The sequence below is a fragment of the Mesorhizobium sp. M0894 genome (assembly GCF_040319725.1).
Taxonomy (GTDB): domain Bacteria; phylum Pseudomonadota; class Alphaproteobacteria; order Rhizobiales; family Rhizobiaceae; genus Mesorhizobium.
On the sequence record NZ_JAMYOG010000001.1, the window covers coordinates 332006 to 389055 of the forward strand.

The following is a 57050-nucleotide window of genomic DNA, read 5'->3' on the forward strand; positions in this document are numbered from 1 at the left end:
ATGAGCGATCATCGCGCTGAACTGCCAATCGGGCGGGATGATTCGCAGCGAACAAAGGCCCATGCTCGAGACTTCACTCTACAGCCCGGTCAAGACCTTCCTCGAAGGCCTGGGATTCATGGTCAAGGGCGAGATCGGCGGCTGCGATCTGCTGGCGCTGAGTGCCGACTCTCCACCGATCGTCGTCATCTGCGAGCTAAAGCTGAAGTTCAATCTCGAGCTGGTCCTTCAGGGCGTCGACCGTATGGCGGTGAGCGACGAGGTCTGGCTCGCAGCATGCATGTCGGGCCGTGGCAAAGGCCGTGAGAGCGATGTGAGGTATCGCAATCTCTGCCGTCGCCTCGGCTTTGGCCTGCTTGGCGTGCGGACGAACGGCGAGGTTCAGGTGCTGCTCAGCCCGACGGCATTGGCTCCGCGTAGGGATTCCCGGCGCCGCTCGAAACTAATCGACGAACATCGGCGTCGGCAGGGCGATCCTGTCGCCGGCGGCGGCTCGCGTGCGCCGATCATGACCGCCTATCGCCAGCAGGCCCTGGCATGCGCCGCAGCACTCGCGGACGGCCCAAAGCGGCCGCGTGACTTGAAGCCCAACCTGCCGAACGCGCCCAAAATCCTGCTGCACAACGTGTATCGCTGGTTCGCGCGCACCGATCGCGGGATCTACGAACTGACCACTCAGGGCCGTGAAGCATTGCAGCGCTGGCCGCAGCCCCATCGCAGCCACACCGCTGCCTGAGACAGGCAACGCCGGATTTCGCGCTCGCTTCCGCGACAATCACGGCTTCGGCAAGACAGCAAACCTCCGTGACGGAACCATATTTCGACACGATGGTTGTGTCGTCACCGAATTGATCGTCCCTGAGCAAAACGGAAGGAAAGGCCATGCGGCTATCGACGACAATTGCCACACTCTCGGCACTGGCTCTCGCCTCGCCGGTCTATGCGCAATCCGTGGGACCAGAGCTTGCCCCTGTCCCGCCGACGGCCCCGCAAACCCTGCCAGAGCAAGCCACGCCCGAAGAGGCCACTCCCGACCAGGCTACACCTGACCAAGCCTTCTCCGCGCAGAATTTCACCGCAGTGACAATCGTGGCGATGGAGGATCTGCCTCCTGACATCAAGGCACAGGCGGAGGCCGTCGTCACCCAGACCAGCGCCGAGGATTTGCGTATCCTGCAAAGTTCGATCGACGCATCGCCGCAGGCGGCATCGGCACTGGCGGCGAACGGGCTTAATTCCACGCAGGTCGTGGCCGCCAATATCGACGGCGACGGCACGCTGACGCTGATCATCCAGACGACGACGTGAGCGGCTGAAAGCGGACAAGCCGGTTCCGGCATGGAACCGAAGCCCGCCTGGATCGCGGAGGACTGTCATGGCCGAGGCTGCAGTTCGCAACTTCACCATCAATTTCGGGCCACAACATCCCTCCGCTCACGGCGTCCTGCGGCTGGTGCTCGAACTCGACGGCGAGATCGTGGAACGCGCCGATCCCCACATCGGCCTGCTGCATCGCGGCACCGAAAAGCTCATCGAGTACAAGAACTACCTGCAGGCCCTGCCCTATTTCGACCGGCTCGACTACGTCGCGCCGATGAACCAGGAGCACGCATTCTGTCTCGCCGCCGAGAAGCTCCTTGAAATATCGGTTCCGAAGCGTGGGCAACTCATTCGCGTGCTTTTCTGCGAAATAGGCCGGCTCCTGTCGCACCTCCTCAACGTCACCACGCAAGCCATGGACATCGGCGCGCTGACGCCGCCGCTCTGGGGTTTCGCCGAACGCGAGAAGCTGATGGTCTTTTACGAGCGCGCGTCCGGCGCCCGCATGCACGCAAATTATTTCAGGGTCGGCGGCGTGCATCAGGATCTGCCGCCGGAGCTCCTCGACGACATCTGGAATTTCTGCGATCCGTTCCTCAAGGTCTGCGACAATCTCGAAGGGCTGTTGACTGAGAACCGCATTTTCAAGCAGCGCAATGTCGATGTCGGCGTGATCGGCCTTGACGATGCCTGGGCCTGGGCCTTCTCCGGCGTGATGGTGCGCGGATCGGGCGCCTCCTGGGATCTGCGCAAGGCGCAGCCATACGAATGCTATCCGGAGATGGATTTCGATATCCCGGTCGGCAAGCATGGCGACTGCTACGACCGCTATCTCGTACGCATGGAGGAAATGCGCCAGTCGGTCCGGATCATGCGGCAATGTCTGGAAAAGTTGCGCTCACCCGAAGGCCAGGGGCCGGTCGCGATCCCGAACCGCAAGATCACGCCGCCGCCGCGTGCCACGATGAAGCGCTCGATGGAAGCGACGATCCACCACTTCAAACTTTATACAGAAGGCATTCGCGTGCCGCGCGGTGAAGTCTATGCCGCCGTCGAGGCGCCGAAGGGCGAGTTCGGCGTCTACCTCGTATCGGACGGAGGCAACATTCCCTACCGATGCAAGATCCGCGCACCTTCCTTCGCCCACCTGCAGGCGATGGATTTCCTGTCCCGAGGCCATATGATCGCCGATGTTGCCGCGATCATCGGCTCGCTCGACATCGTATTTGGAGAGATCGACCGCTAAAGTGGGTCGAAGGGTATTTGGAGAGATCGACCGCTAGAGCGGATCGAAGGGTGTTTGGAGAGATCGGCCGCTCACCAGGTCGAAGGATCTTCCACGATCGCGGGATTGTTGTCCCTAGCCAGATCGCACATGCCTGGACGGCGCTCGAACGCCCGTCGGACGAAGGCTCTCAATTGCGGCGGGCCAACTCAAATTCTCGCATCAAAGACGGACGCATGGCCGCGACAAGGCGCAGCCAAGCGTCAAGGAGTTTCACAATCTGCGCGGCCTGACGGGGCACGAGTCCTTCCAAGTTCGGAAGCGCTCCCCGCAGCGCGGAAAGAACGCGTGTTCCGCCGTTCCTCGTATCGCGTCAATGCACGATCAAGCCCTTCATCCAGGCAACAAATCTGTTGCCGCGAACTATCCCGCGCACCCTGGCAGCGGCCCATCGCGCTTGCATCGTGGCGCCAACGTGGCAATGGCAAACGATTTGGTGCAACTGCCGGTCGCTCAGTTCGAAGAAGCGCTTTGCCTCACCATAGGTATCGTCGTTCAAGCCCATGGCACGCAGAACCGGATCCTCGAAAGCGACAGTGAGCGGCGTCCCAGCGCCACGCGATCTGTCGCGCGCTTCCCTGTTCATATATTCGGTGCCTGGAAGCGCCCCAAGGCATCGCGTCGGGTTTTGCTCGAGAAGTTCTGCCCAACGTTCAATCCGCTGGTTTCGGCTCATCGCCGGATACGCCGCGAAGGACTCAACTTCCGCGACGGCATGCAGTTGGTCGAGTGTTTGATGTTTCATGGTCGGCTCCTGTCGACAGGTGAATTCGCCCACGCCTACATGAGCAATTATCGCGCCGTGGAGCGCTGACAAGGCCGGATCACCGCAACATGAGGCGTACGGATCACCTGCCCGGTGAAGCGGCGCTCGGTTCCAACGCGCCGGCGCCGCTCAGTGGGTTCGACGTCGCCCCGGTAACCGAACCCATTCCGGGCAGGAACTTTTGCGGAAGCTCGCGGTTTGGCTTTGCGTCCGCCCCGGCGGCTGCAATATCAGTCTTGAAAGCCATTCCGTTGGACACGAAGCCTCAAAGCGTCGAACAAGACGTCGAGCCTGTAAATGAAACTCGGGAGCAACCGGCCCGGGTTCGAGAATCTCGTGAGCGATCGGCAGAGCCGCGGCAGGAAAAGCCCGACGGGGATGCCTCGCAACGAAAGGCCGGTCTGCTCGGCTTTCCCAGGCGCCATCCCTATGCGACGGCGGCGGTTGCGCTTGCGCTGTTGCTCGTCGCGGCAGGCGTCGTGATCTGGTGGCTGAACGCTCGCCAGTACGAATCGACCGACGACGCCTTCATCGACGCCCGCACGGTGACGATCGGCGCCCAAATCGCCGGCCGCATTACCGAGCTGGCGGTTAGCGACAATCAGCACGTGCAGGCAGGTGATGTCCTCCTGCGCATCGACGACAGCGACTATCAGGCACATCTGAAGCAGGCCGATGCCGGCGTCGCCGCGGCCGAAGCCGAAATCGTCAATGTCAACGCTCAGATCGAGGCTCAAAACGCAAAGGTGAACGCTGCCCAGAGGCAGGTTGCACAGGCCAAGGCAGCGCTGGATTTCGCCAAGGCTGAGGATCAACGCAATCGCGAACTCCTGGCCAGGGGCACGGCAACGCAGCAGCAGGCGCAGCAAGCGGCATCGACGCTGCGTCAGGATCAGGCCGCGCTGGACAGCGCCGAGGCCAATGTCGCCTCGGCAAAAAGCCAGGTTTCGGTCTTGCAGGCACAGGCCAGGAGCGCCGAGGCGCAGCTCGAACAGGCCAAGGCCAGCCAGGAGCAAGCCCGCACGACGCTGTCGCGCACGACCATCACAGCACCCGCAGCCGGGCGGGCAACGAGCATTTCGGCCGCTGACGGAACCTACGCCCAACCCGGCCAGGTATTGATGATGTTCGTTCCCGACGAGGTCTGGGTGAAGGCCAATTTCAAGGAGACGCAGCTCGACCTGATGCGGCAGGGACAACCGGTCGACATCGATATCGACGCGTACCCGGACAAGTCCTTCCATGGCCGCGTCGACAGCATCCAGGCCGGCAGCGGCACCGCCTTCAGCCTCCTGCCGGCTGAAAATGCCACCGGCAACTACGTCAAGGTGGTGCAGCGCGTGCCGGTCAAGATCGTCTTCGACAAGCCGCCGGATGTGCTTCTCGGCCCAGGGCTGTCGGTGGTGCCGACGGTCAAGGTGCGATGAACGGCGAAGCAGCCAGAAATCAGGGCGAAAGCCGATCCGCCGCCGGGACGCACAATCCCTGGCTCATCGCCATTGTCGTTTCCATCGCCACGTTCATGCTGGTGCTGGACACCTCGATCGCCAATGTCGCCCTGCGCAACATCGCCGGCAGCCTGGCGGCCGGAATGGACGAAAGCACCTGGGTCATTACCACCTATCTTGTGGCCAACTCGGTGATCATCCCGGTCAGCGGCTGGCTGGCAAGCGTCATCGGCCGCAAGCGCTACTACATGCTCTGCGTGGCGACCTTCACCGTCGCGTCGCTGCTGTGCGGACTGGCGCCCAACCTGGAACTGCTCATCCTGTTCAGGATCCTTCAGGGCCTCGGCGGCGGCGGCATGGCGCCAAGCGAGCAATCGATCCTTGCCGATACCTTTCCGCCGGAAAAGCGCTCGCAAGCCTTCGCGCTTTACGGCATTGCCGTCATCGTCGCACCAACGGTCGGGCCGACGATCGGCGGCTGGCTGACGGACCATTTCTCCTGGCACTGGATCTTCTTCATCAACGTGCCGTTCGGCATCCTGTCGCTGGCACTGGTGCAATGGCTGTTGGTCGAACCGGACGTACTCGAACGCGAACGCAAGGAACGGCTGAAAGGCGGCCTGAAGATCGACGGGGTCGGATTCATCCTGGTGGCTACCGCACTGGGGTGCCTCGAGATCTTCCTCGACCGAGGCCAGCGCTACGATTGGTTCGCCTCGAATTTCATTACGACTTTCGCAGTGATTTCCGCGATCGCGTTCCTGCTGCTTATCCCATGGGAAATCAGTCGCAGCGATCCGGTCGTCGACATGCGCCTATTGTTCACGCGCCAGTTCGGCACGGCCTTCCTGGTTATGATGGCGGTCGGTGCTATCCTGTTCAGCACCACCCAGATCGTGCCGCAGCTGCAGCAGACGACATTTGCCTACACCGCGACGCTGTCGGGCCTTTCGATGATGCCGGGCGGCATCGCCATGCTGATCTTGATGCCGGTGTCCGGATTTGTAGGCAGCATCGTGCAGCCCAAATACCTGATCATGGTGGGCATGTCGGTGGTCGCAGTCGCGCTTTGGCACATGACCTCGCTTACCCCGGACGCCAGCTTCCGCTTCTTTGCCTTTGCCCGTGTCTTCCTGATGGTCGGGCTGCCGTTCCTGTTCATTCCCATCTCGACCGCGGCCTATGTCGGCCTGCCCCCGCAACAGACCAACCAGGCATCGGCGCTGATCAACGTTGCACGCAATATCGGCGGCAGCATCGGCGTCTCGCTGTCCAACACCGTCATTGCGCAAAGCTCCCAGATCCATCAATCGAATCTGGTTGGCCACACCGTGCAATCGTCGCCCGCCTATCAGCAGGTGCTTCGGCAGGCGACCGAGCATTTCGTCGCCCAGGGTTCGCCGCTGGTCCAGGCGAAGCAGCAGGCGATCGGCTGGCTCGGCCAGTTGATCGCCCGCCAGGCCACGCTGCTCGCCTACGTCGATGTCTTCCGCTATTGCGCGGTGGCAACCGCCCTGCTCGTTCCGCTTGCCCTGCTGCTGCGGTCAGGCAAGTCGGGCAGCAGACACGAGAATCCGGAGATGGGCTGACCCGCAGGCGCGACGGTGTGGTTCCAAAAACGAGGAAGCCGGGAACCAGCTGACCCATTGCGTTGTTCTGCGCCAAGAGGAGATGATCACGATGGCCACTATTCCCACACCCGAGCCAACACCGACCCCGGTACCACCGCCTCCCATCCCCGATCCCAAGCCCGTGCGTGAGCCGGACCCCGACAGGCTCCCCGACGAGGACCCCATTCCCAATCCGGATGAAAACGATATTCCGCCGAAGCGGATGTCTTTCAGCCGGCAGTTGCCGTGATCGTTCTGCAGCCTGTCTGGCGATTGCTTGCGCCAGCGGCGCCGCCTGTCAGATTTCGAGCATGGCGTAGGGGCGGCCGGTCGGCTTGGCGACATGCATGGCAACGTTATAGACCGACGCTCCGCCCGGCGTACGGCCCTCATAGACGCCACGATGCGCATGGCCATGCACCACTGCGCTGACCTGGAACCGGTCTATTGTCTCGGCCAGGCGTGACGAACCGAGAAACGGGAAAATCTCCAGCGGCTCGCCTTCGACCGTCTCGACGACAGGCGCGTAGTGCAGAACGACAAGCGTGCGTTTGGCGCGGACCTGCCGCATCGCGTTTTCAAGCCGCATCGCTTCGTTCACGCTTTCCGCCACCATCGACTTGATCGCCGGTTCGCCAAAGGAGCCGAGCATGCGCGATCCAAAACCGCCAACGAAACCCTTGACCCCAACGAACCCGACCTCGTGAATCTCCGTCGCCTCGCCGTCGAGGAGATGAACGCCCGCCTGACGCAAAATGTCGGTGACCTGCTCGACGGCGCCTGACTCATAGTCGTGGTTGCCAAGTACGGCGACGACCGGGATCGTGCAGGCACGCAGTTCCTCGGCAAGGATTTCGGCCTCCCGAGGCTTGCCGAGATTGGTAAGGTCGCCGGTCAGCACGAGAACCTGGGCTTCGCGCGACATCTCGCCGAAAAGATCGCGGTACGACGCCTGGTCCTCCTTGCCGACATGCAGATCGCCGATGGCGGCGACCTTGAGTGTGCCGCCGTTTTCGGCCTTTGCCGAAGCAGATTCGAGCTCGTCAGCCATCGCTATATTCTCCTTCACCGCCGACGTCGGCAAAGCCCCATTGCTTGACGTCGATCTCATAGTCGGTTCGTGAAAGCATGCGCCCGCGGCAGATCCGCATCCGGGAAGGCGGCAATTCGCGCTGCTTGGCCAGCCGGTCGAGCAACTCGTCGAGCAGCCACGCGGGCACACGGTCTCGCTCCGTCGGATAGATCCATCTGAAGTTCAAGAGATGCATCAGCAAGACTTCCCAATGAACTTCCATGTAGGAAAGCAGCCTTTGCCAGTCGATCTGGTCGTGCGCCTTGAGGATGGTGTGCGCGACGTCGGCGCCATCATGCCGGCCGCGGTCCTGGATGAAGCATTTGGACCAGATAAGCTCGGTTGGGCCGATGATCCGCACGTGGCTGCCCAGCAATTCGGCCTGGCGAGCATGCTCCAGCCACTGGTCGTCGACAGGCATTGTGCCGTTCATCGAGGTGAAGATGACGTCGAAAAAATGCGTGCCCCTGAACACCTTGCCGAGCCACCGGTCGTCCTCGACCACGACCGCATAGCCGATCTGCTTGAAATGGGCGAGGATGCGCGGGCAGTCGCCGGCCTTGCAGAAAATGTCGAGATCCTTGGTCGGGCGGATGATCCCGGTATAGGCGCTTACGGCATAGGTGCCGGCGACGAGAAAGGGGATGCCCGTCGCGACAAGCTCGCGGATCGCTTCGATATAAAAGACCTCCGCTTCGGCATTGCGAGGCGTCGGGGCGGCTTTTGGATCGACCGACGGAACGGATGCCGGGATGGCGCTTTCCGGTGGGGGATTGATGATCATAGCAAATGGCTCCTGGCCCGGCAGACCAGCAGCCGCCTGTATCTAATAGCCAAGCATGCCCGATGGTTCCCGCCGCTGCGTGCCACCGCCGCTCTCGCCTGCTGCATCAGGCGAACACGCCGCGGTGGCGGGCCTTCAAAGCGGTCATGGCTCTCGGCCGCGGCGGCAGCCATAAAGAGACATGTGAGCGGTTATTTTTGGCGTCAAGATCGCAGCGCGCTTCGGCCTCAAGCGCGTCGAGGCGTAGTGGGCCCGCTATCATTCTCGGGTCCGGAAAGGATTGGTTTCAACATGGTTCCCGAGCTGTCGGAGGCGCTGCGCACCCGGCGTAACAGCCACTTGAGCGCCCGTAGCCAAACCGACTCTGTTTTCCGGAACGCTGCAGGCGGCGTGGCGAAAAGGCCATTCTCCATTTTGTAGTTCCTCACTGTCTCAGTCCAATCAGCGTTCTTCAACGAGCAAAACTTGTGTTGGTTCCGTGTCGCCATCGGCGGGAGCACGTGCTGGACAGGCGAAGCCATCATTGGTGGGTTCAAGCAGGCTAGCCTTCTGCCGCGAGATCAGGGGCCTCGGCGATCAAGTCGCGGAATTCAGCCACTAGCCGGCAGGATTCAGCTCTTATCCTGATCCGCCGGCGCTGGACACGACCCGCGAAGGCTGAAATTGTGATCGGTATTTCCAGTTGCAAACTTGGTTGGGCTCGGCGGGGATGGCGCTGGTTTCTGAAGACATTGCCCGCCATCCGGCACTGCGTCGCCACGTCCAGGCTCAGTCGCGGACGCTTCTCCAAACCTATGAAGCGAACCCGCGGCTGGCCTCCGTATTCGCCGCGCAACAGCGTTGGCTGATGGCCCATATCGGCCTTGGCTTGTATTTCAATCGAGAGCCGGACGATCATCGCAAGGGACTTACGTCTGCACGGTTCATGGACGACATCTGCCGGCATTCGGTGGCCAGCCGCAACACCGCCGACGCCTTCCTGAAGGAGATGCTGCATTACGGTTTCATTCGGCATCTGCCGATCAAATACGGGCGCATCCGCCCCTTTGAGCCGACCGCGGGCACTCTGGAGACGGTTGCCGGCTGGGTCATGGCGCATCTGAAAACGCTGGACAGCCTGGACAATGGATTTCGACTGGCTGCATTCGTCGCACAACCGGACCTGCTCGCCAAACTGCAGCCGCTGGTGGCCGACGGCCTGCTTTCGTCGCATGCCGTGCGGGAGCCGAGACAGACCTTTTCCTTGTTCACCTGGCTCGACAATGGCGGCATCGTCATGGATTGGCTGATGTCTGGCGTCGATCCCGATCATGCCGACCTGGACCGAATTCCGACCGGTGTCGTCTCAATCGGAGATTTCGCGAACTGGCTCAAGCTTTCCCGGACCCACCTGTCACGCAAATTGCGCGATGCCGAGGAACTCGGCAGCATTGGCTGGTTGGGCCAGCGGGGTCACTCGGTCATGTGGGTTTCGAGCGAGTTCTATCAGGAATACATGACTGCCCAGGCGGTCAAGCTCGCCATCATCGATGCAGCCTTCGACAATTGTGTTGTAACTTCCGAAGCCAGCTGAACGGCGAGCCAAACGCCGTCGTGGCGGCTTTGGCGCCGCCACCACGACGGTCTGGCATTTCAATCGATGTCGAACGACACGCCCTGCGCAAGCGGCAGCGCCTTGGAGTAGTTCACCGTATTGGTAGCGCGGCGCATATAGGCCTTCCAGGCATCCGAGCCCGACTCGCGGCCGCCGCCGGTTTCCTTCTCGCCACCGAAGGCGCCGCCGATCTCGGCCCCCGAAGTGCCGATATTGACGTTGGCAATGCCGCAGTCCGAACCGTCGACGCCGAGGAAACGCTCGGATTCCTGCAGGTCGCGGGTGAAGATGGACGAGGAAAGCCCCGCGCCGACCGCATTGTGCTCATAGAGCACGGCGTCGAAATCCGAATATTTCATCACATAGAGGATCGGCGCGAAGGTCTCCTCCGTCACCGGCGAAACTTGGCGCGGCATTTCGACCAGCGCCGGACGCACATAGTAGGCCTCCGCATGGCCGTTCTCGACCCGCATTCCGCCGGTTATCTTACCGCCATGCGAAGCCGCGTCCTCCAACGCCTTCTGCATGTTCTCGTAGGCAGCCTTGTCGATCAGCGGGCCGACGAGAGCGCTTGTCTCCAGCGGATTGCCGACCGAGACGCTTTCATAGGCCTTCTTCAGGCGCGGAACGAGGTGATCATAGACGCTTTCATGCACGAACAGGCGCCTGAGCGTCGTGCAGCGCTGGCCGGCCGTGCCCATGGCGCCGAAGGCGATGGCGCGCAGCGCCATGTCGAGATCGGCCGTCGGGCAGACGATGCCGGCGTTGTTGCCGCCGAGCTCAAGCACGGCACGGGCAAAGCGCTTGGCCAGCCGTGGGCCGACATCCCTGCCCATGCGCGTCGAACCGGTGGCGGAGACCAACGGCACCTTCGGATGGTCGACCAGGATCTCGCCGACGGCGCGATCGCCGATCAGCACGGGCGCCAGCCCTTCCGGCGCATCGCCGAAACGATTTGCCGCGCGCTTGAAGATCGCTTCGCAGGCGAGCGCCGTCAGCGGTGTCTTCTCGGACGGCTTCCACACCACCGCGTCGCCGCAGACCAGCGCCAGCGCTGCATTCCACGACCAGACCGCCACCGGGAAATTGAAGGCCGAAATGACGCCGACGACGCCGAGCGGATGCCAGGTCTCCATCATGCGGTGGCCGGGGCGCTCGGTGGCGATGGTCAGGCCGTACAATTGCCGGGAGAGACCGACGGCGAAATCGCAGATGTCGATCATCTCCTGCACTTCGCCAAGACCCTCGGATGGAATCTTGCCGACTTCGATCGAGACCAACCGGCCAAGCTCGGCCTTGTGTGTGCGCAATTCCTCGCCGAGCAGCCGCACCAGTTCGCCGCGCTTGGGAGCTGGTACCTGCCGCCACGCCAGGAAAGCTTTATGGGCATTGTCGATGGTCGTTGCCGCGTCGGCCGGCGAGATGGTTTTCAGCGCGGCGATCTGCTCGCCGGTCACCGGGCTACGCACGATGAGATCGCCGCCTGTAAGCGCGCCCTCGGCAACACCCAGTTTCGCCAGAAGCCCGGCCGTTTCCTTCGCAATCGTCATTTTCATCCCTTTCAGATCCCGCCGCTCATATGGCGTCGGTCAAAGCCTTGTGCCACGCCGTCTCTGTGCTGGTCGGCACATCAGGCACTGTCATGGCGTGGCATTACTCGTTTCAGGGAAAAATCGCCACCCCGGCATGGTCTAAGCAAAGGTCAGACCGTTGAACCAGGCGGAGGCGTCGGATCAATGCGCCCTTTGCTTGGCGCCTTCTTTCATCAGCCGGTCGATATGCATGCGGATATGCGCCGCCTCGGCTGCCGTGTTGGCAAGCGCGATGGCGCGGTCGAAAGCGACACGCGCCTCGTCGCCGCGGCCAAGCTGCATCAGCAGGCCGCCCTTGAGGCCGAAGAAGTGGAAATAACCGGAAAGCCTTTGCTCCAGCGGCTCGATCATGGCGAGTGCGGCTTCCGGTCCACGCACCTTGGAGACGGCGACGGCGCGGTTGAGCGTCACCACCGGCGACGGCTGCATCTGCTCGAGCAGCCCGTAGAGCAGGTCGATCTCGTTCCAGTCCGTATCCTCGGGCTTTTCCGCCCGTGCATGCAGCGCGGCGATCGCCGCTTGCACCTGGTAGGGACCGGGCTTGCGATGGCGCAACGCCTTATCGACCAGCGCCAGGCCTTCATCGATCATTTTGCGGCTCCACAGGCTGCGGTCCTGGTCTTCGAGCAGCACGATCTCGCCGTTCTCGTCGAAGCGGGCCGGCGCGCGTGCATGCTGCAGCAGCAACAGCGCCGTCAGCCCCATGATCTCCGGCTCGGTCTGGAATAGTCTGAGCAGCAGCCGGGCCAGCCGGATCGCCTCTTCGCAAAGCGGCGCACGCGCCGACGCCTCGCCGCTGTTGCTGGAATAGCCTTCGTTGAAGATCAGGTAGACCATGGCGGCGACGGCGGCGAGCCGTTCGGAGCGCTCGACCGCTCCCGGCGTCTCGAACGGCACCCCGGCATCGGCGATACGCGCCTTGGCGCGCGTGATACGCTGCTCCATGGCGCTTTCCCCGACGAGGAAGGCGCGGGCGATCTGCTTGACCGTCAGGCCGGAGACGATGCGCAACGCCACCGCGATCTGCTGGGTGGCCGGCAGGTCGGGATGGCAGCAGATGAACAGCAGCCGCAAAATATCGTCGCGGTAATGCGCACCGTCCAGCCGCTCGGCGATGTCGCTCTCGGCATCGTCGAGATCGGAGATCTGGTCCTCCTCCGGCAGCGGCGCCTGCTTGGCGCGCTTGCGCACCGCATCGATGCCGCTGTTGCGGCCGACGAAGATCAGCCAGGCTGCCGGATCGCGCGGCGGGCCATTTTTCGGCCAGTTGTTCAGGGCCCTCAGGCAGGCGTCCTGGAATGCTTCCTCCGCCGCGTCGAGGTCGCGGAAGTAGCGCAGCAATGCTCCCATCGCCTGCGGGCGAGCGGTGCTGATTGCCGTGCTGATCCAGGCAAGTTCGGTCATGCGGAAACCTTGGCGGGATTGAAGAGCGAGACCGGCCGGATCTCGTAGGAGCCGCCGCTCGGGTTGACCTCGGAAAGCTCGCGCGCGAAGTCGACGGCCTCGTCGAGGTCGGCGCATTCGAGCGTGTAGAAGCCGAGGAACTGTTCCTTGGTTTCGGCAAACGGGCCGTCGATGACGATCGATTCGCCCTTGACCTTTCGCAGCGTTGTCGCCGCCGTCGTCGGCAAAAGCCGCGCCACGGGGCCAAGCCGCCCGGCGTTGGCATATTTCTCTTGTACGCCGATAAGTTTTTCCATGACGGCATCGTCCTGCTCCTTGCTCCAGGAGCAGACGACGTCTTCAGAGGCATAGCAGAGGATCGCGTAGAGCATGGGTCGTCCTTTTCTCTGTCAAAGGACGAAACACTAGGACCGATCCCGACATGGCGTCGACAAAAAAATACGCCCCCGGTCCTGCGTCATTCCCTCGCCTTCAGCCATCTCAAGACCAGGGCCTCCTCGTCGTCGAGCCCGGCGATCGAGCGCTTGCCTCTGTTGGCGTCCGCCATTTCGCCAAGCAGCCCTCCTTCGGACCAGGCGCGGAAGACTTCCGGATGGATGTAGCAGCGGCGGCAGACGGCGCGCGTATTACCGAGCCGCTCGGCAACCTTGTCGATGACGCCGTTCATCGCCCGCTTTTGTTGTGCCTGGCCTTCCGGGCGTTCGGTTTGCGCAAACAGCGACGCCGCGTGGATGGTTCCGCCCCACGTTCTGAAATGCTTGGAGCTGAACTCGACGCCGGCATTCTCCCTGATATAGCGGTTGACGTCGTCGGAGCGCACCGGATGCCTGTTTCCTTCCTCGTCGAGATACTGGAACAGTTTCTGGCCCGGCAGGTCCTGCGCTCCACGCACGATCTTGGCGATCCGGCGATCGACAAGCTTCAATCTCCATTCCTTGCCGGATTTGCCGATGAAGGCAAAACGCAGGCTCGAGCCCTTGATGTCGACATGGCGGTCGCGCAGCGTGGTCAGCCCAAAACTCTTGTTATCGCGGGCGTAGGCGGCGTTGCCGACGCGGATCATCGTGTTGTCGAGCAGCCAGACGATGGCCGCAACGACGCGTTCCAGCGGCAGGCCGTGACGGCGCAGATCGGCATCGATCTGCCGTCGCAATTCGGGCAGGCTTTCGGCGAAGGCGATGAGGCTCGAGTATTTGACCCCGTCACGCTCCTCCGCCCAGTGCTGATGATAGCGGTATTGCTTGCGCCCGCGCTGGTCCCGACCGGTTGCCTGAATGTGACCGTCGGCATCCGCCGAGATCCACACATCCGTCCAGGCCGGTGGAATGGCGAGCGCCTTGATGCGTGCCAGCGCGTCCTGGTCGACGGCACGTCCGTCGGGCCCTTTGTACGAGAACCCGTTGCCTGAACGCAGCCGGCGAATACCGGGTTCGGTGTCGGCGACATAGTTGAGCGAGGCCCGAACGGCCGAGGCGTGCGCGCCGTTCTCCAGCGCTCCGTTCCGCGGCACCCCGTTCTTTGGTGCAGCTTTCCTAACAGCCGATCGGCCAGACGACGACCCGGATTTGTCCAGCATGTCCTCTCCACGGAATTTCCGTAGATAAGCCGCCTGCTGGCTGCGGGTTCCACCGCCTTTTGATTGCCAGGACAGATTAACGACGACGCCGTGCAACGAGGAGGTGCCGTCACGCCTTTTCGAGCACGACCGGTATGACGTCGACTGCCTGCTCGCCAACCTGCCCGCCCGTGGTTTTCAGCACGCCGACGATCGGCGCCACATCGGAGTAGTCGCGGCCATAGCCGACCGTGATATGATCGTTGCTTGCCCGCATGCCGTTGGTCGGATCGAATTCCTGCCAGCCGGCATCGCGCCCGCACCACACCTTGACCCAGGCATGCATGGCGTCGGCGCCTTCGAGCCGCGGCTTCCCACGCGGCGGGATGGTGCGTAGGAATCCGCTGACATAGCCTGCAGGAATGCCGAGGCCACGCAGGCCGGCGATCATGATATGGGAAAAATCCTGGCAGACGCCGCGCTTCAGGCCGAAGGCGTCGCTGGCCCGCGTCTGCACCGTGGTCGCCTCGCCGTCATAGGTGAAATCGCGGTGAATGCGGTTGCACAGAGCCATGGCCGTGCCGACCGTCGAACTGCTGGCACTGCCTTTCGCATAGGCAGTGATTGCCGGGTCGATGCCGGCATGATCGCTGGCGGCCAGAAAGTGATGCGGCGAAGCCGGCGCCAGCGAGTGCACCGCGCCGAGTTCTTCCCTCAGCCGGCGTAGGTCGGGCGATACGTCGAGCCCGGGCTCCGGCCGCGACACTGAAACACGCGCGCTCATCCTGATGTCGAGCGCATCATGTGCGTCACGAAAGGCGATCGAGGTGACACTGTTGCCGAAAAAGTCGGAAAAGTCGGAGCGTTCGCTGGGCGCCGGCACAAAAGACAGTGAAGCGGCGATGACGCGCTGTACGCCAGGGATGGTCGGCGGCAGCACACGCACCTGATGGCGGCCGCCGCCGGCCGCCGCATCATAGTCGTAACGCAGGTGAAGCCTGATGTCGTAGAGCATGCCGTCTCTATCCGAAATAGGCTTTGGAGAGGCTGTTGTAGAGGCCGCCGATTTCATTGGCGAGATCGCTGAGGGCCTTGGCCGTCATGTCCGAGGGCTCCCTGATGGCGATCGACGTGTTGAGCTGCAGGATTTCCTTGGCCGCCGGCGACATATGGCCTTCACCGCCGACAGAGGGCAGCAGCGCGATTTCGGCCTTCAGCCGTTCGAGCTGGAACAGGATTGAGCGCGGGTTGAGCGGATCGAGCGCCAGAAGGTCGACCACGGTACGCCGTCCCGCCTGCACCGGATATTGCCGGCGGTGGGTCATGACGCTGTCGCCGATCTCCAGCATCATGTCGAGCGCGCCTTCCGGCGCCTCGGCCCTGGTCAGTCGGGCGAGCGTGCGGGCGATCTGGATGCCGCGTTCGAGCCTGCGGCCGATTTCCAGGAAACGCCAGCCGGCAAAGCGGTACATGTTCTCGTGCAGCAGGCCGGAAAACCCGGCCAGCTTGCGCAGGATGACCGTCATTGCCCTTGTCGCGTCGTCGCCCGGCGCCACTGTCACGGCAAATTGATGGATCGTCTTCGACAGGTCCTTCAATGCCAGCCAGCCATCGGGCGAGAAGCGGTCGCGGATCTGCCCGGCGCTGTACACGGCGCTGTCCAGCGTGCCGATGAGCCCCAACGGGATTGCCGTCTCGACGTCGATACCGAACGGCGCGAGATAGTCCCTGATGTCGGCGAGCAGCGGCATCTCGGGATCGGATGTCTCGGCCAGCCGCACGTGGTAGGCGCGCAGGATGCGCACCGTGTCTTCCGATCGCTCGATATAGCGGCCGAGCCATGTCAGGTTTTCCGCCGCGCGGCTGGGCAGGCTGCCCGGCAAGGTTCGGGTGAAGCTGTCATGCTCCTGCGGCAGCAGCGTCTCACGCTCCACCGGCCTGTCGCTGACCACCCAAACATCCGCCGCCTGGCCGCCGCGCTGCATGGCGATGGCCGTCGGGTCGAGCGAGAAGCCGACACGGGCAAAACCGCCCGGCATCACGGTCCAGCCTTCCGGCGTCCGCGCCAGATAGACGCGCAGGCTTGCCGGCCGCGGCTCCAGCCAGCCGCTGACATAGACAGGAGTGGTCGACAGCGTCACCGCTTCCTGGCCGACAAAGTCGCCGCCGTCTTGTTCGATCCGGGCGACGAGCTCGGCCCGTTCCTCGGTCGACAGCGCTGACCCGAGCTTGGTCGAGCCGTCGTCCTCGAAGGCAAGCCGCGTCGACAGTGCCGGGCCGATCACCATGCTATCGATATTGGCGAGCACATGTTCGCGCTCCGTATCCTGCCCGCACCACCATGTCGCGACGGTCGGCAGCAGCAGTTCCTCATTGCGCAGGGCGCGCGAAATCTTCGGCAGGAAGGCGAGCAGAGCGCGCGTCTCCATCAGGCCGGAACCCAGTGCATTGACGGCCGAAACCGCCCCTTGCCGGACCGCTTCGACCAGCCCCGGCGTGCCGATCTGCGAGTCCGACCGCAACTCGAGCGGATCGGCAAAGGCAGCGTCGAGCCGTCGCCACAAGACGCTGACCGGCATCAGCCCCGAAACTGTGCGCACCATCAGCCTGCCGCCGGAGACAGTCAGGTCCTCGCCCTCGAGCAGCATGATGCCGAGATAGCGGGCGATATAGGCATGTTCATAATAGGTCTCGTTCAGCGGTCCCGGCGTCAGGATGGCGACACGGCCGCCGGCTTGCTTGGCCATGCCGATCAGCGCATCGCGAAAACGGCGGAAGAAACCGGCCAAGCGGTGCACATGCATCTCGCCGTAAATGTCGGACAGTGCCCTTGTGGTGGCGACGCGGTTTTCCAGCGCAAAGCCGGCGCCCGATGGCGCCTGGGTGCGGTCGCCAAGCACCCACCAGCGGCCGTCCGGGCCACGACCGAGCTCGAAGGCGCAGAAATGCAGGAAATGGCCGCTGGCAGGCCTGGTGCCGACGACCGGCCGCAAATATTCCGAGCTGGCCGCGATCAATCCAGCCGGCAGAATGCCTTTCTCGACCAGCCGGTTCGGCCCGTAAATGTCGGCGATGGTCTCCTCGAACAGATCGGCGCGCTGGACCAGGCCGGCGCTGATGTCAGCCCATTCCTCCTCCTCGATCAGCAGCGGCACATGCGCCAGCGGCCATTCCCGCTCATTGGCGCCGGCCTTGTCGTAGACGCGGTAGTAGACGCCGGCATCGCGCAGGTACTGGTCGGCGCGGGCAAAACGCTGGGCAAGCTTTTCCGGCCCCAGGTCCTCCAGTGCCTCGATGAAGTGCCGCCAGGCCGGCCGCGGATTGCCCGACGCATCGACCATCTCGTCGACGACGCCGTCGATCGGTTGATAGTGCTCCAGCAGACTGTGGGTCTGCGGCTTGCTGCGCAGCTTTTTGTGATTCCCCTTCGCCATGGCTGATCAGAGTCTTTGCGGCCGCCGAAGGTCAAGGGTCATCGGGAAATCTTCAGAGACTTCTTCGTTGCGCAGCACATAGCCGGACGGAGTATGGCCACGCGGCTCGAAGCGGGCGAGCCGCCGCGCCTCCGCTTCATTGCCGTTGACCGGGAACGTGTCGTAGCTGCGCCCGCCGGGATGTGCCACATGGTAGACGCAACCGCCAACCGCGCGGCCCGACCAGCGGTCATAGATATCGAAGACCAGCGGCGTGTTGACCGGCAGCGCCGGATGCAGGCCCGACGCCGGCTGCCAGGCCTTGAAGCGAACGCCGGCCACCGCGATCTCGCGGTTGTCGGTCACCTTCATCGGCACCCGGCGGCCGTTGCAGACGACGGCGTGACGTTCCGGGTTGAGCCCCTCGGTCTTCACCTGCAGCCGTTCGACGGAGGAATCGACAAAGCGCACCGTGCCGCCGATCGCGCCTTGCTCGCCCATCACATGCCAAGGCTCCAGTGCTTGCCTGAGCTCCAGCTTGATGCCGGCATGCTGGACCTCGCCGCAGAACGGAAAGCGGAATTCGAGCTGGGCGTCGAACCATTCCGGACGGAACGCAAAGCCGTTCAGCTTGAGGTCGTCCAGCACATCGAGAAAATCCGCCCAGACATAATGCGGCAGCATGAAACGGTCGTGCAGCGAGGTGCCCCAGCGTACGAAGCGGCCGTCGAGCGGGTTCTTCCAGGCCCGGGCGATGATGGCGCGCACCAGCAATTGCTGCGCCAGGCTCATGCGCGCGTTGGGCGGCATCTCGAAGCCGCGGAATTCGACCAGCCCCAGCCGGCCGGTCGGCCCGTCCGGCGAAAACAGCTTGTCGATACAGATTTCGGAGCGATGCGTATTGCCCGTCACGTCGGTCAGGAGGTTGCGGAACAGCCGGTCGACCAGCCACGGCAGGGGTGCCGCGCCCTTGTCCGGATGCGGCACCTGCGCCATCGCGATCTCGAGTTCGTAGAGCGAATCGTGTCGTGCCTCGTCGAAGCGCGGCGCCTGGCTGGTCGGGCCGATGAACAGGCCGGAGAACAGATAGGATAGCGACGGATGCCGCTGCCATTGCAGCACCAGGCTCTTCAACAGGTCGGGGCGGCGCAGGAACGGACTGTCATTGGGCGTGGCACCGCCGACGACGACGTGGTTGCCGCCGCCGGTGCCGGTGTGACGGCCGTCGATCATGAACTTGTCGGCGCCAAGCCGCGTCTGCCGCGCCTCTTCGTAGATCGCCGTGGTCGTCGCCACGCAATCCTGCCAATTCGCGGCGGGGTGGATATTGACCTCGATGACGCCGGGATCGGGTGCGACACGGATGACATTGAGGCGCGGATCGTGCGGCGGGCCGTAGCCCTCGATATGCACCGGCAGGCCGATAGCCCTTGCCGCGTTCTCCGCCGCCGCGACCAGTTCGAGATAATCCTCCAGCGCCTCGACCGGCGGCATGAACACACAAAGCCGTCCGTCGCGCGGCTCGACCGAAAGCGCTGTGCGCACGGCGCCGCCGATCTCGGTAATCTCCTGTTCGACGCGGTCTTGCTGGCCGGTAACGGCCGTGAAGGAGACCGCCTGCTGGCGTCGCGCCATTTCGTCGGCGCCTTCCAGTTCGGCCGGAGCGGGCGAAGAAGCAGCACCGGGCAAGATCGCCTCACGCGCCGGCAATGGTCCGCGCGGCAGCGATGGATCGACCGGTACGATATAGGGGAACTGCGCCGGCGGCACATAAGGCAGCGTGCCGAGCGGCAGGCGGTAGCCGACCGGCGAATCGCCGGGCACCAGGAACAGCCTGCCGCGCCGCGTCTTCCACTTCTCCGAGCGCCAGCGCGGTCCGGAAGCCTGGCTGTTCCAGCGCTGGACGGGCAGCACGTAGCCCGACGGCTTGGTCAGCCCGCGTTCGAACACCCGCGCCATGCGGCTGCGCTCCTCCGGGTCCTCCAGCTTCGAATTGGAGGGATCGACATTGTCCGGCAGCTTGCCTTCCTTGAGCAGCCATTCGGCCGGATCCTCATAGGCTTCGCTGACCATCGTCTTGTCGATGCCGAGTTCGTCGGCAATCGCGGTCAGCAGGCTCTCGGCCTGCTTCGGTCCGACATCCGCCTCGCTCTTTTCATGTGCGATCAGTGACGGATCGCTCCACACCGGCTCGCCGTCGGTGCGCCAGTAAAGCGAGAACGTCCAGCGCGGCAGGCTTTCGCCGGGGTACCATTTGCCCTGTCCGTAATGCAGGAAGCCGCCCGGCGCGAAGCGTTCGCGCAGCCGGCGGATCAGCGCATCGGCCTTTTCGCGTTTTGTTGGCCCGACGGCGGCGGTGTTCCACTCGGCCGCCTCGAAATCGTCGATTGAGACGAAGGTCGGCTCGCCGCCCATGGTCAGCCGCACGTCGCCGGCCTGGAGTGCTGCATCGACCTCGACGCCCAGCGCGTCGAGCGCCTGCCAGCTCTCGTCGGAGAACGGCTTGGTGATGCGCGGATGTTCGGCGATGCGGTCGACCCGCATGTCGAAGCCGAATTCGACATTGGCGAAGCTCGCCATGCCGGAGATCGGCGCGGCATTGCGGAAATGCGGCGTTGCCGCGAGCGGCACATGGCTTTCGCCGGTAAGCAGGCCGGAGGTCGGGTCGAAGCCGATCCAGCCGGCGCCCGGCAGATACACCTCGCACCAGGCATGGAGGTCAGTGAAATCGGTCGCCGTACCGGGCGGTCCGTCGAGCGCGACGAGGTCGGGTTTGAGCTGGATCAGATAGCCGGAGACGAAACGCGCGGCGATGCCGAGGTTCCTCAGTATCTGCACCAGGAGCCAGCTCGAATCGCGGCAGGATCCCTTGCCGGCGGCCAGCGTTTCCTCGGGCGAGAAGACGCCGGTTTCCATGCGCACGATATAGGCGATCTCGCGCTGCAGCCGCGCATTGAGGTCGACGACAAAATTGACGGTATTGGTCGCACTGCGGTCGATGGTTTTGAGGAACGCCTGCAACAGTGGCCCTGCCGGTTCCGGCGTCCGGTAGATGGTCAGATCGTCCCTGATCTCTTCCGGGTATTCGAACGGAAACGTCTCGGCCGACGGTTCGACGAAGAAATCGAACGGATTGTAGACCGTCATGTCGGCAACGAGATCGACCTCGATCTTCAATTCCGTTACCGGCTCGGGGAAGACGAAGCGGGCAAGGAAATTGCCGTAGGGGTCCTGCTGCAGATTGACGAAGTGGTTTGCCGGCCCGACCTTCAGCGAATGGCTGAGCACTTTGGTGCGGGAATGCGGCGCAGGCTGCAACCTTATGACTTGCGGGCCCAATACGACCGGCCGGTCGTATTTGTAGTGGGTCAGGTGATAGACGGCTGCCAGAATTGCCATGGTGCCCCTGAAGTCGGCGTTTCAAAAGGAGTTCGCTGAACCCTGACACGAATGCTGACCATTCTCCAAGCAGAGATGTTGCGCTGCACCTAAATTAAGCAGCCTTCACAGCCTCACAAACGGAGCGCCGACCCTGGGATTCCGCAGCGTGGCCGCAGACGTTGCAACGCTGCAGAGCCGAAGGCCGGTGGATCAGCACCGGGCACTGTCCCGCCGATATCGATGATCGGCAACCCGCGCGATGCGTGGTCCAAAAGAGCTGAAAAGAAAACCCGCCTCGGTGGGCGGGTCGCCGGTGCCAATTAGCACCATAGCCAAATTAGTAGCATAGCTGCCGGCACAAAGCAAGAACAAAATGTGGTACCGTCGGCGAAAATTGCCGATCTGCCGCTTTGCGAGGGAAGATGCCAAGCAGTGGCGTCCTGGAAGCGGAGGACATCTGCCAATGCTAAAAGAACGCCTGCAATCCGGTCTGCGCCCGTCCGAGGATCAGCGCATGCACGTCATGGGTGCCCTCATAGGTGTTGACGGTTTCCAGGTTCTGGGCGTGGCGCATGACGTGGTATCCGATCTGGATGCCGTTGCCGCCATGCATGTCGCGGGCCTGGCGGGCGATGTCGAGCGCCTTGCCGCAATTGTTGCGCTTGACGAGCGAGATCATCTCCGGCGCCATCTTGCCTTCATCCATCAGCCGCCCGACGCGCAGGCTGCCCTGCAGGCCGAGCGCGATCTCGGTCTGCATGTCGGCGAGCTTCTTCTGGAAAAGCTGCGTGCCGGCCAGCGGCTTGCCGAACTGCTTGCGGTCGAGGCCATACTGGCGGGCGCGGTGCCAGCAATCCTCCGCCGCGCCCATGGCGCCCCAGGAGATGCCGTAGCGCGCGCGGTTGAGGCAGCCGAACGGCCCCTTCAAGCCCGAGACATTGGGCAGCAGCGCGTCCTCGCCGACTTCGACGCCTTCCATCACCACTTCGCCGGTGATCGACGCTCGCAGCGACAGCTTGCCGCCGATCTTCGGCGCCGACAGCCCGTTCATGCCCTTTTCCAGGACAAAGCCGCGAATCTCGTTGTCATGCGCGGCCGATTTTGCCCAGACGACGAACACGTCGGCGATCGGCGCGTTGGAAATCCACATTTTCGAGCCGGAGATCCTGTAGCCGCTCGCAGTCTTTTCGGCCCGCGTCTTCATGCCGCCCGGGTCGGAACCGGCATCAGGTTCGGTCAGGCCGAAACAGCCGATCCATTCGCCCGACGCCAGCTTCGGCAGGTATTTCTTGCGCTGCTCTTCCGAGCCATAGGCGTGGATCGGATACATCACCAGCGACGACTGCACGCTCATCATCGAGCGATAGCCGGAATCGACGCGCTCGACCTCGCGCGCCACCAGCCCGTAGGTGACGTAATTGGCGCCGAGCCCGCCATATTCCTCGGGAATGGTGATGCCGAGCAGACCGGCCTCGCCCATTTCGCGAAAGATGCCGGCGTCGGTCTTCTCCTCGAGATAGGCTTCCTCGATCTTCGGAGCGAGCTTGTCGGCGGCAAACGCCGCGGCGCCTTCGCGCACCATGCGCTCGTCCTCCGAAAGCTGGTCCTCGATCAGGAAAGGATCATCCCAGACGAATGCGTTCTTATCGGCGGCCATGGCTCTCGGTCTCCCAAACTTATGCATGTCGCCCAAAGCTTGCCCGCGGGCCTGACCCGAGGGTGTTGAGCAGCTTGGGGATAACGACATGCATCAAACAGAAATCTTGAAACGCGCGGCTTATCGGCTCCCGTCCTGAAAAAATCAAACGAAATAGCTTCGCCGACCCATGAGCATTGGTGATGGATCATCAATGTCGAGCGCCGCCGTATGACCTGCCACAGCCCGGCTCGCGAAATTACTTCCGCTTCAACGCATCGGCCAAAGCGGCGCCGAACGCGCCCTGCTGCGCCGGCCGCTCCGGCTGGCGTTGGGGCGTGGGCGCGCGCGGCACCGGCCTGTTGCCATTGTCGCGCGGCTTCGGTGCGCCACCGTCGCCGTCCTTGCGCATCGACAGGCCGATGCGCTTGCGCTTGATATCGACGTCGACGACACGCACCTTGACCACGTCGCCGGCCTTGACCACCTCGTGCGCGTCCTTGATGAAACGGTCGGCCAGTTGCGAGACGTGCACCAATCCGTCCTGGTGCACGCCGATATCGACAAAGGCGCCGAAGGCCGCGACATTGGTGACGGTGCCTTCAAGCTGCATGCCGGGCTTCAGATCCTTGATGTCGTCGATGCCGTCGGCAAAGGTCGCGGTCTTGAAGCCGGGGCGCGGATCGCGGCCGGGCTTTTCCAGCTCCGACAGGATGTCGCGCACCGTCGGCAGGCCGAAGCGTTCATCGACGAAGACGCGCGGATCGAGCGCCTTGAGTGCGGCGCTGTCGCCCATCAGCGAGCGAACGTCGCGCCCGCAGGCCGCAACGATCTTCTTGGCCACGCCATAGGCTTCCGGATGCACCGCCGAGGCATCGAGCGGTTCGGTGCCGTTCGCAATGCGCAGGAAGCCGGCGCATTGCTCGAACGCGCGGGGTCCAAGGCGGGACACCTTCAACAGTTCGCGGCGGCTGGCGAACGGGCCGGTCGCATCGCGATGCGCAACGATCGCTTCGGCCAGCGATGCGCCGAGACCCGAAACCCGCGCCAGAAGCGGCGCCGACGCCGTGTTGAGATCGACACCGACGGCATTGACCGCATCCTCGACCACCGCCTCAAGCGAGCGGCCGAGGCGGTACTGGTCGACATCGTGCTGGTACTGGCCGACGCCTATCGACTTCGGCTCGATCTTGACCAGTTCGGCGAGCGGATCCTGCAGGCGCCGCGCGATCGACACCGCCCCGCGCAGCGACACGTCGAGGCCGGGAAATTCCGCCGCCGCCGTTGCCGACGCCGAATAGACCGAGGCGCCGGCCTCGCTGACGATCACCTTGAGCGGCTTCGGCCCGGACCCGGCCGGCATATCAGCCAGCATGTCGGCCACCAGCCTTTCGGTCTCGCGGCTGCCAGTGCCGTTGCCGATCGAAATCAGCTCGACCTTGTGCAGCCGGATGAGCTTCGCCAGTTCGGCCTGCGTGCCGCGGACATCGTTCTTCGGCGGGAACGGATAGACCGTCGTCGTCGCCAGAACCTTGCCGGTGCCGTCCACCACCGCCACTTTGACCCCGGTGCGGATGCCCGGATCGAGGCCCATCGTCGGCCGTGAGCCGGCGGGCGCGGCAAGCAGCAAATCCTTGAGATTGCGGGCGAAGACATGGATTGCTTCCTCCTCGGCCCGCTCGCGCAAGTCCCGCATCAGATCGAGCGTCAGGTGCAGCGACAGCTTTATGCGCCAGGTCCAGCCGGCGACCTCCATCAGCCAGCGGTCGCCTGGCAACTGGCGGCCGATGGCGTAGGCGTCGGCGATCATCCGCTCGACCGGTTTCACCGGTGACACATCGTCGGCATCGACCTCGATGTCGAGCGACAGCACCTCCTCGTTGCGGCCGCGCAGCATGGCCAGCGCGCGATGGCTCGGCACGTTGGCCCAGCGCTCGACATGGTCGAAATAGTCGGAGAATTTCGCGCCGGCCTCCTGCTTGCCGTCGACGACGCGCGAGCGCAGGAAGGCGCGTTCCTTCATATAGGTCCGCAACTTGCCGACCAGTTCGGCATTCTCGGCGAACTGTTCGGACAGGATATCGCGCGCTCCCTCGAGCGCCGCCTTGGTATCGACGACGTCTTCGCTGATATAGGCCAGCGCCAGCTCGGCCGGTACGGCCGTACGGTTGGCGAGAATAGCTTCCGCCAGCGGGCCCAGCCCACGCTCGCGTGCGATCTCGGCCTTGGTCCGGCGCTTCGGCTTGTAAGGCAGGTAGATGTCTTCGAGCTCGGCCTTTGTGACGGCCGCAGCGATCTTTGCCTCAAGCTCTTCCGTTAGCTTGCCCTGCTCGCGGATCGAAGCAACGATGGTGTCGCGGCGCGCGTCGAGCTCGCGCAGATAGGCGAGCCGCTCGGCGAGGTCGCGCAACTGCGTGTCGTCGAGGCCGCCGGTGACCTCCTTGCGGTAGCGGGCAACGAACGGCACGGTCGCACCGTCGTCGAGCAAGCCGATCGCCGCCGCGGCCTGTTCGGGCCGGGCGCCGATCTCGGCGGCTATGATGGTTGCGATGCGCTTGATGTCGGATGCCATGTCGATCCTGCTGTTTGTCGAAAAGAGACGCGACCATAGGCGCAGAGCACCGATGCGCCAACCGCGCCATTTTCAACCCGGCGAGAGGTCCACAGGAAAGGTCGGGCTGTCTGGATCGGATCAGACCATCCGGCTCAGCGCCTCGAGGAAAGAAATCATATCCAAATCGAGCGGATCGTCGACCGGTACCGGCTGCGACGACATCTTTGCGATTACCATTTCGGCCTTCGGATTGACGTAAAGCCACTGGCCGTGGATGCCGATGCCGCAGAAGGCGCCGCTTGCCGCGCCCGTCTGGTACCATTTGTTGCGATAGCGGCCACGCGGAAACAGGAACGCCATCGTGCCGCGTTGCCAAGCCTCGGCGTCACCGCCAGTTTCGGTCGTGTCGCGCACCCAGCTCTCCGGCACGATACGGCAGCCATTGGCCATGCCGCCTTGCCGCATCATCTCGCCGACCCGGGCGAGGTCGCGCGGCGTCACCGAAATGCCGCCGGCCGCACGCGCCGTGCCTTCCATGTCCACGGTTACCGAAGCTTCGCTGACAGCGCCGAGCGGCTCCCATAATTTCTCGCGCATCAGATCGGCGAAGCGCCGGCCCGACGCACGTTCGAGCAGGATGCCGAGCAGGTCGGAATTGGGCGAACGGTAGCGGAACGTCCGGCCATGCGGCTCGGCCAGGCCCTGCAGCGTCATGAGGAAAGTGGCCAGGCTCTCGGTGCCCCCGCCTGGATTCCACAGCATGGCGCGGCGATAGCGGGCGAAGGCGCTTTCCGGATCGAGATAGGCCTCTTCGAAGTCGAGGCTGACACCCATGTCGAGCACGTGCCGCACACTCGCATCGCCATAGGCCGAGCCGGCAGCTTCGGGCAGATAGCGGCTTACCGGAGCCTGCGGATCGAAAATCCCCTCGCCTGCCAATATCCCGGCAACAATCGCGGTCAGCGACTTGCTGATCGAAAAGACGATGTGGCGCGCCCCGAACTCCATATGCGGTGCGAACCAGTCGCCGACGAATTTGCCGCCTTTCATGATCGTCAGCGCGTCGGTATCGGAGCGCTTGAGAAAAGCTGCGACAGTCTCCGCGCCGCCTGCAAGAGCGACCTTTTCACCAAGTAGCTCGCCGAAATCCTGCGCCGGCGCCTCGCTGCTGCCCGGCTTTGCCGCCACGGCAGCGCTCGGCACCAGCTCGCCGGCATTCTGGAACGACCACCGGCTGAACGGGCTTTCCCGCCAATTGCCGAGCAGCACCTGGTTTCGGGCAAAGCCATATCTGGTTTCGAACGCGGTCTTGCCGGCCATTGGCGCTTCCTTCGGTCTTTGGGTTCTGGGCGAGCGCCGCGGCGATGGCGTGTACGGCCGATCGCCGGAAAAACCCGGCGGCAATGCCGCCGGGTGGGCCGGGTTACTTCTGTAATTCGGTCCAGATTTTGCTGTAGATGTCCTGCACCTCCGGGGAACACAGTCTCTGCAGCTCGCCACGCGCTTTGACGGCTTCCGGGATAATGACCTCCGGCGCGTCCTTCATGTCGGCCGGCATGTACTTGTCCGAACCGGCAATGCCGTTGGCATAGCGGTGGAAAGCCGACAGGCCGGCGGCGTTCTCCGGATCCATGATGAAGTTCTGGAACAGCTTGGCGTTCTCGATGTTCTTGGCATCCTTCAGGACCATGACATTGTCGCTCCAGAGACCAAAACCTTCCTTGGGATAGAAATAGTGGATCTTGGGGTTCGCCAGCCGCTGGCGCAGAGCCGAGCCGTTCCAGTCGCTTGTCGCCTTGAAATCGCCTGCGCCCATCTTCTCGATTGTGTTGTATTCCATAGCAATCCAGTTCGGCTTGGCCGCGACAAGCGTGTCACGCACCTTCTTCAGCGTTTCCTTGTCGCTGGCGCATTGCGCGCCGCCGACATATTTGGTCGCCGCGAACATGACATCGTTCATTTCCGGCACGACGTTGACCTTGCCCTTCAGTTCGTCGGGCGTGTTGAAGATGATGCCCCAACTGTTCGACGGCCCGCTGTAGACATCGGTGTTCACCACGATGCCTACGGTGCCCCAGGCCCACGGCACGGAATATTTGCGGCCGGGATCGAAATCGGGATTGGCCCATTCCGGCGCCACATTCTTGAAATTCTCCATCTTGCCCGGATCGGTTTCCTGGACGAGGCCTTCCTTGATCCAGATCGGCACGAAGGTTTGTGAGGGTACCGCGATGTCGAAGCCGGTGCCGCCCTGGCGAACCTTGGCCAGTGCCGTGTCGTTGGAATCGTAGTCGGTGATGGTCACCTTGACGTTGTATTTTTGCTCGAACTTCTTGATCACGTCGGGGCTGGTGTAGTTGCCCCAATTGTAGATGTTCAATTCGCCGTCGGCGCGAGCCAGGCTCGTCGAGGCGAGCAATGCCAACCCGATGGCGGTCGCTGTTGTCTTCCAGTTCATGTTCTAACTCCCATTTTCATGCTCAGTCCCGTTTCCTGCTGATGAAGAAAAACAACGTCACGATGGCGACCGACAAGAGCAGAAACACGGTCGAAATCGCGTTGATTTCAGGCGTTATGCCTCGGCGTATCTGGCCGAGCATGTAGGTTGGCAACGTGTCCTGGCCGCCGGATTTCACGAACTCGGTGATGACGACATCGTCGAGCGAGATGACGAAGGCCAGCATCAGTCCGGCCAGAATGCCGGGCCACAGCAGCGGCAACGTGATGCGACGGAACGTCCGCCACGGCGTCGCATAGAGATCGGCGGCAGCGCGCTCCAGCGTCAGGTCCATGTTCTCCAGCCGTGCCCGGATCGGCAGATAGGCAAAGGGAATGCAAAAGGCCGTATGCGCGGCGATCAGATAGCCGAGACCCGAATAGCCGGTGAATATCTTTATGCGCGAAAAAAAGATCAGCAGCGCCACGCCGGTGACGATCTCCGGCACCATCAGCGGTTGGTTGATCGCCGCATATTTGAAAGTCAGGCCCGGATAGGCTGCCGTGCGCGTTGTCGCGAGCGCCGCCATGGTCGCCGCGATGGTCGCAAGGGTTGCCGCAATGGCGCCGATCTGGAAGGAACGCAGCGTGGCGTCGATCACCTGCGTATTCTGCCAAGCCGACTGGAACCATTTGAGCGAGAAACCGCCCCATTCGGAGGTCGAAGTCGCGGCATTGAAGGCATAGACAACGAGTATGACGATGGGCAGATAGAGCACGACGAAACAGGTCGCGGCGATCGCGGTGAATCCTGGCTGATGCTTGATTGCGAAGCTTCTAGCCATGGCGCATCTCTGAGCGGCCGGCGTTACGCACATAGGCAAGCAGCGCCACCATGACGATGATCATGACGGCGATCGACAGGGCCGAGCCAAGCGGCCAGTTGCGGCCTTGCCCGAACTGCATCTCGATCAGGTTGGAGAGCATCATGGTCTTGCCGCCGCCGAGCAAGATGGGCGTGACATAGGCGCCGAGCGCTGGAATGAAGACGAGGATCGAGCCAGCGATCACGCCGGGCTTGACCAGCGGGAAAATGATGCGTCTGAGCACCTGAAAGCGTGTCGCATAAAGATCGTAGCCGGCCTCGACCAGCCGGAAATCGAGCTTCTCCATGCTGGCATAGATCGGCAGCACCATTAGCGGGAGATAGACATAGGCCATCCCGATAAGGATCGCTGTGTCGGTGAAGAGTATCTGGATCGGCGCGGAAATGATGCCGAGCTTGAGCAGCACTGTGTTGATCAGACCTTCGTTGCGGATGATCTGCAGCACGGCGAACGTTCGGATCAGCAAGTTGGTCCAGAACGGTATGGTGATCAGGAACAGCCAGAGATCGCGCGTCTTCTCGCTGCGCGTCGCCATGAAATAGGCGGTGGGAAAACCAAGCGCCAAGGTGGCGAGCGTGGTCACGATGGCAAGCTTGATCGAGCGCCAGAAAATGGTGACGTGGGCGGCGGCAACCGACAGCGTGTCGTCAAAGATGTCGCGTTCCATGAACACCGAAATCCAGGCCTCCGGCGAAAATTGCCACTTCACGTCGCCATAAGGACCCGGCGTCAGGAGCGAATAGACCAGCACGATCAGCAATGGGCCGGTCGCTGCCAGGAAGATGATCAGCAGGGCCGGCGCCGACAGCAGCCAGCGGTCGCGGATGTCGCGCCGTTCGGCCGCCTTGGCGACTTCTTCCGCGCTCGCCATCAATCCCTCAGCACTTGCGCGGCGTCGTTGCCGATCGAGACGCCGACCTTGTCGCCCCGCTCGAAACCGCAGCCTGCGCTGCGCGTGTTCTGCTGGCGCACGGTGAAGGCTTCGCCGCTGTCCAGTTGGACATGAATATGCGTGTCGGTGCCGAAATAGACGATGTTTTCGACGGTTCCGGAAAGATCGCCCTTGCCGCCGGTCAGCTTTGCGTGTTCCGGCCTGACCACCAGGGTGGCATTCGCCTTCGGCTGGAAGCCCTCAGCCACGGTCGCGTCGATCGTCGCGCCGGACTTGAGTGTCGCACGCGCCTTGCCGTTGTCGATGCCGGTGATGGCAGCGGTCAGGAAATTGGTTTCGCCGATGAAGTCGGCGACGAAGCGCTCGGCCGGCTTGTCATAGATGTCCCAGGGCGTGCCGACCTGCAGGATCTTGCCGGCCGACATCACGGCGATGCGGTCCGACATGGTCAGCGCTTCTTCCTGGTCGTGGGTGACGAAGATGAAGGTGATGCCGGTCTGGTGCTGCAGCCGTTTCAGTTCGATCTGCATTTCCTTGCGCAGCTTGTAGTCGAGTGCCGACAACGGCTCGTCGAGCAACAGCACTTTTGGCTGCGGTGCCAGCGCGCGCGCCAGTGCCACGCGCTGCTGCTGGCCGCCGGAGATCTGGCTGGTGCGGCGGGCACTCAGCGCCTCCATCTTGACCAGCTTCAGCATCTCGGCGACGCGCGCCTTGATTTCGGTCTTCGGCTTGCCCAGCATCTCTAGGCCGAAGCCGATATTCTCGGCCACGGTCATGTGCGGGAACAGCGCGTAGGACTGGAACACGGTGTTGACTGGCCGCTTGAACGGCGGTAGCGGCGCGATGTCGTGCCCGTGCAGCAGGATTTCGCCTTCGCTGGGAAAATCGAAGCCGGCGATCAGCCGCAGCAGCGTCGTCTTTCCGCAGCCCGACGGCCCCAGCAGCGTGAAGAACTCGTTCTCGCGGATCGACACCGAAACCGTGTCGAGAGCGGCGACTTGGGCGTCCCCGGTACCGAACACCTTGCGGACGCCGCGGACCTCGATTGCACTCTTACCCGGTTGATCCGGCACGCATTACCCCATTTTCATGTCCGCTCTTGATGGCGGATCCAGTTCCCATTCGATTGTCAGCATATGCCGGTCGGCTTGGCAACCATGCATCTGGACCTCGGTTCAGAATGCAAGCTCCGTGCCATCGTCAGCGTCATCATCAACCCTGGTAAGTGATCTTGCCGCCGCAGATGGTGCTGACCGGATGCACCTTGTGTAGCAAACCCGGTTCAGTTGCCTCGATACCGGCCGACAGCACCACCAGATCGGCCAGATAGCCTGGTTTCAGCCGGCCTTTGCGGTGTTCCATGAATTCGGCATAGGCACCTTCGACCGTATAACCGGCAAGCGCCTCGATCAGCGAGAAGCTCTGGTCTGGATCGCCCTCTGCCCAAGGCTTGCGCAGCACCGCCGCCTGAATGCCCAAGATCGGGTCGACCCGCGACACCGGCCAGTCGGAAGCGAAGACGACATGCGCGCCCGCCTGTTTCAGTGTCCGCCAGGCATAGCTCAGCGGCCATCTTTCGCGGCCGATGCGCGAAAGCGTCGGCTCCAGCGGGAAGTCCATGGCGCCGGGCGGGTGCGGCGGCTGCATCGAGGCGATGACGCCGAGTTCGGCGAAGCGCGGCACGTCGGCGGCAGTGGTGACCTCGATGTGCTCGACCCGGTGCCGGCTGTCGCGCCTGCCGTTCTTCCGCTGCGCCGCCTCGTAACCGTCGAGAACCGCGCGCACCGCGCCGTCGCCGATCGAATGCACGGCGATCTGCAGGCCGCGCCGGTCGGCCTCCAGCGCCACCTCGGCGAAATGCTCGGGCGTAAACAGCGGCTCACCGCGCCAGCCCGGCCGGTCGGCATAGTCGTCGACCATGACCGCGGTCCAGCCTTCCAGCACGCCGTCGTAAAACATCTTGACCATGCCGGACGACAGCCATTCCGATTGGTAGGAGTTGGCCATGCTCGATGCCTTTTCCAGCACGTCGAGCGTCATGAAATTCTTGAAATGAAAAGGTATCTTGGTGCGGCAGAGCAGCCGCCCTTCCTGTTCCAGCCGGCTAGCAGCTGGAGCTGGTAAAGATTGCCGTCCATGTTCTGGATCGAGGTGATGCCGTGGCGGGCGCACCATTCCAACCCGCGATGCATCAGGTCGCGATCGGCAGCGACTTCGGCGGCGGAAGGGCACGGCTCGGGCTCGCCGCCTGTCGCAAGGCCGAGCCGCACGCGGTTCTGCCCGGAAAGCTCGAGGATCGGCCCGAACGCCTCGCCCTCGCGCAATTCGCCCGCCGCCAGGCCATCCGCTCCCATGACGATCTCGTTGCCGGGACCGAGTTGCTTGCCGTGCAGGATGCCAGCCAGTTCCAGCGCCTTTGTGTTGGCCCACATCGTGTGGTGATCGGAAGCCGACATCGCGAACGGCCGGTCGGCGATGATGCGATCGAGATGATGGCGGGTGACCGGCTCTTCCTTGGAAAGGATAGTGTAGTCGACGCCGGCCCCCAGCAGCAATTTGGCGTTCGGCCGTGCCGCCGCGTAGGCGCGGATCGCGTCGCTCAGCGCATCGAAGCCATGCACACCCTGAAGGTGCAGATTGTCGAGTTCGGCCGCGCCGCCGAAAAGATGCATATGCGCTTCGATAAAGCCCGGCACCACCGACCCGCCTTGCGCATCGATGACCTTCGTGGCCGGCCCTTTCAGCGCCTCGATCGTCCGGCGATCGCCAACCGCCAGGATGTTGCCGTCCTTTATCGCCACCGCTTCGGCCGTCGGATTGCCTTCATCCATGGTCAGCACGCGGGCATTGGTGACGATCAGGTCGGCATTTGAACTCATGATTTCCCACGGTTTGGTTCGCTGCCGGCAGGCTAGACGACCGGCTGCCGTGCCAGCAAGCCATGGCTGGTTGGCCCAGCGCCTTGTGAAGGGCCATGCAGGACGGTTAGGGTCGCCGCGTCTCACCACGGAAAGATTTCATGAAGACTGTTTTTTCGCCTCTCCATGCCGGCCATTCCGGCAATGTCGAACTGATCGCCGGCGCCATCGTGCCGGCTTTTGAAAAGCCCTCGCGCGCCGAGTTCATCAGGGCGCGGGTGGAGAGCGAAAAGCTCGGTCCGATCCTGTCACCGGAAAGTCACGACCTCGCCGCCGCCAAGAAGGTTCATGCCAGCGACTACATCGATTTCCTGCCGACCGTGTGGCCGCTCTGGGAAGCGTCGGGCCGCACCGGTTCGGCCATTCCCTTCACCTGGCCGACGCGCGGCCTGCGCGGCGACGTGCGCCCGAAAGGCATCGATGCGTTGCTCGGCTTCTACTCCTTCGACGGCGGCGCGACTTTTGTCAAAGGCACATGGGACGCTATCAAGTCGTCCTATGATGTCGCGCTGACAGCCGCCGCGCTGGTCAAGGCCGGTGAGCCTTCCGCCTTCGCGCTGTGCCGCCCGCCGGGGCACCATGCAGGGGCGGCCTTCATGGGCGGCTATTGCTTCATCAACAACGCCGCCGTCGTCGCGCAAAGGTTTCGCGACCATGGCGCCGGGCGCGTTTCGATCCTCGACATCGACTATCACCACGGCAACGGCACCCAGGAGATATTCTATCGCCGCGGCGACGTGCAGGTGCTGAACCTGCATGGCGATCCGATGACCGAATATCCGTTCTTTCTCGGCCATGCCGACGAACGCGGCGAGGGCGACGGCGAAGGCTTCAACGACAATTATCCGATGCCCTTCGGCACCGGCTGGGACGTGTGGAACGCCTCACTCGAGGAGGCCTGCACGAGGCTTTCGGCTTATGCTCCTGACGTCGTCGTGGTTTCACTCGGCGTCGACACTTTCGAGAAGGACCCGATCAGCCAGTTCAAGCTGAAAACGGAAAACTATCCCAGAATCGGCCGCCGCATCGCCAGGCTCGGCCTGCCGACGCTGTTCGTCATGGAAGGCGGCTACGCCGTCGAGGAGATCGGCGTCAACGCCGTCGGCGTGCTGACCGGCTTCGAGGACCGCTAGAAGTGCCGCCGGTGCCTGCAATCATGTAGCGGCGCTCGGCGTGGCAAGCGGTGCGGCCTGCCCGCGCGAGCGGCCAAGATAATAGACCGCCGCCGCCGCGATGACGCCGGCGGCCAGGATGCCTGCCGCCAGCACCGGCCGGTACCAGAACCAGGCGATCGCCATCGTCGTCGTGCCGACCAGGATCGCCAGGAAAAAGGCAATGATGCCGGTGCCCATCCGCGCCACGCTGCCGAGCAAAGGAATAATGTCGAGGACGACGCCAATCGGGCTGAGCAGCAGGGCAAAGCCGATGGCCAACAGCAGCAGGCCGGCGGCGCACAGCAGCCAGGTGATAAGCGTGTTCTGGCTGACCGCGTCGGCGAACATCTTTTCCGCCAGCACATTGCCGATGTCGACCATCAGCAACTGGTCGCCGGCCTTTGTCTGGTAGGGTTCGAACCCGCCCGCTGCCTGGCGCGCGACGACGCTGACCAGGCCGAGCGGCGCCAGCTCGTAGCCAATGCGATAGTCGCCCAGCGCCGGCGACGTGGTGTTGAAGCCGAGATAGATCTTTCCGTCGACGATGTTGACCCGCTTGGTGCCGGTATAGGCGGCATCGATGGTAGCCGACTGGTCCGGTGACAGTGAAAATTCCTTGTCGCCGCCGATCAGGTCCAGCACCGGCCGGTCGAGCGTGAAGGCACCGAGCTTGCCGTCCGGGATCTGGAACCTCTTGCTGTGTATCTCCATCGGCGGATTCTCATGGCCGTCCGGCTTCTTGAACTCCGACGAGTTGATCTGGCTGTCGTCCCACACTTTCGAATAGCTGTAGGTTGTCACCGTCTCCTCGCCGCCACCAAGCTTCTTCGTCGTCTCGGATTTCTGTTCTTCTTTCCACTGGTACATCTCGGTGCTGCGCGACAGCCGCAATCCTTGCGCCGAAATGCCAAAGTCCGGATCGGCAAGGCCGCCGCTCGCCGTCACCGCCCCGGTGACATGGACAAGCTTGCCTTCATTGCCAGCATCGATGCTATCGGTGCCAACCGAGATCACCGCGCCCGATCCCTCGGCCAGCGAACGCGCCGTCTGCACGGCGCGACCCTCGTTCCAGAACAGGCCGATCACCATCAGCACGATCAAGAGCAAGCCGAAAACGATCCCGCCGACCCCGCGCTTGATCCGCCCGAACCACGAGACGGACGTTATTTCCTGAATTGAATCGCCCATTGTTTCCCCCAATTCCCCAAAGCCAGTTTCACGAATCCGCGCTCTGTCGCGCAGTGGCATGCAACCGGCGTTACGCCAAACCGAGACAGACGCCCCATCCGTCCCGACAACAGGAGCCTATCGCAATCGACGAATTGCCGATACGGCACACTTGCAGTTGGATCCGACCGCCGCAAAGCACACGGGCGCTTCGAAAATGTACCCTCGGAGCGCCCCGACCGATGGAATTCGTTTCAGTCAAATCGCGTTTGATGTCGGATTCGTCTACGGTTAGATTGTAGCCGAATCAGCCGTTCCTCGGGGGCGCGGCGACCACCAAAACCTCATGTTCCGGAACCATTCCGGAGCCGGATTCGCGCTCCCTGCAACAGGTGCGATTTTGTGCGCGGCGTCGCGTGGTGGTGTCCCTGGTGAAGTGATGCGTATTCGGCAGCTGGCGATGCCAGCATCTGGATCAAATCTCGCAACTCGATCTGTTGAGTTTCCTGACCTGACAACGCCGACGGAGCGGTAGAGCAGCAACGATGTATCAATTCCCCCGAGCCGAAATGCAGACCGCTGCCGGGGCCAGGCATCGGCAGCTTCTTAGCCGTTCGATCCACATGCTGTTGGCGGCGATGGCGGCTGGCCGCGATTCGCTGGAAGCGGCCGAGGCCCTGCATTTCACCAGTCGCGTCTGGACCGCCTTCGTCGAAGATCTCCGCTCTGGCGACAGCGCCCTGCCCACGGAGCTGCGCGCCAATCTCATCTCGATCGGTTTGTGGCTGCTGCGCGAAACCGAAGACATCCGCCAGGGCCGCACCGACAATTTCGAAGGCTTGATCGAAGTGGCGGCGATCGTCAGGGACGGCATGCAGTGAGCCCGCTATGGCGCGCGCGGACGGGCTCCGCGCTCGCTATCTTGTTGTTGGACCATGATCTTTCTCGAGAATGCGTTCGCCCTTTGCGCTGTGATGTTCTATTTTTTGAATCCATGGCTTGAGGGGCCGATTCATCGCAAGAACAAACGCATTTGAGCCCGGGAAAGCATCGATGAACGACGACACACCGGAAAGCGAAAGCGCCTCGGCGCTGGCGCCGTTCCGGCACGGCATCTTCCGGGCGGTGTGGTCCGCCAGCCTCGTCTCCAATTTCGGCGGCCTCATCCAGGGCGTCGGTGCCGCCTGGATGATGACTACGATCGCTACCTCGTCCTACCAGGTCGCATTGGTCCAGGCCTCGACCACTTTGCCGATCATGCTCTTCGCGCTGCTGGCCGGCGCCATCGCCGACAGTTTCAACCGGCGCAAAATCATGCTGATCGCGCAGATCTTCATGCTCGCCGTCTCGGCTCTTCTCACCGTCTTCACCTATCTCGACCTGATGACGCCGTGGACGCTGCTCGCCTTCACCTTCCTGATCGACAGTGGCACCGCGCTCAACAGCCCGTCCTGGCAGGCTTCGGTCGGCGACATGGTGCCTCGTCCCAAGGTGCCGGCGGCGATCGCGCTCAACTCGATGGGCTTCAACCTGACGCGCAGCGTCGGCCCGGCGATCGGCGGCATCATCGTTGCCGCCGCAGGCGCCGCCGCGGCCTTTGCCGTCAACACGCTGAGCTATGTCGGCCTCATCGTCGTGCTGGCCCGCTGGAGGCCGGAACTGCCGGCATCGACCTTGCCGCGCGAGACGCTGGGCGCCGCAATGGGCGCTGGCCTGCGCTACGTCGCGATGTCGCCCAATATCGGCAAGGTGCTGGTCAGGAGCTCGGCCTTCGGCTTCAGCGCCGGCGCGGTCCTGGCACTGCTTCCCCTGGTCGCGCGCGACGTCGTCAAGGGCGACGCCTTGAGCTACGGCATCATGCTCGGCGCCTTCGGCATCGGCGCCGTCGGCGGCGCGCTGACCAGCGTCAGGCTGCGGCAGCTGCTGTCCAGCGAAACCATGGTGCGCATGGCATTCGCCGGTTTCGCGCTCTGCGCCTTCAATGCCGCCGTCAGCGAGAATGCCTGGCAGACGTCACTCGGCCTGCTGGTCGGCGGCGCCTGCTGGGTGACAGCGCTTTCGCACTTCAATGTCACCGTGCAGATGTCGACGCCGCGCTGGGTGGTCGGCCGCGTGCTTTCGGTCTACCAGACCGCAACCTTCGGCGGTATCGCGCTCGGCAGCTGGGTCTGGGGCGTGGTTGCCGACGCCCATGGCGCCGAAGTCGCCCTGATGGCGGCCAGCGTCGCGATGCTGGCGGGAGGCGCCATCGGCCTGCTGCTGCCGCTGCCGCAGCAGGCCGTGCTCAACCTCGATCCGCTCAACCGCTTCCAGGAGCCGCATCTGGCACTTGATCTGAAGCCGCGCAGTGGTCCCATCGCCATCATGATCGAATACGTGATCCGCAACGAGGACGTGCCGGAATTCCTCGCCACCATGGCCGAACGGGGCCGCATCCGCCGGCGTGACGGCGCCCGCAACTGGACATTGGCGCGCGATCTCGAAAATCCCTCGATATGGATCGAGCACTACCACACGCCAACCTGGGTCGAATATATCCGCCACAACAGGCGCGCCACCTACGCCGACGCGGTCATCGGCGAGCGCATAAGGGCCCTGCACAGCGGCAACGAGCCACCCCGCGTCCGCCGCATGATCGAGCGGCCGACGACAGCCGGCACGGCGCTGGTGGGACCGATCGAGCATTAGTGGCCGGCGCGGCGTCCAGTTGGACGAGCAAATGAAATTGCTACGGCTGGCCCAATCCGCGAATGTACGAATGGGATGGCCATTGTGGAGAGACGGTTTATATCAGTTGATGTGATTATGACCACTAAGGGGAGACGATGCGTTACATACGTCCGCTTTCAATTGAAGACGCCGCCGGCCTGTTGGCCGGCTCAGCCGGCACGGCCGCCATCCTTGCCGGAGGCAGCGACCTCTTGGTGAGAATGAAAGGCGGCTTTATCGAACCCGACCTGATCGTCGACATCAAGGCGATCGACGGGCTTGGCGAGATCAGGGAAACAGCCGAGGGCTTCAGCATCGGCGCGGCGGTCCCCTGCGCGGTGCTGGGCGAGAGCAAGGCCCTGAAGAACGCATGGCCCGGCGTCGTCGAAGCGGCCAAGCTGATCGGCTCGAAGCAGGTGCAGGGACGCTGCACCATCGTCGGCAATCTGTGCAACGCCTCGCCGGCCGCCGACAGCGTGCCGGCGCTGGTAGCCGCTGGCGCCAAGGCGGTGGTCGTCGGCCCGGGAGCCAGGCGCACGATTGCCGTGGAAGCGGTACCGACTGGGCCGGGCAAGACGTCGCTGACCAAGGGCGAGATCATCGAGGCAATCCTGCTCGACAAACGTCTGCCGCGTTCGGGCGATGCCTATCTGCGTTTCATTCCGCGCACGGAGATGGACATCGCCGTGGTAAGCGCCGGCGTGAACCTGATGCTCGATGAGCAAGGTCGCGTCAAATTCGCCCGCCTGGCGCTGGGCGCCGTGGCGCCGACGGTGATTCTGGTCGAGGAGGCCGCCGAGGTTCTCATCGGCTCCAAGCTGGACGAAGCCACGCTGGAAAGGCTCGCCAAGGTCTGCTCGGGGGCCTGTCGTCCAATCGACGACAAGCGAGGCACTATCGAATTCAGACGGAAAGTTGCGGGTGTGCTGGCCAAGCGGGCCGCCACGACCGCCTATGCACGTGCAGGAGGCAAATAATGGCTGGTGTGGCAGTATCAACGACAATCAATGGCGACAATGTCGAGTACCTTTGCCAGCCGGACGAGACGCTGCTCGATGTCCTGCGCGATCGCCTGGGGCTGACGGGCGCCAAGGAAGGCTGCGGCACCGGCGACTGCGGCGCCTGCAGCATCATCCTCGACGACCGGCTGGTGTGCTCGTGCCTGGTGCTCGGCGCGGAGGTTGAAGGGCGGCGCATCGAAACCATCGAGGGCATGGCGCATGGCGACAAGCTGCATCCGCTGCAGCAGAAATTCCTGGAACACGCCGCGCTTCAATGCGGCATCTGCACGCCGGGCTTCCTCATGGCGGCCAAGGACCTGTTGGCCAAGAACCCCGATCCAACCGAGGAGGAGATCCGCTTCGGCCTCGCCGGGAACCTCTGCCGCTGCACCGGCTATGACAAGATCGTGCGTGCCGTTCAGGACGCCGCGAGCGTGATGAAGGGAGCATGACGATGAATTTCGATCCACGTTACTCCGGACGCAATTTCACCTCTGTCGGCACGCGTCCCATCCGTCCCGACGGCGTCGACAAGGTGACGGGCCGTGCACGCTATGGCGCCGACTTCAACATGGCCGGGCAACTGGTCGGGCGCGTTCTCAGAAGCCCCCATGCGCATGCCACGATCAGGAAGATCGACACGTCGAAGGCGGAGAAGCTCGCCGGCGTCAAGGCGGTGATCACCGCGGCCGACCTGCCCGACCTCACCGACGGCGATGCCGCCATGTACGACATCCTCGACAACTGCATGGCGCGAAAGAAAGCGCTCTACGACGGCCATGCTGTGGCCGCGGTCGCTGCGGTCGATGCCCGCACGGCGAGGCAGGCACTGAAGCTGATCGAAGTCGACTACGAGGTGCTGCCGCATGTCACCGACGTCGACGAGGCGATGAAGCACTCCTCACCCGTGCTCAACGACGCCATCTTCACCGAGGGCCTTGAGCAAAAGCCCGTCAAGCCTTCCAACGTCACCAAGCGCACCCAGTACGGCCATGGCGACATCCATGAAGGTTTCGGCCAGGCCGATTTCGTCGTCGAACGCTCCTTCAAGACCGAGCAGACGCACCAGGGTTATATCGAGCCGCATGCCTGCGTCGCCAATGTCAGCTCCGACGGCACCGCCGATCTTTGGGTCTGCACGCAAGGGCATTTCGTCTATCGCCAGCACTGCGCCCAGCTGCTTGGCATGGAGGCCTCGAAGCTGCGCGTCACCTCGTCGGAGATCGGCGGTGGTTTCGGCGGCAAGACCCATGTTTGGGCCGAGCCGGTGGCGCTGGCGCTGTCGCGCAAAGCCGGCCGGCCGGTCAAGCTGGTCATGACGCGCGACGAGGTGTTCCGCGCCTCCGGCCCGACTAGCGCCACCTCGATCGACGTCAGGATCGGCGCCCGTAAGGACGGCACGATCACCGCGGCCGAGGCGACGCTGCGCTATTCCTGCGGCCCCTATGCCGGCATGTGGGCTGAGATCGGCGCCATGACCGCCTTTGCCTGCTACAAGCTCGAGAACGTCAGGACGGTCGGCTACGAAGTGCTGGTCAACCGGCCCAAGACTGCGGCCTATCGCGCGCCGTCGGCGCCGATGGCAGCGTTTGCGGTGGAAAGCGCGGTCGACGAGCTGGCCAAGGAGATCGGCATGGATCCGGTCGAGTTCCGGATCAGAAACGCGGCGCAGGAAGGCACCAGATCGTCCTACGGCCCGGTATACGGCCCGATCGGCATCGGCCCGACGCTGGAGGCGGCGAAGAGCCATCCGCACATGAAGGCGCCGCTCGGCAAGAACCAGGGCCGCGGCATGGCCTGCGGCTTCTGGTTCAACTTCGGTGGCCAGACCTGCACCGACCTCAACATCGGCATGGACGGTTCGGTCTCGCTTGCCGTCGGAACCGTTGACGTGGGTGGCTCGCGCGCCTCGCTTTCGCTGGTGGCGGCAGAGGAACTCGGTATCCCCTATGAGCAGGTCAAGGCGGTGGTCGCCGATACCTCCAGCCTCGGCTACAACGATATGACGGACGGCAGCCGCGGCACCTTCTCGTCTTCGATGGCGACGATCTCCGCCGCTCGCAACGCCATCAAGATCCTGCGGGATCGCGCCGCGCAGACGTGGGACATCCCGGTCGACGACGTGGTCTGGGAAAAGGGCCACGCGATCGCTAGGGGCGAGAAGTACGGCAACCTTGCTGCGCTGTCGCTGAAGGAGATCGCGGCCGCTTCCGGAAAGACGGGCGGACCGATCGCCGGCCACAGCGAGCTCGTCGCCGACGGCGCCGGCGTCTCCTTCGCCACCCATATCTGCGATATCGAGGTGGATCCGGAGACCGGCTTCACCAGGGTGCTGCGCTACACCGTCGTTCAGGACGCCGGCAAGGCGGTGCATCCGACCTACGTCGAGGGGCAGTACCAGGGGGGTGCCGCGCAAGGCATCGGCTGGGCGCTCAACGAAGAGTACATCTACGGCAAGGACGGGCGGCTGCAGAACCCTGGCTTCCTGGACTACCGCATCCCGGTCTGCTCGGACCTGCCGATGATCGACACACAGATCCTCGAGATCCCCAACCCTAACCATCCCTACGGGGTGCGCGGCGTCGGCGAGACCTCGATCGTGCCGCCGCTGGCGGCGATCGCCAATGCAGTCTCGAATGCGGTCGGCGTGCGCATGGCGCATATACCGATGTCGCCGCCGCGCATCCTGGCGGCGATCGAGGCGGAACGGGAAGGCTGATGGTTGAAGTAACGCTCTGGGGATCGCTCGGCGCGATCGCCGGAGGCAAGAACAAGGTCGAGATCGAGGCGAAGGATATTCGGGAGCTGTTCAGGAAGCTGGCTGAGCAGTATCCCGGCCTCGAGCCCTACATCGATCGCGGCATCGCCGTCGCTATCGACGGTACGATCTATCGCGACACCTGGTCGAAGGAGCTGCCGGAAGGGGCGGAGATATTCCTGCTGCCGCGTCTTGCCGGGGGATAATTTGGGCTCGACCTCGAGCCGCGCAGCGGCGTCATCGCCATGTGATCGAATATGTCATCCGCAACGAGGACGTGACGACCGCGGCCGCATCCGCCGCCGTGATGGAGCACAGCAGCAATGAGCCACCCCGCGTCTGCCGCATGATCGAGCGTCCGACGACAGCAGGCACCGCGCTAGGCATGCCGAAGCTACGGGCCTACAACGACAACTTCCAAAATCACCCGCTTATTAGGTACTGTCTGGTTCGACCCCCGATTGGCCTGTCCGGATAGACTGAATGATCTCGATTGTAGAATACACCGACTGTCACCTTGACGGGGTTGATGCCCTGTGGCGGGACGCATTCCCCAACGATACACCTTGGAACGCGGCCTACATTTCAATCCCCGAGAAGCTGAGGCATCAGCCGAACCTGCTTTTGGTGGCGATAGAGGCCGATCAGGTCGTCGGATCGATCATGGCCGGGTATGACGGCCATCGAGGGTAGATATCGCGCATCGCTACCCTGCAGTCCCATCGCCAAAAAGGGATCGGCGAGGCCCTCATCCACGAAGCGGAAAGGCGGCTCGCCGGCCTTGGTTGCATAAAGATCAACCTCCAAATTGTCGCTTCCAATTCGACGGTTCTTGGGTTCTACCGAAAGTGCGGATACGAGGTCGAGGAGCGCATAAGCATGAGCAAACTGTTATCGAAAGCTTGAGGTGCTCCGCCGATTAACTCCTCGTCGCGGCTCGACGGCTCAGGTCCATTGGAATCTTGCTGCCGATGATTATTGTGGCAGGCGAATCTCTCCGGGAATCGCGTTGCGGGACACGGCCGACAGCCGAAGCCGGGCGAAGTTCAGCCAACCGGTGGGGCACAAAACGCCCTCCATATGGTCCAATTGCTGGTGCAGTGAGAACATGCATGCAGATCGCATCCAAGCCACGCGTCCGCCTGGCAAGCCGTCAGGAACTGGATGAAATTGGCGGGCTCGTCTCCGACGCCTTCGCATCGTTACGGCCCGTTCTGGCACCGCACATCTTCGAGCCCTACGTCAAGGATGCGCGGGATGTCGCGGGGCGTTGGGCGAAAGCCAGCGTCGCGGTGCTCGAAGTCGAGGGACGCCTCGTCGGGACGGTCACCTACTACGCCGATGCCGCCTTTGACGGCATGGGCTGGCCGCCCGGGCTGGCAGGCCTCAGGACCCTCGCGGTTGCTCCCTCGGCACAGGGCCGCGGATATGGCCGCGCGCTTTGCGAATGGTGCGTCTTGCAAGCGCGTCGGCAGGGCTCGAGCGGCCTTGCGCTTCACACCGCCTCGTTCATGACGTCTGCATGCAAGCTGTATGAGAGCCTTGGCTTCGAGAGACGCCCCGCCCACGACCTTTTCGCATCCGACATTATTGGCTTTGATCCAGCTCTCGGCGATCAGGAGATCATCGCCTACCTGCTGCCGCTCAAGCAGGTCGAGAGCAGCCGCGATCGATAATGTTCGACCGCCGTTGAACGGACGGGGTCATCATCTTGCTTCCGGGTGCTGTCCGCAGCTTCCACCGGTTGTCTCGATGCGAGCAGATCCTAGTCTTTCGTATAGTCAGGCCCAAAACGGGTCGGCAGGTTGTCGGCGAGTTTCAACCAAGGGAGCTTCTCCTCAAAGGCGACATGCAGCGTAGGTGCAAATTTTTCTGGCTCCTCCATCGCTGCCGCAAAAAAATGCATGACATCAGACATGTTCTTTGAGCGGAAGGACAGCGGCGTGCCACAGTGATCGCAAAATGTTCTTTCCACACCGGGAGAAGAGTTGAATACCTTCGGTAGCTTGCCCAGCCATCGCCATTGGCCGTTCAACACGCCAATGTAGGTGGTCATCGGCGCAGAACATTGCCGCCGACAACTTTCACAATGACAGACCACGCAGGCCCGTGCCGGGCCATCGACTTCAAAAGCAATAGCGCCACATAAGCAATGACCACGCATGCAAATTCCCCTTGAGTCAACAAGGACAGCTTCATGCCTGGGCGTGAGGGAGGCGCCACGACATGCGCCGAGCTGGCGCCCAATTCCGACATTCGGCGCCAGCGATTTCCTAGCGTGCGCGACGCGTTCCTTCACTACCGCCTTTGCGGCATATTGAAATGTTCGTAGAGTTTCTTCGCCGGGCCGCTGAATTCACGGCCTAGCAGGTCTATCGCAACCCGAACACTACAGTGGAATTGCGGTCACTTCTTTGGCCGTTCGGATCACGAACATCGTTTGGTATCGCGCGACGTTGCTTCGGTCTCGGAACAGTCGCTCGCATAGCGCATCGAACTCTTCCATATCCGTCAGGCGGAGCATCAGGACGGCGTCGGTTTCGCCGCTCACGCTGTAGGCCTGAGTGACGGCCGGTTCCTGAGCGGCCAACTCGAGAAAGTCCCGCATATACTGCTCGCCATGACGCTCCAGTTCGACGGTGACGATCGCCTTCAAGCCCCGGCCAGCCTTTGCCGGTGCGAGAAGCGCGACAACGCGGCTAATGACGCCGCTTTTCTTCAGTCGTCGTATGCGGCGCAGGCAGCTCGAAGGGGAAAGCCCGACTAACCCCGCCAGTTTGGCGTTCGTTCGTGAGGCATCATCCTGGAGCAGGTTGAGAAGCCTTCTGTCGATCTTGTCCATCTCGGTCGCGCTCATCGTCGGTGTATTGCAATTTTATTGCACGTAATCGCAAACTTTGACCACAAATGCGAAGCGTCTCAGGTTACCCAGATGGCTCCAGGGATGATGGAGCAGCATGATGGCAATTTGCGCCGCCTTCTATCGCAAGACATTGGAGACGCTTGAAATCTACTGGGAGCTGGTTCGCGTGATCGTTCCGGTTGCGATAGCCACGCGGCTCCTGCAGGATCTTGGCGTCATCCAGGCGATTTCTCCGTTCTTCTCACCGCTCATGTTGCAGGTGGGGTTGCCGCCTGAACTCGCCTTTGCCTGGCTGACGGGATTGCTGGTCGGGATCTGGGGCGCGCTTGTGATCGTATTCACCTTGCTTCCGGTTTCGGCGCTCAGCACTGCCGACATGACGGTTCTTTCGGCTCTCTTGCTGTTTGCACATGCCATTCCGATCGAGCAACGGATCATTCAGAGGACCGGGCCGAGCTTCCTGGTCACCGCGGCGCTTCGTATTGGCGGGGGTTTGGTCTTTGCTGTCCTTCTGCATCAGATATTCGCCGTGACCGGATGGCTGTCAGGACCGGTGGCGCCGGCGTGGATGCCGACGAATGAAAGCACCGACTGGGGCGGCTTTCTCCTGGGCACAGTCAAAACCCTGGGCATCATGCTCATCGTTCTGCTTGCGCTAAGCTGGGTTATCGAGCTTCTCAAGATGGCGGGCATTTTGGAGTGGATGAACAGAGGGCTTGCACCGCTCTTTCGGCTCGCCGGCATCGAAAAGCAGACGGTACCTCTCGCCGCTGTCGGCCTGTTTCTCGGGATTTCCTATGGCGCAGGACTGCTGATCCGCGAGGCGCGCACGCCTAGCGCGGAGCCGCGTCAGATATTCCTCGCCTGCGTGTTCATGGGTTTTGCCCATAGCCTCATTGAGGACACGTTGGTCGTCGTCGCACTTGGCGCCGATGTCACGAGCGTGCTTCTCGGTCGCCTGGCGTTTGCCGTGCTCGCGACCGCCGTGATCGCAAAAGTAATCAATGCGGTTCCCGACGCTCTTTTCTTCAAGACACTCTTCCACAAGGAAGAAGGCAGTTCGCGCAATCGGATTTCTGAGCCGGCGATTAGCGGACCGTTGACGTGAGCCGTCCTTACGCAGCAGCCGACATGTGTGTCGCATCACTATCGCGAGAGGACGCGAATCCGGCTCTGGAACTCACCACGATCGACATAGCATCCGCGCAGATGTCGCGGCCCGGTGTTCGGGTTGAACGATTGGCGGCCATGCAACACCCGGCGATTGTCGAAGACCGCCATTTCGCCGGCCTTCAGGCGGTAGGCTATTTGGAAACGCGGCCCGCGGATCATCATCATCAGCTTGCGATAAGCCGCATAAAAGGGCGCGCATAGGTCGGAGGGAAGGTCGATGACATCGACAAGATGGGCGTTGAACCGCAACTCCGTCACTTCCCCGTCGCGTTGCGTTACAATCACAGGAAACCGACCGCGCAGATCGTAGTTTTCATCGTGAAAACGATAGGGGATCTCGATCTCGCACAATAGGCGGTAGGCTTCCGGATCTTCCGCCTGTAGCGCGGCGACGACCGCAAACCCGTCGGCAAAGATCGATCCACCGCCCTCAGCGTCATTGGCGATACAATGCAGGAACTGGTAGCCGGGCGGCACCTCCTGGTTCGCGAGATCGGTGTGTAGCGGCAAGGCGACCGGCGTATAGGCCAGATTGTTCGGGTTCGGCATCGACACGACTTCGAACATCGTGCCGAAATTTGTCTGGCGCAGGAAACCAATCCGCTCGGCCGAACGCCGCCCCGCATCGGGATCATCGTCAAGCCCATCGACGATGGAGAGCCCGTATGCAGCCGTTGCCTTCAGCCAGGCGAGCAGATCGGCATCGCTTTGCAAGATGTCCCCGGCGGCGTGACGCGGCATGGTTTCAAGATTGATTGAGGCGTCCCAGAGTTTCGGAGCGATGTCGGCCGGATCGTCCCGCTTTCTGCCGGGACGGTAGGACTCAAAGAACTGGCTCGGGAATTCCTCCTCAGCCTGGTCGTTCTGCCAGACAATGCCCACAGCGCTGCCCCTGTCCCGCACGCTGATGGGTCTGAGCGAGGGGTCTACGCTGGTCAGGTCGAAAGTTCGTTCTTCGGTCTGCGGGTGAAACGCCGATGGTGCATTGTCCTTTAGCCAAAGCCAGGGGTAGCAGACTGTTTCGCCCGACACGAAAGTCACGGCAAGCGCGGTCTCCCGGGCTTCCACGGAAAGCAGGGTATTCATGATGATGTCTCTCTGAACACAGAATTTGATTTTCAGCTTGGATCAGGCCCGCAGGCCGTCAACCCAACGGTGGTGGCCACCACAAGCTCGGCTTCCCATAGCGATGGGATCCGGGATTTCTGTTCGGTTCTTCGAGCACGCCATCTCCAGGCGGAATCTGGCTCCAGATGAAATCTGGTTCAAAGCCACCGCGATGGTAGCGGTCATTCGCCGGCGGTGTCCAGCTAAATGCAGCGGGATCGCCATCCCCTCTCGGCTACCCCTCGCCCGACAGATCGCGCCGCGCCTTGTCGAGTTCCTCGGCATAGCGGCGCATCAGGTGGCCTTCGGTCAGCAAACCGACCACCTTGCGGTCGGTGAAATCCTCGACCACTGCCAATTCCTCGGCGCCGGCGCGCTGGAAGGTCTCGGCCGCCGACTGCACGTTCATGCTCGGCACCAGCACCGCATCCCTAAATTTGGCGAAGGACAGCACCGGCATCTCGTCATCCGACAAATGGCTGTGCAATTCGGCGACGATCAGCACGCCGACATAGTGCAGTTCGGCATCCACCGCGATGACGCGCTGCGAGGCACCGAGCGGCACCTGCTTGCGGAATGTTGCAAGCGTCGTTGAGGCGTCGATGGTGCGGACATCCTTGCGCATCATCGAGCCGACCGTCAGGCTGCGCATCCAGCCTACATCATGGGCGCTGCGGATGGTTTCGCCGCGCAGGTGAAAGCGCCATGTCGAGAAGGAATAGCCAAACGTTTCTCGCACCAGGATCGCCGCCATGAGCGAGGCGGCCAGCACCACGCCGGTCAGCGTCAGGTCGCGGGTCGATTCCAGCGCCAGGAAGGTCATCGTCAACGGGCCACCGACGACGCCGACGGCGAGCGAGGTCATGCCGACGACGGCGGCGACGGCGGGGTCGATGCCGGTCGCCGGCGAGACGAACGCCATCGCGCCGGCGAACATCTTGCCGAGCAGGGCACCGAGGAACAAAGAGGCAAAGAACAGCCCGCCGCGGAAGCCGGAGCCGAGCGAGATCGCCGACGCCGACAGCTTCAGCACGAAGACGCTGGCCACCACGGCCAGCCCGTAATTCATCGCGAATTCGCGGTGCAGCGCGCCATGGCCGCTGGACAGGACCTGCGGCGTGATCAGCCCCAGCAGCCCGACCATCACGCCGCCGATGGCTGGGCGCAACGAGGCGTCGATCGACAGCCGCGCAAAGATGCGCTCGATCAGGCTCACCAGATGCATGATGGCGATCGAAGCACCGCCACCCAAAAGCCCGAGCAGCATGAACGGCAAATAATGGCTGACGGTGAGTGCCGGCAGACCCGCGAGCTCCAGCGGAAACGGCACGCCGCCGAACATTTCGGCGGTCAGCGAGGCCGAGATCGCGGCGGCCATCACCGGCGCGACATTGGCGACCGAATAGATGCCGATGACCAGCTCGAAACCGTAGAAGGCGCCGGTCAGCGGCGCATCGAAGGCGGCGGCGATCGCGCCGGCCGCACCGCAGCCGACGAGGATGCGGACATCGTTGCGGCGCAGCCTGAACAAGCGCGCCAGCCGCGACGCCAGGCCGGAACCCACCTGCGTGTAGCCGGCCTCGAGCCCGACCGAAGCGCCGAAGCCGCTCGAGATCATCGTCTGCCCGGCGATGATGAAAGTGTCGGTCAGCGACATGCGGCCGCCGTAAAGGGCGTTGGCTTCGATCGGATCGACCGGCGTGCGGAACTTCCGCTTTCTCAGCCAGATCACCGTCAGCCCGAGCAGGATGCCGCCGATCGCCGGTATCAGCGCTTGCTCCGGCCTTTGCAGCGAAAACATCGCCGAAAGCCGACCACCGGGCTGAACGCCGAACATAAGCCCATGCAGGACCTGCACCAGTTCGCTCATGCCGGTGACCAGCGCACCCGCTATCACCCCGACCAAAGCCGCCAGAATGACGACGGCGATGCCGCGCGCCTCGAGCAGCGGGATCGATCGGATCAGCACCGCGCGCAGTCGGCGGGCATAGACTTGCGGTTCGTTTCTGGAAAGCACCGGGGCGGCTCGCCGATATCAAAAGGGGAGTGGTGCCTGATACGCCCGGCGGCTTTGCATGGCAACAATGCCGGCCGCCAAGGTGTCATGCCCGCGTGATGCTGCGTCGATAAAGCCCATCTTCAGCTCGGGGAACCGCGTTGACGTAAACGTCAACCCGAAGCTATATGCGCCGACCGTGGCTGTAAAACCAGGCAAGCGGCTTCGGCCGGGTCGAAGCGCCAAGGCGCGACAACGCAACCAGACGAGGAGAACCGCCATGAGCGTTCAGGAGATTGCCGACAAGATCAGGTCGCGCGTGGCGAGCGCCGGGTTCGATCGCTCCGTGAAATTCGACACCGGCAGCGACGGCGTCATCGTCATCGACGGCGCCGATGTCTCGACCACCGATGCACCGGCAGATTGCACCATACAGCTGTCGCTCGACGATTTGGACTCGCTGATATCAGGCGATCTCAACCCGACCATGGCCTTCATGTCCGGCAAGATAAAGGTCGAAGGCGACATGAGCGTCGCCATGGCGCTCAGCCAGCTGATCGGCTGATCGCTTAAGGTGAGACAAGCCGCCGCGCGCGACGACGGCGGCTTCGAACCATCAGGCAGCGAGCGACAGCCGCTGCGCCTTCAGCTTGCGCCCGGCCGCCTTCAACGTGCCCTGCGCGCCGTCGAGCGCGCCGGACACCAGTTCCCGCGCCAGCAGGCGGTGCCGCTCGTAAGGCCCCGGCATGGCCAGCGAGCCGGTCTTTGCGGCCGAAAACCCGAAGCGCTCGTAATAGGGTGCGTCGCCGACCAGCAGGATCGCCGCATGGCCAAGCCGCTCGGCCTCAGTCACTGCATGGCGCATCAGCGCCGAGCCGATGCCGGCATTTTTCAGCGCCGGGTCGACCGCAAGCGGGCCGAGCAGCAGCGCTGCCTTGCCGCCCTCGCCCAGCACCACGTCCCACAGCCGCACGGTGCCGGCAACAGCGCCCGACGCATCGCGCGCGACAAAGGCAAGGCCCTCCGAAGGCCGGCGGCCGCGCCGCAGCTTTTCCGACGACTTCTTCCGGCGCTTCGGCCCCATGGCGCGATCGAGCAAAGCCTCGCGCGCACCGATATCGGCAGCGGTTTCGGCAGTGATGACAAAAGCGCCGGCATTCTCCCCCCTCGAGGGGGACATCCCCGCGGCGCCTTCAACAATGAAATCCAAAACGTCCATTTCCGCGATCCTTCACGAGCGGATTGTTCCACAGGCGAGCCCGGGCGGGCGACAGGCGCCCACCTCGGGATGATCTGATCGGTTCTTTCGAACCGTCAGATCACGTAGGATCGGAGAGGTTCGAAGCCGTTGAAGGCAACCGACGCGTAGGTCGTCGTGTAGGCGCCGGTGCCCTCGATCAGCACCTCGTCGCCGATGGTCAGCGACAAGGGCAGCGGATACGGCGTCTTCTCGTACATCACGTCGGCCGAATCGCAGGTCGGGCCGGCGAGCACGCAAGGCGCGGTCTCGCTGCCGTCATGCGCGGTGACGATCGGGTAGCGGATCGCCTCGTCCATGGTCTCGGCGAGACCGCCGAACTTGCCGATGTCGAGGAACACCCAGCGCACATTGTCGTTGTCGGCCTTCTTCGAGATCAGCACGACCTCCGACTTGATGACGCCGGCATTGCCGACCATGCCGCGGCCCGGCTCGATGATCGTCTCGGGGATCGCGTTGCCGAAGTGCTTCCTGAGCGCCGAGAAGATCGCCTGGCCATAGGCCTGCGCCACCGGCACATCCCTGAGATAGCGGGTCGGGAAGCCGCCGCCCATATTGACCATCTTCAGCACGATGCCTTCGTCGGCGAGCGTCGCGAACACCTTCTTGGCGTCGCCCAGCGCGCGGTCCCAGGCGGTCAGGTCGGTCTGCTGCGAGCCGACATGGAACGACACACCATAAGCATCGAGGCCGAGCGCCCTGGCATGGCGCAGCACGTCGACCGCCATCGCCGGCACACAGCCGAACTTGCGCGACAGCGGCCATTCGGCGCCCTCGCCGTCGGTCAGGACGCGGCAGAACACGCGAGCGCCGGGAGCGACACGGGCGATCTTCTCGACCTCCTCGACGCAGTCCACCGCAAACAGCTTAATGCCGAGCTGGTAGGCGCGCTGGATGTCGCGCTCCTTCTTGATGGTGTTGCCGAAGGAGATGCGGTCCGCCGGCGCACCGGCGTCCATCGCCATCTCGACTTCGGCAACGGAAGCGGTGTCGAAGGACGAGCCCATCGCAGCAAGCAGGCGCAGGATTTCCGGCGCCGGGTTTGCTTTCACCGCATAGTAGATCTTGGAATCGGGAAGCGCCTTCTCGAAGGCGCGGAAATTGTCGCGCACCACATCGAGGTCGACGACGAGGCACGGGCCGTTCGGACGTCGGGTAGCGAGGAAATCAAGGATGCGCTGGGTAGCCATCGGGGTCTCTCCATCAGCGCCTTTCGGCGCGCACAAAGGCTTGCGGACGCGGGCTCTCGGCCTCGCGAACACGCGGTGGACAAAGGCGGGACGGAAATCCATGGAACCAGCCGGTGGAGACCCCGGAACCATGAAGCGCCGTCTCGCGGCGGTGAACCTTGGCCTTGCCCGGCCTCGGTTCGCTTTGTCTGCCTTGGCTTGGATGGGAGACCCGTCCGCACTGCCGGCAATGAAGGTGTGCCTCTTCAGTAACCCCGGTCTTTGGACGACCGGCAGAACACCAGAAAGGCCCGCACCGTCGTTGCTTCAAGGTGTCCTCGGTTGGCGGTTGGCCGCTAAACCGACTGGAGGGGTTGGCTCCAGTTACCTTACCGATTGCCCTCACCATTCGAGGATCGGCGGACACCCACAGGCACGTGCGACTTTGGGCAAGCGCGATATAAGAGCGAAAGATTTCACAATCAATAAAAATCGTATGGCAGGTTGTAAAATTTGTGGCATCGAACAATGCTGCGGCAACCAGAAGAACAATGCTGCGGCAAGCACATCCGGATATCGAACGCATGACAGGCACTCGCGGCCCGCTGAACGCTTTTCTCGACCTTGATCAAACCCCTGTAGCCAATGCGAAATCCGGCCCGCTTGCCGGCTTGCGGCTGGCCGTCAAGGATATCTTCGACGTCGCCGGCTACCGCACCGGCTGCGGCAATCCGCAGAAATACCGGGAAGCTTCACCGGCCACGGCGACCGCGCCGGCCGTCCAGGCGCTGCTTGATTCGGGCGCACGCTTCGTCGGCAAGACGCAGACCGACGAACTCGCCTTTTCCCTGCTGGGGCTGAACGCGCATTTCCCGTCGCCGATCAATCCGGCGGCACCCGACCGCGTCACCGGCGGCTCATCCTCCGGTTCTGCCGCGGCGGTAGCCGGCGGGCTCGCCGACATCGCCACCGGGTCCGACACCGGCGGCTCGATCCGTGCGCCGGCAAGCTTCTGCGGCCTGATCGGCCTCAGGACGACGCATGGCCGCATCCCGCTCGACGGCACCATGCCGCTGGCGCCTTCGCTGGACACGTTCGGCTGGTTCGCCAGGGATATCGTCACTTACGAAAAGGTCGGCACGGTGCTGCTCGGCGACGATCCGCATCGCCACGAACTGGTACGCCCTCTTGCCCTCGACGCGCTGGACAGCCTCGTGCTCGGCCCGCTGGAGGCGGATGAATATCGCGCCATGGTCCGCAGTGTCGCGTCGGTGCTGGGAGCGCCGCGCAGCGTTGGCCCGCTGTCGCATTCAATCGACGATCTTTATTGGTGCTTCCGTAAGCTGCAGGGCTATGAAGCCTGGCAAAGCCACGGCGCCTGGATCGCCGGCGGCGACCGCATGCTCGGCCCCGGCGTCAAGGAGCGCTTCGAGCATGGCGCGACCATCAGCGCGACAACCGCGCAGCACGAAACGGAACGTCGCGTTTCGTTTCGCCTCGAACTTGCCGGCCTGCTTGGCGACGACGGCGTTCTTGTGCTTCCGACCGCTCCGGGAGCGGCGCCGCTCAAGGCCGCGACATTCGACGATTTGCAGACCTATCGCGAGCGCGCGCTGAGACTGCTATGCCTTTCCGGCCTGTCCGGTTTTCCGCAAATCACGCTGCCGCTCGGCAGGGCCGAAGGCGCGCCGTTCGGACTTTCGCTGCTCGGTCCGAAGAACAGCGACCGGCAGCTGATTGCGCTGGCCGCCCGCATCCTTTCAGCCCGCCAAGGAGGCGCATGACATGGATACGCTGACCCGCATGCGTGCCTTCATCGACGTGGTCGAGGCCGAAGGCTTTTCGGCGGCGGCGCGCAAGATCGGCCGCTCGAAGGCGCTGTTGTCGAAATATGTGCGCGAGCTGGAGGACGAACTCGGCGCGCTGCTGCTCAACCGGACCACCAGGCAGTTCTCCCTGACCGAGGCCGGCCACACCTATTACCGGCGCGCCTCGGAGATCGTGCGCGAGGTCGACAGCCTTGCCGATGCGGTGCGCGAATCCTCCGGCGACGTGCGCGGCAGGATCAAGCTGTCGGCGCCGCGTACTTTCGCCGACGCGCCGATCGGCCAATCGCTGATCGACTTCGCCAAGCAGCATCCCGACATCGTCCTCGACATTCATCTCGACGATCGCTTCGTCGATCTGGTCGAGGAGGGCTTCGATCTGGCGGTGCGCATTTCGCGGCTGGAGAATTCCTCGCTGATCGCCAGGCGCCTGGCCCCATTTTCGGTACGGCTTTGCGCGTCTCCCGAACTGATCGCCAAGCACGGCATGCCGGTCACGGCGCAAGACCTTGCCCGCGTGCCTTGCATCATCGACACCAATGGCCGCTGGCTCACCAACTGGCCGTTCAAGGGCGACAGCGGCGATACCGTGAGCGTTTCGGTTTCCGGCCCGATCGAGGTCAACAGCCCGATGGCGGCAAGGGCCGCTGCCGTGGCTGGATTGGGATTTTCCATCCTGCCGGATTTCATCGCCGCGCCCGACATCGAAAGCGGCAAGCTGGTGACTGCTCTGGATGACCGCATCCTGCCCGGCGGCGGCATCTTCGCCGTCTATCCGCACCGGCGCTATCTGCCTGCAAAAGTTCGCGTATTCGTCGACTTCCTGGTGCAGTGGTTCAAGGCGCTGGACACCGCATGAGCTTTCAGCCGGCTTGCGGTCCCATTTTCGCCCCCTTTCTGGTAACTGTCGGCAATTCACCGAAGCCGATTGAATCGCGACCGAGAATGCACCTGAAACAGCAAGCCATCATGCTGGCTTCGGCCTTGACCGCGACTATCGCCGCCGTCGGACCGGCCGAGGTGCATCCCCACGTCTTCGCCGAGGCACGGCTCGAAGTGGTCCTCGGCCCGGATCACCAAACTGTGAAGGCATTGCGCCATGTCTGGCGCTTCGACGACTTGTTTTCGAGCACGGTGATGATGGAGTTCGACAAGAATTCCGACCTGAAGCTCGACGACAAGGAGCTGAAGGATGTTGCCGACACCGTCCATGCCTCGCTTGCCGAATTCAACTACTTCCAGCTCGTCACCGTCGACGGCAAGGACGTGGCAATGACCCCGCCGCCGCAGCTGATGGCCAATTTCGACAACGACCAGTTGATCATCCTGTTCGAATCTGAACCGAAGGCGCCGATCAAGCTCAGCGGCAAGATCGACATCGGGGTGTACGACCCGACCTTCTACACCGCGATCGATTTCACCGAGGATGCCCATCTGCAGGTCGATGGCCTGCCGCCGACCTGCACCAGCAAGGTTGTCCGCCCGAATCCGGATGAGGCGATCGCCCAGAACCAGAAGACCCTGACCGACGCGTTCTTCAACGATCCGACGGGCACCGACATGAGCAAGATCTTTGCCACCAAGCTTGAACTGACCTGTCAGCCGGAAGGATAGATCCAGTGACGAAACCGTCCCTGCGTTTGGCAGTCGGTCTTCTGGCCGCCGCCTTTGTGATGACGCACTTTCTCGGCTCCGCCCACGCCCAGAGCTCGCTCGGCATCGGCACCAATGACGGCATGGCTCCAACCGCCACCGGCCCGTTCGCCCACATCCTGATGTGGATCAATCTGCGCCAGCAGGAATTCTATCATGCGCTTGCCGGCGCGATGAAGGCGATGCGCCAGGACGGCAGCAAGATGTGGCTGCTCATCGGCCTGTCCTTTGCCTATGGCATTTTCCACGCTGCCGGCCCCGGTCACGGCAAGGCGGTGATCTCATCCTACATGGTGGCCAATGAAGTGGCGCTCCGGCGCGGCATCATGCTGTCCTTCGTCTCGGCCCTGCTGCAGGCGCTGACCGCGATCGTGGTGATGCTGCTCGCCTATTTCGTGCTGCGCGGCACCGCGATATCGATGACCGACGCCGCATGGTTCCTCGAAATCATGAGCTATGTCTTCGTCACCCTGTTCGGCGCCTGGCTGCTGTGGCGCAAGGCCGGCCCGGCCATCCTTCGCCTGTTCGGCGCAAATCCCGGCTACAGCCTCTCGGCTGCCCATGCCGGCCATTCACATGCCGGCCATTCACATTCCGCGCATGCCCATGCGGCACATTCCCACGCGCTTCATGCGCATGACGATCACGACCATGCGCATGACCATCATGACCACGGCGCACACGACCACGCCCATGCTGCGCACGATCACCACAGCCATGCGGCGGGGGAGGTCTGCGAGACCTGCGGGCACTCGCATGCGCCCGACCCGGCGCTGCTTTCCGGCGATCGCTTCGACTGGCGCACGGCCTGGTCGGCGGTGGCTGCCGTCGGTATCCGCCCCTGTTCCGGCGCGCTGATCGTGCTGAGCTTCGCCTTGCTAAATGGGCTGTGGTTCGGCGGTATCCTGTCGGTGCTGGCCATGGCGTTAGGCACCGCAATCACCGTCTCGGCTCTGGCGACGCTTGCGGTCACGGCGAAGAACTGGGCGGTGTATTTCGCCGGCGACGGCCGCATGGGCAACCGCATCCATTCCTTCGTCGAAATCGGCGGTGCCGCCTTCGTCTTCCTGTTCGGTCTGCTGCTGCTATCGGCCAGCCTGACTGGCGCCTGACCTCGTTGCGCCCGATCGGGGTGCTTTAACTAGGGATCCTGCCGCCCAACTCGTCCTCGATATGGACGCGTATGATCTCGTCGAAGCTCGTTTCGGCAGCGAAGCCAAGCTCCCTCGAGCGCCGCGCCTCGAAGCGTGTCGGCCAACCCTTCACGATCGCCCAGATCGTCTCGTCGGGCTCCTCGCGGATCAGTTTGACCGCCTTGGCGCCGGCAACACGTTCCAGCGCTTCGATCTGTTCGCCGACACTGACGGCGACGCCCGGCATCGTCAGGTTGCGGCGCGGCCCGACTGCAGCGCCGTCAATTCCAGCCGCATGGATCAAAAAATTCACCGCCGAACGCGGGCTGGCGTGTGTGTGGACGACCGAGCGCGGCACCGGCAGGATGGCTTCATGGCCGCTCAGCGGCTCGCGGATGATGCCGGAGAAGAAACCCGAGGCCGCCTTGTTCGGCTTTCCCGGCCTGACGCAGATGGTCGGCAGCCTGATGCCGATGCCGTCGAAGAAGCCACGCCTGGTATAGTCGGCAAGCAGCGCCTCGCCCATCAGCTTCTGCGTGCCGTAAGAGGTCAGCGGCGTCGGGTGGAACTCGTCCGGAATGATTTCGGGAAACGGCGCGCCGAACACGGCGATCGATGAGGTGAAGACGAGGCGCGGCGCAAATGCCGCCAGCCGGACGGCATCGAATAGCGCCCTTGTGCCATCGAGATTGACGCGGTAGCCGAGATCGAAATTGGCCTCCGCTTCACCCGACACCACGCCGGCGAGATGGAAGATCACGTCGGGCCGCGGCGCGACCAGATTTGTCGTCGCGCCCGGCGCGGCAAGGTCGCCGGTGTGGACGCTGATGCTGACGCCTTCGAGGGCGGGCGCCTGCGGTGGCACGATGTCGTGAAGGTCGAGCGCGGCGATCTTGCGGCCGCCGAGTGTCCCGTCCTTGGCCAGCCGGGCAATGAGCTTGCGGCCGACCATGCCTGCCGCGCCGGTAATCAGAATGCGCATGTCACTTTCCCTTTTTGCGCTGGCTGCGGCTACGCAGCCAGAACACGACGAAGATTGCCACCATGAAGATCGCGGCGACGACGCCGGCAAGAACCGTCGAGACGTTGCCGACCGCCAGCATCACGGTTGGAAGATAATAGGCTGCGATGCCGAACAGCAGCAAAATCCAGGCGGCGCCGATTGCCGCATTGCGGGTGTCGCGGTCCATCACGCGGCCCCAGGGTAGCGGGCGTTCATGTCGATCGTTGCCAATACCAGGAACTCCCGAAATCAGTGATAGTGGCCACGGTGCGGTGCCGCATCATGCGCGTGATCGTGCTCGCCATCATGCTCATGGCTGTCGGCACATTGGCCGAATTCCGGTTCGACGGTGGCATGGGCTATGCCATGCTCCTGCGCAAGCCGTTTCTTGATCGCGCTGACCGCCATATGCGCGTCGACGCCGTCATTGAGGCAGGCATGCAACGTCGCCATGTTGCTGGAACCGTCGATCGACCAGACATGCATGTGATGCACCTCGCGCACGCCCTTGATCGAGCCTTCGATGTCCCTCG

General features: G+C 63.2%; 49 protein-coding genes and 1 pseudogene (1 of these 50 cut by a window edge). 22 read left to right on the forward strand and 28 right to left on the reverse strand.

Annotated elements, in window-relative coordinates:
- Positions 1-61 precede the first annotated feature (61 nt).
- From NKH91_RS01685 to NKH91_RS01695, 3 genes are all read left to right on the forward strand, one after another.
- Positions 62-736 (forward strand): DUF2161 domain-containing phosphodiesterase, encoded by a 675-nt coding sequence (locus NKH91_RS01685; RefSeq protein ID WP_023720260.1) that lies wholly within the window; start codon positions 62-64, stop codon positions 734-736.
- Positions 737-882: 146 nt separating this feature from the next.
- Positions 883-1308 carry a hypothetical protein gene (locus NKH91_RS01690; protein ID WP_352590670.1) on the forward strand — a complete coding sequence of 142 codons (426 nt, stop codon included), beginning with the start codon at positions 883-885 and terminating at the stop codon, positions 1306-1308.
- Between the two features lie 67 nt (positions 1309-1375).
- Entirely contained in the window at positions 1376-2566 is a 1191-nt protein-coding gene (locus NKH91_RS01695) for an NADH-quinone oxidoreductase subunit D (protein ID WP_023720257.1), read from the forward strand.
- A gap of 352 nt (positions 2567-2918) precedes the next feature.
- On the opposite strand, the gene NKH91_RS01700 is transcribed toward NKH91_RS01695, so the two are convergent.
- Positions 2919-3350 carry a hypothetical protein gene (locus NKH91_RS01700; RefSeq protein WP_023720256.1) on the reverse strand — a complete coding sequence of 144 codons (432 nt, stop codon included), beginning with the start codon at positions 3348-3350 and terminating at the stop codon, positions 2919-2921.
- A 272-nt stretch (positions 3351-3622) separates the two neighbouring features.
- Between NKH91_RS01700 and NKH91_RS01705 the strand changes: the two genes are divergently transcribed.
- Together NKH91_RS01705 and NKH91_RS01710 are read left to right on the forward strand one after the other, a co-directional pair.
- Positions 3623-4798, forward strand: coding sequence for an HlyD family secretion protein (locus tag NKH91_RS01705; RefSeq protein WP_352845614.1), 1176 nt, complete (start codon positions 3623-3625; stop codon positions 4796-4798).
- Entirely contained in the window at positions 4795-6408 is a 1614-nt protein-coding gene (locus tag NKH91_RS01710; protein WP_352845612.1) for a DHA2 family efflux MFS transporter permease subunit, read from the forward strand. The genes NKH91_RS01705 and NKH91_RS01710 overlap by 4 nt, the downstream gene beginning before the upstream one ends.
- 319 nt (positions 6409-6727) lie before the next feature.
- Here NKH91_RS01710 and NKH91_RS01715 read toward each other — a convergent pair whose 3' ends face one another.
- Together NKH91_RS01715 and NKH91_RS01720 are read right to left on the reverse strand one after the other, a co-directional pair.
- Complete coding sequence (locus tag NKH91_RS01715) at positions 6728-7480, reverse strand: metallophosphoesterase family protein (protein WP_023720253.1); 753 nt, start codon at positions 7478-7480, stop codon at positions 6728-6730.
- Entirely contained in the window at positions 7473-8285 is an 813-nt protein-coding gene (locus NKH91_RS01720; protein WP_023720252.1) for a nucleotidyltransferase family protein, read from the reverse strand. The genes NKH91_RS01715 and NKH91_RS01720 overlap by 8 nt, the downstream gene beginning before the upstream one ends.
- 709 nt (positions 8286-8994) lie before the next feature.
- On the opposite strand from NKH91_RS01720, the gene NKH91_RS01725 reads away from it, so the two are divergent.
- Entirely contained in the window at positions 8995-9858 is an 864-nt protein-coding gene (locus NKH91_RS01725) for a hypothetical protein (RefSeq protein WP_352481991.1), read from the forward strand.
- A gap of 59 nt (positions 9859-9917) precedes the next feature.
- Here the strand turns inward: NKH91_RS01725 and amaB are convergent, their stop codons facing one another.
- The 15 genes and pseudogenes from amaB to NKH91_RS01800 form a co-directional block, all read right to left on the reverse strand.
- Positions 9918-11429 carry an L-piperidine-6-carboxylate dehydrogenase gene (gene amaB, locus NKH91_RS01730; protein WP_023720251.1) on the reverse strand — a complete coding sequence of 504 codons (1512 nt, stop codon included), beginning with the start codon at positions 11427-11429 and terminating at the stop codon, positions 9918-9920.
- Positions 11430-11612: 183 nt separating this feature from the next.
- The gene (locus tag NKH91_RS01735; protein WP_352481990.1) at positions 11613-12875 is read right to left on the reverse strand and encodes an RNA polymerase sigma factor; all 1263 of its coding nucleotides are present in this window, start codon (positions 12873-12875) and stop codon (positions 11613-11615) included.
- Positions 12872-13246, reverse strand: a complete 375-nt coding sequence (locus NKH91_RS01740) for a YciI family protein (protein ID WP_023720249.1) — start codon at positions 13244-13246, stop codon at positions 12872-12874. Before NKH91_RS01740 ends, NKH91_RS01735 begins: the two co-directional genes overlap by 4 nt.
- 86 nt (positions 13247-13332) lie before the next feature.
- The gene (locus NKH91_RS01745) at positions 13333-14451 is read right to left on the reverse strand and encodes a DNA topoisomerase IB (protein ID WP_023720248.1); all 1119 of its coding nucleotides are present in this window, start codon (positions 14449-14451) and stop codon (positions 13333-13335) included.
- Between the two features lie 109 nt (positions 14452-14560).
- Positions 14561-15445, reverse strand: coding sequence for a transglutaminase family protein (locus NKH91_RS01750; protein WP_023720247.1), 885 nt, complete (start codon positions 15443-15445; stop codon positions 14561-14563).
- A gap of 7 nt (positions 15446-15452) precedes the next feature.
- Positions 15453-17864: a circularly permuted type 2 ATP-grasp protein gene (locus NKH91_RS01755; protein WP_352845611.1), complete on the reverse strand. Its 2412-nt coding sequence runs from the start codon at positions 17862-17864 to the stop codon at positions 15453-15455.
- A 6-nt stretch (positions 17865-17870) separates the two neighbouring features.
- On the reverse strand, positions 17871-21242 hold the full coding sequence (locus NKH91_RS01760) for a transglutaminase family protein (RefSeq protein WP_352494741.1): 3372 nt from the start codon (positions 21240-21242) through the stop codon (positions 17871-17873).
- A gap of 448 nt (positions 21243-21690) precedes the next feature.
- Complete coding sequence (locus tag NKH91_RS01765; RefSeq protein ID WP_352845610.1) at positions 21691-22881, reverse strand: acyl-CoA dehydrogenase; 1191 nt, start codon at positions 22879-22881, stop codon at positions 21691-21693.
- 238 nt (positions 22882-23119) lie between these two features.
- Positions 23120-25432 carry a Tex family protein gene (locus NKH91_RS01770; RefSeq protein WP_352845608.1) on the reverse strand — a complete coding sequence of 771 codons (2313 nt, stop codon included), beginning with the start codon at positions 25430-25432 and terminating at the stop codon, positions 23120-23122.
- A 120-nt stretch (positions 25433-25552) separates the two neighbouring features.
- On the reverse strand, positions 25553-26734 hold the full coding sequence (locus NKH91_RS01775) for a serine hydrolase domain-containing protein (protein ID WP_352845606.1): 1182 nt from the start codon (positions 26732-26734) through the stop codon (positions 25553-25555).
- Positions 26735-26837: 103 nt separating this feature from the next.
- Positions 26838-27872 carry an ABC transporter substrate-binding protein gene (locus NKH91_RS01780; RefSeq protein WP_352845605.1) on the reverse strand — a complete coding sequence of 345 codons (1035 nt, stop codon included), beginning with the start codon at positions 27870-27872 and terminating at the stop codon, positions 26838-26840.
- A 22-nt stretch (positions 27873-27894) separates the two neighbouring features.
- Positions 27895-28695: an ABC transporter permease gene (locus NKH91_RS01785; protein ID WP_023720239.1), complete on the reverse strand. Its 801-nt coding sequence runs from the start codon at positions 28693-28695 to the stop codon at positions 27895-27897.
- Entirely contained in the window at positions 28688-29608 is a 921-nt protein-coding gene (locus NKH91_RS01790) for an ABC transporter permease (protein WP_023720238.1), read from the reverse strand. The genes NKH91_RS01785 and NKH91_RS01790 overlap by 8 nt, the downstream gene beginning before the upstream one ends.
- A complete protein-coding gene (locus NKH91_RS01795) occupies positions 29608-30702 on the reverse strand; it encodes an ABC transporter ATP-binding protein (protein WP_352481982.1) in 1095 nt (364 codons plus the stop codon). The genes NKH91_RS01790 and NKH91_RS01795 overlap by 1 nt, the downstream gene beginning before the upstream one ends.
- 139 nt (positions 30703-30841) lie before the next feature.
- Positions 30842-32508, reverse strand: a pseudogene (locus NKH91_RS01800) (amidohydrolase).
- A gap of 140 nt (positions 32509-32648) precedes the next feature.
- Here NKH91_RS01800 and NKH91_RS01805 point away from each other — a divergent pair.
- Complete coding sequence (locus NKH91_RS01805; RefSeq protein WP_352481981.1) at positions 32649-33680, forward strand: histone deacetylase family protein; 1032 nt, start codon at positions 32649-32651, stop codon at positions 33678-33680.
- A gap of 21 nt (positions 33681-33701) precedes the next feature.
- On the opposite strand, the gene NKH91_RS01810 is transcribed toward NKH91_RS01805, so the two are convergent.
- Positions 33702-34889, reverse strand: a complete 1188-nt coding sequence (locus tag NKH91_RS01810) for a TMEM43 family protein (protein ID WP_352845604.1) — start codon at positions 34887-34889, stop codon at positions 33702-33704.
- 524 nt (positions 34890-35413) lie between these two features.
- Here NKH91_RS01810 and flaF point away from each other — a divergent pair.
- From flaF to NKH91_RS01855, 9 genes are all read left to right on the forward strand, one after another.
- Positions 35414-35749 carry a flagellar biosynthesis regulator FlaF gene (flaF, locus tag NKH91_RS01815; RefSeq protein WP_352481979.1) on the forward strand — a complete coding sequence of 112 codons (336 nt, stop codon included), beginning with the start codon at positions 35414-35416 and terminating at the stop codon, positions 35747-35749.
- 172 nt (positions 35750-35921) lie between these two features.
- Entirely contained in the window at positions 35922-37556 is a 1635-nt protein-coding gene (locus tag NKH91_RS01820; RefSeq protein ID WP_352845602.1) for an MFS transporter, read from the forward strand.
- Positions 37557-37693: 137 nt separating this feature from the next.
- Entirely contained in the window at positions 37694-38554 is an 861-nt protein-coding gene (locus tag NKH91_RS01825) for an FAD binding domain-containing protein (RefSeq protein ID WP_352845601.1), read from the forward strand.
- Positions 38554-39030: a (2Fe-2S)-binding protein gene (locus NKH91_RS01830; RefSeq protein ID WP_352845599.1), complete on the forward strand. Its 477-nt coding sequence runs from the start codon at positions 38554-38556 to the stop codon at positions 39028-39030. The genes NKH91_RS01825 and NKH91_RS01830 overlap by 1 nt, the downstream gene beginning before the upstream one ends.
- Positions 39031-39032: 2 nt before the next feature.
- The gene (locus tag NKH91_RS01835; RefSeq protein WP_352481977.1) at positions 39033-41297 is read left to right on the forward strand and encodes a xanthine dehydrogenase family protein molybdopterin-binding subunit; all 2265 of its coding nucleotides are present in this window, start codon (positions 39033-39035) and stop codon (positions 41295-41297) included.
- Positions 41297-41542 (forward strand): MoaD/ThiS family protein, encoded by a 246-nt coding sequence (locus tag NKH91_RS01840; protein ID WP_352845597.1) that lies wholly within the window; start codon positions 41297-41299, stop codon positions 41540-41542. The genes NKH91_RS01835 and NKH91_RS01840 overlap by 1 nt, the downstream gene beginning before the upstream one ends.
- Before the next feature lie 277 nt (positions 41543-41819).
- Positions 41820-42029, forward strand: coding sequence for a GNAT family N-acetyltransferase (locus NKH91_RS01845; protein WP_352845596.1), 210 nt, complete (start codon positions 41820-41822; stop codon positions 42027-42029).
- A gap of 9 nt (positions 42030-42038) precedes the next feature.
- Positions 42039-42242, forward strand: coding sequence for a GNAT family N-acetyltransferase (locus tag NKH91_RS01850; RefSeq protein WP_352950952.1), 204 nt, complete (start codon positions 42039-42041; stop codon positions 42240-42242).
- A 206-nt stretch (positions 42243-42448) separates the two neighbouring features.
- Positions 42449-43012, forward strand: coding sequence for a GNAT family N-acetyltransferase (locus NKH91_RS01855; protein ID WP_352590613.1), 564 nt, complete (start codon positions 42449-42451; stop codon positions 43010-43012).
- A gap of 89 nt (positions 43013-43101) precedes the next feature.
- Here NKH91_RS01855 and NKH91_RS01860 read toward each other — a convergent pair whose 3' ends face one another.
- Together NKH91_RS01860 and NKH91_RS01865 are read right to left on the reverse strand one after the other, a co-directional pair.
- Positions 43102-43500: a GFA family protein gene (locus NKH91_RS01860; RefSeq protein ID WP_352590610.1), complete on the reverse strand. Its 399-nt coding sequence runs from the start codon at positions 43498-43500 to the stop codon at positions 43102-43104.
- Positions 43501-43725: 225 nt separating this feature from the next.
- Complete coding sequence (locus NKH91_RS01865; protein WP_023720217.1) at positions 43726-44178, reverse strand: Lrp/AsnC family transcriptional regulator; 453 nt, start codon at positions 44176-44178, stop codon at positions 43726-43728.
- Positions 44179-44296: 118 nt separating this feature from the next.
- On the opposite strand from NKH91_RS01865, the gene NKH91_RS01870 reads away from it, so the two are divergent.
- Positions 44297-45307, forward strand: a complete 1011-nt coding sequence (locus NKH91_RS01870; protein WP_352845731.1) for a nucleoside recognition domain-containing protein — start codon at positions 44297-44299, stop codon at positions 45305-45307.
- A 38-nt stretch (positions 45308-45345) separates the two neighbouring features.
- Here the strand turns inward: NKH91_RS01870 and NKH91_RS01875 are convergent, their stop codons facing one another.
- Positions 45346-46458, reverse strand: coding sequence for a TauD/TfdA family dioxygenase (locus tag NKH91_RS01875; RefSeq protein WP_352845595.1), 1113 nt, complete (start codon positions 46456-46458; stop codon positions 45346-45348).
- 256 nt (positions 46459-46714) lie between these two features.
- Positions 46715-48496 carry a chloride channel protein gene (locus NKH91_RS01880; RefSeq protein ID WP_352481963.1) on the reverse strand — a complete coding sequence of 594 codons (1782 nt, stop codon included), beginning with the start codon at positions 48494-48496 and terminating at the stop codon, positions 46715-46717.
- Positions 48497-48755: 259 nt separating this feature from the next.
- Between NKH91_RS01880 and NKH91_RS01885 the strand changes: the two genes are divergently transcribed.
- Positions 48756-49040, forward strand: coding sequence for an SCP2 sterol-binding domain-containing protein (locus tag NKH91_RS01885; RefSeq protein ID WP_023720213.1), 285 nt, complete (start codon positions 48756-48758; stop codon positions 49038-49040).
- Between the two features lie 51 nt (positions 49041-49091).
- Here NKH91_RS01885 and NKH91_RS01890 read toward each other — a convergent pair whose 3' ends face one another.
- Both NKH91_RS01890 and odc2 read right to left on the reverse strand, forming a co-directional pair.
- Complete coding sequence (locus tag NKH91_RS01890; RefSeq protein ID WP_352815636.1) at positions 49092-49655, reverse strand: GNAT family N-acetyltransferase; 564 nt, start codon at positions 49653-49655, stop codon at positions 49092-49094.
- Between the two features lie 134 nt (positions 49656-49789).
- Positions 49790-50923 (reverse strand): ornithine/lysine decarboxylase, encoded by a 1134-nt coding sequence (odc2, locus tag NKH91_RS01895; protein ID WP_023720212.1) that lies wholly within the window; start codon positions 50921-50923, stop codon positions 49790-49792.
- Positions 50924-51486: 563 nt separating this feature from the next.
- Here odc2 and NKH91_RS01900 point away from each other — a divergent pair.
- The 4 genes from NKH91_RS01900 to NKH91_RS01915 all read left to right on the forward strand — a co-directional run bounded on the left by NKH91_RS01900 (position 51487) and on the right by NKH91_RS01915 (position 55493).
- Positions 51487-52686: an amidase gene (locus NKH91_RS01900; RefSeq protein WP_352815591.1), complete on the forward strand. Its 1200-nt coding sequence runs from the start codon at positions 51487-51489 to the stop codon at positions 52684-52686.
- A 1-nt stretch (position 52687) separates the two neighbouring features.
- Positions 52688-53587, forward strand: coding sequence for a LysR family transcriptional regulator (locus NKH91_RS01905; protein WP_352845594.1), 900 nt, complete (start codon positions 52688-52690; stop codon positions 53585-53587).
- An 86-nt stretch (positions 53588-53673) separates the two neighbouring features.
- A complete protein-coding gene (locus NKH91_RS01910; protein ID WP_352494723.1) occupies positions 53674-54342 on the forward strand; it encodes a DUF1007 family protein in 669 nt (222 codons plus the stop codon).
- Entirely contained in the window at positions 54339-55493 is a 1155-nt protein-coding gene (locus NKH91_RS01915) for a nickel/cobalt transporter (RefSeq protein ID WP_352482093.1), read from the forward strand. The genes NKH91_RS01910 and NKH91_RS01915 overlap by 4 nt, the downstream gene beginning before the upstream one ends.
- Before the next feature lie 25 nt (positions 55494-55518).
- Here the strand turns inward: NKH91_RS01915 and denD are convergent, their stop codons facing one another.
- The 3 genes from denD to NKH91_RS01930 form a co-directional block, all read right to left on the reverse strand.
- Entirely contained in the window at positions 55519-56496 is a 978-nt protein-coding gene (gene denD / locus NKH91_RS01920) for a D-erythronate dehydrogenase (RefSeq protein ID WP_352590598.1), read from the reverse strand.
- Between the two features lies 1 nt (position 56497).
- Positions 56498-56704 (reverse strand): hypothetical protein, encoded by a 207-nt coding sequence (locus NKH91_RS01925; RefSeq protein ID WP_031194351.1) that lies wholly within the window; start codon positions 56702-56704, stop codon positions 56498-56500.
- A 62-nt stretch (positions 56705-56766) separates the two neighbouring features.
- Positions 56767-57050: the 3' portion of a cation diffusion facilitator family transporter gene (locus NKH91_RS01930; protein WP_023720205.1), read on the reverse strand. It continues 700 nt past the right edge of the window; the window shows 284 of its 984 coding nt (coding positions 701-984); its start codon lies off the right edge, out of view; it ends in the stop codon at positions 56767-56769.

What these genes read in the sequence shown, in the direction of transcription:
- NKH91_RS01685 (WP_023720260.1), top strand. Translation starts at nt 62, where the DNA reads ATGCTCGAGACTTCACTCTACAGCCCGGTCAAGACCTTCCTCGAAGGC.
- NKH91_RS01690 (WP_352590670.1), top strand. Translation starts at nt 883, where the DNA reads ATGCGGCTATCGACGACAATTGCCACACTCTCGGCACTGGCTCTCGCC.
- NKH91_RS01695 (WP_023720257.1), top strand. Translation starts at nt 1,376, where the DNA reads ATGGCCGAGGCTGCAGTTCGCAACTTCACCATCAATTTCGGGCCACAA.
- NKH91_RS01700 (WP_023720256.1), bottom strand. Translation starts at nt 3,350, where the DNA reads ATGAAACATCAAACACTCGACCAACTGCATGCCGTCGCGGAAGTTGAG.
- NKH91_RS01710 (WP_352845612.1), top strand. Translation starts at nt 4,795, where the DNA reads ATGAACGGCGAAGCAGCCAGAAATCAGGGCGAAAGCCGATCCGCCGCC.
- NKH91_RS01715 (WP_023720253.1), bottom strand. Translation starts at nt 7,480, where the DNA reads ATGGCTGACGAGCTCGAATCTGCTTCGGCAAAGGCCGAAAACGGCGGC.
- NKH91_RS01720 (WP_023720252.1), bottom strand. Translation starts at nt 8,285, where the DNA reads ATGATCATCAATCCCCCACCGGAAAGCGCCATCCCGGCATCCGTTCCG.
- NKH91_RS01725 (WP_352481991.1), top strand. Translation starts at nt 8,995, where the DNA reads ATGGCGCTGGTTTCTGAAGACATTGCCCGCCATCCGGCACTGCGTCGC.
- amaB (WP_023720251.1), bottom strand. Translation starts at nt 11,429, where the DNA reads ATGACGATTGCGAAGGAAACGGCCGGGCTTCTGGCGAAACTGGGTGTT.
- NKH91_RS01735 (WP_352481990.1), bottom strand. Translation starts at nt 12,875, where the DNA reads ATGACCGAACTTGCCTGGATCAGCACGGCAATCAGCACCGCTCGCCCG.
- NKH91_RS01740 (WP_023720249.1), bottom strand. Translation starts at nt 13,246, where the DNA reads ATGCTCTACGCGATCCTCTGCTATGCCTCTGAAGACGTCGTCTGCTCC.
- NKH91_RS01745 (WP_023720248.1), bottom strand. Translation starts at nt 14,451, where the DNA reads ATGCTGGACAAATCCGGGTCGTCGTCTGGCCGATCGGCTGTTAGGAAA.
- NKH91_RS01750 (WP_023720247.1), bottom strand. Translation starts at nt 15,445, where the DNA reads ATGCTCTACGACATCAGGCTTCACCTGCGTTACGACTATGATGCGGCG.
- NKH91_RS01755 (WP_352845611.1), bottom strand. Translation starts at nt 17,864, where the DNA reads ATGGCGAAGGGGAATCACAAAAAGCTGCGCAGCAAGCCGCAGACCCAC.
- NKH91_RS01760 (WP_352494741.1), bottom strand. Translation starts at nt 21,242, where the DNA reads ATGGCAATTCTGGCAGCCGTCTATCACCTGACCCACTACAAATACGAC.
- NKH91_RS01765 (WP_352845610.1), bottom strand. Translation starts at nt 22,881, where the DNA reads ATGGCCGCCGATAAGAACGCATTCGTCTGGGATGATCCTTTCCTGATC.
- NKH91_RS01770 (WP_352845608.1), bottom strand. Translation starts at nt 25,432, where the DNA reads ATGGCATCCGACATCAAGCGCATCGCAACCATCATAGCCGCCGAGATC.
- NKH91_RS01775 (WP_352845606.1), bottom strand. Translation starts at nt 26,734, where the DNA reads ATGGCCGGCAAGACCGCGTTCGAAACCAGATATGGCTTTGCCCGAAAC.
- NKH91_RS01780 (WP_352845605.1), bottom strand. Translation starts at nt 27,872, where the DNA reads ATGAACTGGAAGACAACAGCGACCGCCATCGGGTTGGCATTGCTCGCC.
- NKH91_RS01785 (WP_023720239.1), bottom strand. Translation starts at nt 28,695, where the DNA reads ATGGCTAGAAGCTTCGCAATCAAGCATCAGCCAGGATTCACCGCGATC.
- NKH91_RS01790 (WP_023720238.1), bottom strand. Translation starts at nt 29,608, where the DNA reads ATGGCGAGCGCGGAAGAAGTCGCCAAGGCGGCCGAACGGCGCGACATC.
- NKH91_RS01805 (WP_352481981.1), top strand. Translation starts at nt 32,649, where the DNA reads ATGAAGACTGTTTTTTCGCCTCTCCATGCCGGCCATTCCGGCAATGTC.
- NKH91_RS01810 (WP_352845604.1), bottom strand. Translation starts at nt 34,889, where the DNA reads ATGGGCGATTCAATTCAGGAAATAACGTCCGTCTCGTGGTTCGGGCGG.
- flaF (WP_352481979.1), top strand. Translation starts at nt 35,414, where the DNA reads ATGTATCAATTCCCCCGAGCCGAAATGCAGACCGCTGCCGGGGCCAGG.
- NKH91_RS01820 (WP_352845602.1), top strand. Translation starts at nt 35,922, where the DNA reads ATGAACGACGACACACCGGAAAGCGAAAGCGCCTCGGCGCTGGCGCCG.
- NKH91_RS01825 (WP_352845601.1), top strand. Translation starts at nt 37,694, where the DNA reads ATGCGTTACATACGTCCGCTTTCAATTGAAGACGCCGCCGGCCTGTTG.
- NKH91_RS01830 (WP_352845599.1), top strand. Translation starts at nt 38,554, where the DNA reads ATGGCTGGTGTGGCAGTATCAACGACAATCAATGGCGACAATGTCGAG.
- NKH91_RS01835 (WP_352481977.1), top strand. Translation starts at nt 39,033, where the DNA reads ATGAATTTCGATCCACGTTACTCCGGACGCAATTTCACCTCTGTCGGC.
- NKH91_RS01840 (WP_352845597.1), top strand. Translation starts at nt 41,297, where the DNA reads ATGGTTGAAGTAACGCTCTGGGGATCGCTCGGCGCGATCGCCGGAGGC.
- NKH91_RS01845 (WP_352845596.1), top strand. Translation starts at nt 41,820, where the DNA reads ATGATCTCGATTGTAGAATACACCGACTGTCACCTTGACGGGGTTGAT.
- NKH91_RS01855 (WP_352590613.1), top strand. Translation starts at nt 42,449, where the DNA reads ATGCAGATCGCATCCAAGCCACGCGTCCGCCTGGCAAGCCGTCAGGAA.
- NKH91_RS01860 (WP_352590610.1), bottom strand. Translation starts at nt 43,500, where the DNA reads ATGCGTGGTCATTGCTTATGTGGCGCTATTGCTTTTGAAGTCGATGGC.
- NKH91_RS01865 (WP_023720217.1), bottom strand. Translation starts at nt 44,178, where the DNA reads ATGGACAAGATCGACAGAAGGCTTCTCAACCTGCTCCAGGATGATGCC.
- NKH91_RS01870 (WP_352845731.1), top strand. Translation starts at nt 44,297, where the DNA reads ATGGCAATTTGCGCCGCCTTCTATCGCAAGACATTGGAGACGCTTGAA.
- NKH91_RS01875 (WP_352845595.1), bottom strand. Translation starts at nt 46,458, where the DNA reads ATGAATACCCTGCTTTCCGTGGAAGCCCGGGAGACCGCGCTTGCCGTG.
- NKH91_RS01885 (WP_023720213.1), top strand. Translation starts at nt 48,756, where the DNA reads ATGAGCGTTCAGGAGATTGCCGACAAGATCAGGTCGCGCGTGGCGAGC.
- NKH91_RS01890 (WP_352815636.1), bottom strand. Translation starts at nt 49,655, where the DNA reads ATGTCCCCCTCGAGGGGGGAGAATGCCGGCGCTTTTGTCATCACTGCC.
- odc2 (WP_023720212.1), bottom strand. Translation starts at nt 50,923, where the DNA reads ATGGCTACCCAGCGCATCCTTGATTTCCTCGCTACCCGACGTCCGAAC.
- NKH91_RS01900 (WP_352815591.1), top strand. Translation starts at nt 51,487, where the DNA reads ATGACAGGCACTCGCGGCCCGCTGAACGCTTTTCTCGACCTTGATCAA.
- NKH91_RS01905 (WP_352845594.1), top strand. Translation starts at nt 52,688, where the DNA reads ATGGATACGCTGACCCGCATGCGTGCCTTCATCGACGTGGTCGAGGCC.
- NKH91_RS01910 (WP_352494723.1), top strand. Translation starts at nt 53,674, where the DNA reads ATGCACCTGAAACAGCAAGCCATCATGCTGGCTTCGGCCTTGACCGCG.
- denD (WP_352590598.1), bottom strand. Translation starts at nt 56,496, where the DNA reads ATGCGCATTCTGATTACCGGCGCGGCAGGCATGGTCGGCCGCAAGCTC.
- NKH91_RS01925 (WP_031194351.1), bottom strand. Translation starts at nt 56,704, where the DNA reads ATGGACCGCGACACCCGCAATGCGGCAATCGGCGCCGCCTGGATTTTG.